General features: G+C 66.4%; 52 protein-coding genes and 1 other RNA gene (1 of these 53 running past the window's edge). 26 read left to right on the top strand and 27 right to left on the bottom strand.

What is annotated here, in order from left to right:
- Positions 1-296 carry the 5' portion of a fluoride efflux transporter CrcB gene (crcB, locus tag HTA01S_RS03075; RefSeq protein ID WP_068167060.1) on the bottom strand. 97 nt of this gene lie to the left of the window's left edge, so the window shows 296 of its 393 coding nt (coding positions 1-296); the start codon lies at positions 294-296; the stop codon falls past the left edge of the window.
- A gap of 14 nt (positions 297-310) precedes the next feature.
- Entirely contained in the window at positions 311-1318 is a 1008-nt protein-coding gene (locus HTA01S_RS03070) for a recombination-associated protein RdgC (RefSeq protein ID WP_068167059.1), read from the bottom strand.
- Positions 1319-1472: 154 nt separating this feature from the next.
- Here HTA01S_RS03070 and HTA01S_RS03065 point away from each other — a divergent pair, with 154 nt between their 5' ends.
- The 7 genes from HTA01S_RS03065 (at position 1473) to HTA01S_RS03035 (ending at position 11072) form a co-directional block, all read left to right on the top strand.
- Entirely contained in the window at positions 1473-2441 is a 969-nt protein-coding gene (locus HTA01S_RS03065; protein WP_068167058.1) for a LysR family transcriptional regulator, read from the top strand.
- 139 nt (positions 2442-2580) lie between these two features.
- A complete protein-coding gene (locus tag HTA01S_RS03060) occupies positions 2581-3357 on the top strand; it encodes a putative hydro-lyase (protein WP_245637987.1) in 777 nt (258 codons plus the stop codon).
- Positions 3358-3371: 14 nt separating this feature from the next.
- A complete protein-coding gene (locus tag HTA01S_RS03055) occupies positions 3372-4337 on the top strand; it encodes a TRAP transporter substrate-binding protein (RefSeq protein ID WP_068167056.1) in 966 nt (321 codons plus the stop codon).
- A 244-nt stretch (positions 4338-4581) separates the two neighbouring features.
- A complete protein-coding gene (locus HTA01S_RS03050) occupies positions 4582-5091 on the top strand; it encodes a TRAP transporter small permease (protein WP_157571942.1) in 510 nt (169 codons plus the stop codon).
- Between the two features lie 18 nt (positions 5092-5109).
- Positions 5110-6408, top strand: a complete 1299-nt coding sequence (locus tag HTA01S_RS03045) for a TRAP transporter large permease (RefSeq protein WP_068167055.1) — start codon at positions 5110-5112, stop codon at positions 6406-6408.
- A gap of 41 nt (positions 6409-6449) precedes the next feature.
- On the top strand, positions 6450-7412 hold the full coding sequence (locus HTA01S_RS03040) for a TRAP transporter substrate-binding protein (RefSeq protein WP_068167054.1): 963 nt from the start codon (positions 6450-6452) through the stop codon (positions 7410-7412).
- A gap of 12 nt (positions 7413-7424) precedes the next feature.
- Entirely contained in the window at positions 7425-11072 is a 3648-nt protein-coding gene (locus tag HTA01S_RS03035; protein WP_068167053.1) for a hydantoinase B/oxoprolinase family protein, read from the top strand.
- A 100-nt stretch (positions 11073-11172) separates the two neighbouring features.
- Here the strand turns inward: HTA01S_RS03035 and HTA01S_RS03030 are convergent, their stop codons facing one another.
- The 4 genes from HTA01S_RS03030 to HTA01S_RS03015 form a co-directional block, all read right to left on the bottom strand.
- Positions 11173-11946, bottom strand: a complete 774-nt coding sequence (locus HTA01S_RS03030) for a LamB/YcsF family protein (RefSeq protein ID WP_068167052.1) — start codon at positions 11944-11946, stop codon at positions 11173-11175.
- 53 nt (positions 11947-11999) lie between these two features.
- Positions 12000-13037, bottom strand: a complete 1038-nt coding sequence (locus HTA01S_RS03025) for a 5-oxoprolinase subunit C family protein (RefSeq protein WP_068167051.1) — start codon at positions 13035-13037, stop codon at positions 12000-12002.
- Positions 13034-13777, bottom strand: a complete 744-nt coding sequence (gene pxpB, locus HTA01S_RS03020; protein WP_084235796.1) for a 5-oxoprolinase subunit PxpB — start codon at positions 13775-13777, stop codon at positions 13034-13036. Before pxpB ends, HTA01S_RS03025 begins: the two co-directional genes overlap by 4 nt.
- Before the next feature lie 250 nt (positions 13778-14027).
- Positions 14028-14576, bottom strand: coding sequence for a winged helix DNA-binding protein (locus HTA01S_RS03015; RefSeq protein WP_068167050.1), 549 nt, complete (start codon positions 14574-14576; stop codon positions 14028-14030).
- A gap of 175 nt (positions 14577-14751) precedes the next feature.
- Between HTA01S_RS03015 and HTA01S_RS03010 the strand changes: the two genes are divergently transcribed.
- The 3 genes from HTA01S_RS03010 to HTA01S_RS03000 are packed head-to-tail and all read left to right on the top strand — an operon-like array spanning position 14752 to position 17535.
- Positions 14752-15726 (top strand): TRAP transporter substrate-binding protein, encoded by a 975-nt coding sequence (locus tag HTA01S_RS03010; protein ID WP_068167049.1) that lies wholly within the window; start codon positions 14752-14754, stop codon positions 15724-15726.
- A 14-nt stretch (positions 15727-15740) separates the two neighbouring features.
- Entirely contained in the window at positions 15741-16247 is a 507-nt protein-coding gene (locus HTA01S_RS03005) for a TRAP transporter small permease (RefSeq protein WP_068167048.1), read from the top strand.
- Positions 16240-17535 (top strand): TRAP transporter large permease, encoded by a 1296-nt coding sequence (locus HTA01S_RS03000; RefSeq protein WP_068167047.1) that lies wholly within the window; start codon positions 16240-16242, stop codon positions 17533-17535. The genes HTA01S_RS03005 and HTA01S_RS03000 overlap by 8 nt, the downstream gene beginning before the upstream one ends.
- A 9-nt stretch (positions 17536-17544) precedes the next feature.
- Here the strand turns inward: HTA01S_RS03000 and HTA01S_RS02995 are convergent, their stop codons facing one another.
- Positions 17545-18813, bottom strand: coding sequence for an NAD(P)/FAD-dependent oxidoreductase (locus HTA01S_RS02995; RefSeq protein WP_068167046.1), 1269 nt, complete (start codon positions 18811-18813; stop codon positions 17545-17547).
- 47 nt (positions 18814-18860) lie between these two features.
- Between HTA01S_RS02995 and HTA01S_RS02990 the strand changes: the two genes are divergently transcribed.
- The gene (locus HTA01S_RS02990; protein WP_068167045.1) at positions 18861-19550 is read left to right on the top strand and encodes an aspartate/glutamate racemase family protein; all 690 of its coding nucleotides are present in this window, start codon (positions 18861-18863) and stop codon (positions 19548-19550) included.
- Positions 19551-19669: 119 nt separating this feature from the next.
- Here HTA01S_RS02990 and lapB read toward each other — a convergent pair whose 3' ends face one another.
- From lapB to gyrA, 9 genes are all read right to left on the bottom strand, one after another.
- Positions 19670-20815 (bottom strand): lipopolysaccharide assembly protein LapB, encoded by a 1146-nt coding sequence (gene lapB, locus HTA01S_RS02985; protein ID WP_068167044.1) that lies wholly within the window; start codon positions 20813-20815, stop codon positions 19670-19672.
- Positions 20805-21101 carry a lipopolysaccharide assembly protein LapA domain-containing protein gene (locus HTA01S_RS02980; RefSeq protein ID WP_407656089.1) on the bottom strand — a complete coding sequence of 99 codons (297 nt, stop codon included), beginning with the start codon at positions 21099-21101 and terminating at the stop codon, positions 20805-20807. Before HTA01S_RS02980 ends, lapB begins: the two co-directional genes overlap by 11 nt.
- Positions 21102-21159: 58 nt before the next feature.
- Complete coding sequence (locus HTA01S_RS02975; RefSeq protein ID WP_068167042.1) at positions 21160-21480, bottom strand: integration host factor subunit beta; 321 nt, start codon at positions 21478-21480, stop codon at positions 21160-21162.
- 75 nt (positions 21481-21555) lie between these two features.
- On the bottom strand, positions 21556-23241 hold the full coding sequence (rpsA, locus tag HTA01S_RS02970) for a 30S ribosomal protein S1 (protein ID WP_068167041.1): 1686 nt from the start codon (positions 23239-23241) through the stop codon (positions 21556-21558).
- 184 nt (positions 23242-23425) lie between these two features.
- On the bottom strand, positions 23426-25474 hold the full coding sequence (locus HTA01S_RS02965; RefSeq protein ID WP_068167145.1) for a bifunctional 3-phosphoshikimate 1-carboxyvinyltransferase/cytidylate kinase: 2049 nt from the start codon (positions 25472-25474) through the stop codon (positions 23426-23428).
- A gap of 46 nt (positions 25475-25520) precedes the next feature.
- Positions 25521-26399: a prephenate dehydrogenase gene (locus HTA01S_RS02960; protein ID WP_068167040.1), complete on the bottom strand. Its 879-nt coding sequence runs from the start codon at positions 26397-26399 to the stop codon at positions 25521-25523.
- Between the two features lie 61 nt (positions 26400-26460).
- On the bottom strand, positions 26461-27558 hold the full coding sequence (gene pheA, locus HTA01S_RS02955) for a prephenate dehydratase (RefSeq protein WP_068167039.1): 1098 nt from the start codon (positions 27556-27558) through the stop codon (positions 26461-26463).
- 4 nt (positions 27559-27562) lie between these two features.
- The gene (gene serC / locus HTA01S_RS02950) at positions 27563-28669 is read right to left on the bottom strand and encodes a 3-phosphoserine/phosphohydroxythreonine transaminase (RefSeq protein WP_068167038.1); all 1107 of its coding nucleotides are present in this window, start codon (positions 28667-28669) and stop codon (positions 27563-27565) included.
- Positions 28666-31308: a DNA gyrase subunit A gene (gyrA, locus tag HTA01S_RS02945; protein WP_068167037.1), complete on the bottom strand. Its 2643-nt coding sequence runs from the start codon at positions 31306-31308 to the stop codon at positions 28666-28668. Before gyrA ends, serC begins: the two co-directional genes overlap by 4 nt.
- Positions 31309-31569: 261 nt before the next feature.
- Between gyrA and ompA the strand changes: the two genes are divergently transcribed.
- From ompA to ssrA, 6 genes are all read left to right on the top strand, one after another.
- Positions 31570-32220 (top strand): outer membrane protein OmpA, encoded by a 651-nt coding sequence (gene ompA, locus HTA01S_RS02940; RefSeq protein ID WP_068167036.1) that lies wholly within the window; start codon positions 31570-31572, stop codon positions 32218-32220.
- 307 nt (positions 32221-32527) lie between these two features.
- Positions 32528-32866 (top strand): hypothetical protein, encoded by a 339-nt coding sequence (locus tag HTA01S_RS02935; protein WP_157571941.1) that lies wholly within the window; start codon positions 32528-32530, stop codon positions 32864-32866.
- Positions 32863-34110, top strand: a complete 1248-nt coding sequence (locus HTA01S_RS02930) for a hypothetical protein (protein ID WP_068167034.1) — start codon at positions 32863-32865, stop codon at positions 34108-34110. Before HTA01S_RS02935 ends, HTA01S_RS02930 begins: the two co-directional genes overlap by 4 nt.
- Before the next feature lie 21 nt (positions 34111-34131).
- A complete protein-coding gene (gene ubiG, locus HTA01S_RS02925; RefSeq protein WP_068167033.1) occupies positions 34132-34839 on the top strand; it encodes a bifunctional 2-polyprenyl-6-hydroxyphenol methylase/3-demethylubiquinol 3-O-methyltransferase UbiG in 708 nt (235 codons plus the stop codon).
- A gap of 8 nt (positions 34840-34847) precedes the next feature.
- Positions 34848-35513: a phosphoglycolate phosphatase gene (gph, locus tag HTA01S_RS02920; RefSeq protein ID WP_068167144.1), complete on the top strand. Its 666-nt coding sequence runs from the start codon at positions 34848-34850 to the stop codon at positions 35511-35513.
- A gap of 13 nt (positions 35514-35526) precedes the next feature.
- Positions 35527-35915, top strand: a transfer-messenger RNA (tmRNA) gene (gene ssrA, locus HTA01S_RS02915).
- Between the two features lie 43 nt (positions 35916-35958).
- Here ssrA and HTA01S_RS02910 read toward each other — a convergent pair.
- Positions 35959-36561, bottom strand: a complete 603-nt coding sequence (locus HTA01S_RS02910) for a DUF2062 domain-containing protein (RefSeq protein WP_245637974.1) — start codon at positions 36559-36561, stop codon at positions 35959-35961.
- Between the two features lie 87 nt (positions 36562-36648).
- On the opposite strand from HTA01S_RS02910, the gene HTA01S_RS02905 reads away from it, so the two are divergent.
- Positions 36649-37398 (top strand): 16S rRNA pseudouridine(516) synthase, encoded by a 750-nt coding sequence (locus HTA01S_RS02905; RefSeq protein WP_068167143.1) that lies wholly within the window; start codon positions 36649-36651, stop codon positions 37396-37398.
- Positions 37399-37404: 6 nt separating this feature from the next.
- Here the strand turns inward: HTA01S_RS02905 and HTA01S_RS02900 are convergent, their stop codons facing one another.
- Positions 37405-38136 carry a hypothetical protein gene (locus tag HTA01S_RS02900; protein ID WP_068167031.1) on the bottom strand — a complete coding sequence of 244 codons (732 nt, stop codon included), beginning with the start codon at positions 38134-38136 and terminating at the stop codon, positions 37405-37407.
- 471 nt (positions 38137-38607) lie between these two features.
- Here HTA01S_RS02900 and HTA01S_RS02895 point away from each other — a divergent pair, with 471 nt between their 5' ends.
- From HTA01S_RS02895 to ntrC, 6 genes are all read left to right on the top strand, one after another.
- Positions 38608-39531, top strand: a complete 924-nt coding sequence (locus HTA01S_RS02895) for an EI24 domain-containing protein (protein ID WP_084235794.1) — start codon at positions 38608-38610, stop codon at positions 39529-39531.
- An 18-nt stretch (positions 39532-39549) separates the two neighbouring features.
- Complete coding sequence (locus HTA01S_RS02890) at positions 39550-40362, top strand: competence/damage-inducible protein A (protein WP_068167030.1); 813 nt, start codon at positions 39550-39552, stop codon at positions 40360-40362.
- A 268-nt stretch (positions 40363-40630) separates the two neighbouring features.
- Positions 40631-42046, top strand: a complete 1416-nt coding sequence (glnA, locus tag HTA01S_RS02885) for a type I glutamate--ammonia ligase (RefSeq protein WP_068167029.1) — start codon at positions 40631-40633, stop codon at positions 42044-42046.
- Between the two features lie 205 nt (positions 42047-42251).
- Positions 42252-42785, top strand: coding sequence for an efflux RND transporter periplasmic adaptor subunit (locus HTA01S_RS02880; protein ID WP_407656088.1), 534 nt, complete (start codon positions 42252-42254; stop codon positions 42783-42785).
- Positions 42786-42880: 95 nt separating this feature from the next.
- Positions 42881-43927 carry a nitrogen regulation protein NR(II) gene (gene glnL / locus HTA01S_RS02875; protein WP_157571953.1) on the top strand — a complete coding sequence of 349 codons (1047 nt, stop codon included), beginning with the start codon at positions 42881-42883 and terminating at the stop codon, positions 43925-43927.
- A gap of 44 nt (positions 43928-43971) precedes the next feature.
- On the top strand, positions 43972-45528 hold the full coding sequence (gene ntrC, locus HTA01S_RS02870; RefSeq protein ID WP_068167028.1) for a nitrogen regulation protein NR(I): 1557 nt from the start codon (positions 43972-43974) through the stop codon (positions 45526-45528).
- A gap of 105 nt (positions 45529-45633) precedes the next feature.
- On the opposite strand, the gene xth is transcribed toward ntrC, so the two are convergent.
- Genes xth through HTA01S_RS02850 form a run of 4 tightly spaced genes read right to left on the bottom strand, consistent with a single transcriptional unit; the run spans position 45634 to position 48656 of the window.
- On the bottom strand, positions 45634-46398 hold the full coding sequence (xth, locus tag HTA01S_RS02865) for an exodeoxyribonuclease III (RefSeq protein WP_068167027.1): 765 nt from the start codon (positions 46396-46398) through the stop codon (positions 45634-45636).
- A 17-nt stretch (positions 46399-46415) separates the two neighbouring features.
- A complete protein-coding gene (locus tag HTA01S_RS02860) occupies positions 46416-46919 on the bottom strand; it encodes a dihydrofolate reductase (protein WP_068167026.1) in 504 nt (167 codons plus the stop codon).
- Positions 46920-46923: 4 nt separating this feature from the next.
- Positions 46924-47814, bottom strand: a complete 891-nt coding sequence (locus HTA01S_RS02855) for a DMT family transporter (RefSeq protein ID WP_084235792.1) — start codon at positions 47812-47814, stop codon at positions 46924-46926.
- A complete protein-coding gene (locus HTA01S_RS02850) occupies positions 47811-48656 on the bottom strand; it encodes a thymidylate synthase (RefSeq protein ID WP_068167025.1) in 846 nt (281 codons plus the stop codon). Before HTA01S_RS02850 ends, HTA01S_RS02855 begins: the two co-directional genes overlap by 4 nt.
- A 137-nt stretch (positions 48657-48793) precedes the next feature.
- On the opposite strand from HTA01S_RS02850, the gene HTA01S_RS02845 reads away from it, so the two are divergent.
- Positions 48794-49414 (top strand): glutathione S-transferase family protein, encoded by a 621-nt coding sequence (locus tag HTA01S_RS02845; protein ID WP_068167024.1) that lies wholly within the window; start codon positions 48794-48796, stop codon positions 49412-49414.
- 20 nt (positions 49415-49434) lie between these two features.
- On the opposite strand, the gene HTA01S_RS02840 is transcribed toward HTA01S_RS02845, so the two are convergent.
- The 3 genes from HTA01S_RS02840 to HTA01S_RS02830 are packed head-to-tail and all read right to left on the bottom strand — an operon-like array spanning position 49435 to position 52540.
- Positions 49435-50595, bottom strand: a complete 1161-nt coding sequence (locus tag HTA01S_RS02840; RefSeq protein WP_068167023.1) for an MFS transporter — start codon at positions 50593-50595, stop codon at positions 49435-49437.
- Between the two features lie 47 nt (positions 50596-50642).
- Positions 50643-52067: an FAD-binding oxidoreductase gene (locus HTA01S_RS02835; RefSeq protein ID WP_068167022.1), complete on the bottom strand. Its 1425-nt coding sequence runs from the start codon at positions 52065-52067 to the stop codon at positions 50643-50645.
- Positions 52064-52540, bottom strand: coding sequence for a DUF2069 domain-containing protein (locus HTA01S_RS02830; protein WP_084235791.1), 477 nt, complete (start codon positions 52538-52540; stop codon positions 52064-52066). The genes HTA01S_RS02835 and HTA01S_RS02830 overlap by 4 nt, the downstream gene beginning before the upstream one ends.
- A gap of 68 nt (positions 52541-52608) precedes the next feature.
- Here HTA01S_RS02830 and HTA01S_RS02825 point away from each other — a divergent pair, with 68 nt between their 5' ends.
- The gene (locus HTA01S_RS02825; RefSeq protein WP_084235790.1) at positions 52609-53898 is read left to right on the top strand and encodes a YihY family inner membrane protein; all 1290 of its coding nucleotides are present in this window, start codon (positions 52609-52611) and stop codon (positions 53896-53898) included.
- 20 nt (positions 53899-53918) lie between these two features.
- On the opposite strand, the gene HTA01S_RS02820 is transcribed toward HTA01S_RS02825, so the two are convergent.
- Both HTA01S_RS02820 and HTA01S_RS02815 read right to left on the bottom strand, forming a co-directional pair.
- A complete protein-coding gene (locus HTA01S_RS02820) occupies positions 53919-55205 on the bottom strand; it encodes a cytochrome P450 (protein ID WP_245637973.1) in 1287 nt (428 codons plus the stop codon).
- 62 nt (positions 55206-55267) lie between these two features.
- Positions 55268-56788, bottom strand: coding sequence for an aminotransferase-like domain-containing protein (locus tag HTA01S_RS02815; RefSeq protein ID WP_068167021.1), 1521 nt, complete (start codon positions 56786-56788; stop codon positions 55268-55270).
- Positions 56789-56843: the final 55 nt, after the last annotated feature.

The following is a 56843-nucleotide window of genomic DNA, read 5'->3' as shown; positions in this document are numbered from 1 at the left end:
GTGGCCAGCAGCCAGCGGCCGTGCTGCAGCATGCTCACCACCTCCACCGAGAAGGTGGAGAAGGTGGTGAGCGCGCCCAGGAAACCGGTGATGATGGCCAGGCGCCAGGCCGGGTCGAGCTGGGTCTGGCTCTGGAAGAACACCACGGCCACGCCCACCAGCCAGGCGCCGGCCCAGTTCGCCGTGAGCGTGCCCCAGGGCAGCAGCGCGTGGCCCTGGTTGAGCCAGAGGCTGAGCTGCCAGCGCGAGAGCGCGCCAATGCTGGCCCCGAGGCTGATGGCGATCACTTGCAGCATGGCTCAGTGGGGAATCAAAACGGTGGGTCGTCGTCTTCGCCAACCGCGGTGACGGCTTCCTGTTTGGGCTTTGCCGGTGCCGCCGCCGGCGCATCGGGCGCGGCCGCGCCAAACGCCATTTCGCCGCCCAGCGCCTCTATCAGTTCGGGGATCAGTTTGCTCAGCTCGCCGGTGGTCAGCGCCACGTCGGTGTCGAAGCCGCTCTCGCCGTCGTCGGCGCGGTCGTCGAACACGCCTTCGAGAAACGCGAGCTTCTTGAGCTGCATGGATTCGGTGAGCACGAAGCCGACGCGGCCTTCCCAGCTCATGGCCAGGCGGGTGGGCAGCTTGCCTTCGGTGATGTGTTTGCGCACCTCGTCGGTGGCGAGGTTGTGGCGGGTGAACTTCACGACCGACTTTTCTTCGTCGCCCGATTTGAGTTCGCACTCGCGTTCGACCGCGAAACCGCCGGGCGCGCCGCCTTCGTCCTCATCGGACACCGGGGCCGAGAGCCATTGCGTCATCGCGGTCTGCGGCGTCACCTGGGTCTGCAACAGGGTCACGTTCAGATCGTTGAAGGCGTTGACCAGCGCGGTCACCAATTCGTCGATCTTGCCCTGGCTGCTGGCGTCGGTCACCAGCCAGCCGTTGGTCAGATCGATCCAGACCCAGGCGGCCGTGCGGCGCGGAAAGGCCTGCGGCAGAAGCGAGAGTAGCGCGTCTTCGCGCAGTTCCTTCATCTGCTTTTTGCCGGGTTTGCGGCCGGTGGTGGCCTCGATGTGCTCGGCCTCTTCGTCCGCCTTCTCGCGCACGACCGAGCCGGGCACGGCCTTGGTCTCGATCATCAGCTTGAGCATGCGCTGGCCGGCCACCGACTCCACCAGCGGGCCGTGGGCCTCGCCGCGCGGCTCCACCCAGCCCACCGACTTGTCCTGCGTGGCTCCGCAGGGCACGAAACGTGCCGCGTCCAGCGCGGCCTCCATGGTCTCCAGCGCAGGCGCCCAGCCGGGCGCGATGCGGTAGATCGTCACATTCTTGAACACAGGCTTCCTTGGAAAAACAAACCCCGGCCACCTGGCGCGGACGGGCTCCGTATCTTAGCGGTGGCTGGTGGGCGGTCTGCGGGCGGCCGCCGGTGGAACCCCCGACAATGCCCGATGGATGCCGCCCGGGCGGCCCACTTTGCAAGGAATGCCCATGAATCTGCGTTTTGTCGAAGCCTTTTACTGGGTGGCGTCGCTCAAGAGCGTGACGCGCGCGGCCGAAAAACTGTTCCTCACCCAGTCGGCCATGTCCAGCCGCATCGCGGCGCTGGAGGAAGAGCTGGGCGTGTTGCTGCTGGACCGGCGCGACAAGCAGTTCCGCCTGACGGCGGCCGGGGCGCGCTTCTTCACCTACGCCCAGCGCCTGCTGGAATTGCAGCGCGAAGCCAAGGCCGAGATGGGGTCGGGCGCCGCACTGGCGGTGTCCATGCGCATCGGTGCCATCGAGTCGGTGCTGCATTCCTGGCTGATTCCCTGGATCGAAAAGCTGCGCGCCGACCACCCGGGGCTGGCGCTGGAGCTCACGGTGGAGACCACGCCCATCCTGGTCGAGCAGGTGCAGCGTGGCACCCAGGACCTGGTGTTCGCCGCCTTGCCGGCTTCGGCCGACGGCGTGCGCAGCCGCGCGTTGCCCGCCATGGATATGGTGTTCATGGGCAACGCCCAGCTGCACCGCAAGCGCCGCTACACCCTGGCCGAACTGGGTGAGCTGGAGATCCTCACCTTCCAGCGCGGCTCGCTGCCGCACGTGGCCCTGCTGGACCTGTTCCGCCAGGAGGGCATCGAGCCGCGGCGGGTGCACACCATCTCGTCCATCTCGGCCATGGCGCAACTGGTGCAGGGCGGGTTCGGCGTGGCCACGCTGCCGCGCCACGCGGTGCAGCGCATGCAGACCTTCCCCAACCTGCGCCAGCTCGCCTGCGCCAGCGCGCTGCAACCTCTGCCCATCCACGCGAGCTACCGCACCGACCCCAGCACGCAAGCCGTGGAGACCGTGGTGAAGTCCGCGCTGGCCTTTGTCGACGCGCAGAACGGCTCCCGGAAACGGGCCGCCGGTGCACCAGCGGCGGGCCTACCGCCGCCGTCGCACTCATCCAAAGCATCGAAAAAATCGATGACGTAAGCAGAAAATTTCTCGTTTGAAGCGCTGCCGATCGCGCTCCACAATCCGCCCATCGTCACTCCAGTGACATGTTCCGGAAACAGGAGACAAGGTGGAATCAGCTTCGGACGAGATGCGGCGTGTGTTCGGCCGCGAGGGCATGCAGGACGCCGGCCATGTGCGCCGCCTGATACGGCAGGGCCTGTGGACCGGGCACACCAGCGGCCTGGCCGACGACCATGTGCAGGGCAACCTGGTCATCCTGCCGCAGGCGCAGGCGGACGACTTCCTGCGCTACTGCCAGCGCAACCCCAAGCCCTGTCCGCTGCTGGCGGTCTCCGAGCCGGGCCAGCCCCTGTTGCCGCGGCTGGGCGCCGGCATCGACATCCGCACCGACGTGCCGCGCTACCGCGTCTGGCGCGACGGCGAGCTGGTGGACGAGCCTTCGGACATCACCGCGCTGTGGCGCGACGACCTGGTGAGCTTCGTCATCGGCTGTTCCTTCAGTTTCGAGCAGGCCCTGATGGAAGCCGGCCTGCCGTTGCGCCACGTGGAGCAGGGCCGCAACGTGGCGATGTTCCGCACCAATGTGCCCACCGAAGCGGCGGGGCCGTTCAGCGGCCCGCTGGTGGTGACGATGCGGCCGATGCGTGCCTCGGCCGTGATCCGCGCGGTGCAGGTCACCTCGCGTTTCCCCAATGTGCATGGCGCGCCGGTTCACATCGGCGATCCATCACTGATCGGCATCACCGACCTGTCCAAGCCGGACTACGGCGACGCGGTGGACGTGATGCCCGATGAACTGCCGGTGTTCTGGGCCTGCGGTGTCACGCCGCAGGCCGCGATCCAGCAGGCCCGCCCCGCGTTCTGCATCACCCACGCCCCCGGCGCGATGCTGATCACCGATCTTCTCAACAGCCAGCTAGCCAGTTTCTGAACCAGGAGCCTTCCATGAAAAAATTCGTGTTCTGCCTCTGCGCCACCGCCTTCGCGGCCGGCGCCTCGGCCCAGACCCAGTGGGACCTGCCCACCGGTTATGGGGCCAACAGCTTCCAGACCCAGAACGTGCAACAGTTCGCCAACGAGGTGGGCCAGCTCACCGGCGGCAAGCTCAAGATCACGCTACACCCGGGCGGCTCGCTCTACAAGGCCAACGAGATCAAGCGCGCGGTGCAGAGCGGCCAGGTACCGGTGGCCGAGTTCATCCTCTCGGGTGCGGCCAACGAGAACCCGCTGTTCGGCGCGGACTCCATCCCCTTTCTCGCCACCAGCTACCCCGCGGCCAAGCGCCTGTACGAAGCCGCCAGGCCGGTGCAGGAAAAGCTGCTGGCCTCGCAGGGCATGAAGCTGCTGTTCTCGGTGCCCTGGCCGGGCCAGTCGCTGTATTCCATCAAGCCGGTCAACCAGCCAGCCGATCTGGCGGGCACCAAGATGCGCGCCTACAACCCGGCCACCACGCGCATTGCGCAGTTGCTCAAGGCGCAGCCGGTGACGATCCAGCTGGCCGAGCTGCCGCAGGCGCTGGCCACCGGCGGCGTGCAGAACTTCCTGACCTCCAGCGCCAGCGGGGTCGAGAGCAAGCTGCATGAGCAGGTGAAGTATTTCTACCCGGTCAGCGCCTGGCTACCGCGCAACGCCACCGTGGTGAGCCAGAAGGCCTTCGATGCGCTGGACAAACCCACGCAGGACGCCGTGCTCAAGGCCGCGGCCGCTGCCGAGCAACGCGGCTGGAGCACCAGCGAGCGGCTCGATGGCGAGTTCATCAAGGAACTCGGCAGCAAGGGCATGACCATCGCCGCGCCCTCCGAGAGCGTGAAGAAGGAACTCGCCGCCATCGGCGAGACCATGACCGCCGATTGGCTCAAGACCGCGGGCGCCGAAGGCCAGGCCATCATCCAGGCCTACCGCGGCCGCTGAAACGGAACACCCCCGCGGCGCTTCGCGTCACCCCCCCCATCCCCTCAAAGGGGGCGACACCTGAGGCCCGGCTAAGCCGGTTCCTCGGTGTCCTGGGGTGGCATCGCTTCATGCGTCGCGGGTGCTGCTCCGGCAGCAAGGTTCCCTGAAATTTCTCCCGCGCGGTGGGGTGCTCCGGGCATCCGGGCTTCCTCCCCACCGCGTCCTTTCCCTTGTGGTTGTGCAGCCGAACCAGGAGCGTGCGGTGTCCAGACTCGTCTTTCTTTTTTACAAGCTGCTGATGGCCCTGTCGGGTCTGGCCATGGTGGCGGCCTTTGGCGCCGTGCTGCTGGGCGTGGTGGCCCGCGAAGTGCACTGGGATGTCCCCGGGCTCGACGCCTACGCCGGTTACGCGATCGCCGCGGCCCTGTTCCTGGCGCTGCCGGGCACGCTCAAACATGGCGACCACATCCGCGTGACGTTGCTGCTCGACCGGGTGCCGCCTCGTTTCCGCAGCGCGCTCGAATGGTGGAGCCTGGTCGCGGCCACCGGCCTGACGGTGTTCATCGCGTGGTACGCCGTGCGCCTGGTCTGGGTGTCCTACGTCTCGCACGACGTATCGCCCGCCGCCGACGCCTCCCCGCTGTGGATGCCGCAGATCGGCATGGCGCTGGGCTGCATCGGGTTTGCGTTGTCGTTTGCCCATGCGCTGGTCGAGCGCTGGCGCGGCGGCAGCTTTATCGCGGCTTCGAGCGAAGCCGCTCACGTTGAATAGAACAAGAGACACAACCCCATGGACGTCGTTATTGCATTGGCCCTGATCGTGCTGCTGTTCGCGGTGCTGGGCTCTGGCCTGTGGATCGGTCTGTCGCTGCTCGCGGTGGCGCTGGTCGGCATGGAGCTGTTCACCTCGCGCCCGGTGGGCGACAGCATGGTGCTGACCATCTGGGGCTCGACCTCCAGCTGGACGCTGACCGCGCTGCCGCTGTTCCTGTGGATGGGCGAGATCCTGTTTCGCAGCAAGCTCTCGGACGACATGTTCAAGGGCCTGGCGCCCTGGCTGGACCGCCTGCCGGGCCGGCTGCTGCACACCAACGTGGTGGGCTGCACCATCTTCGCCGCGATCTCGGGCTCCAGTGCGGCCACCTGCGCCACCATCGGCAAGATCACCTTGCCCGAGCTGCAGAAGCGCGGTTACCCCGACGACATCGCCGTCGGCACGCTGGCCGGCGCTGGCACGCTGGGCCTGCTGATTCCGCCGTCCATCATCATGATCGTCTACGGCGTGGCGGCCAACGTGTCGATCGCCAAGCTGTTCCTGGCCGGCGTGATCCCGGGCCTGCTGCTGGCGGCGCTGTTCATGGGCTACATCGTCGTCTGGGCACTGCTCCACAAGGACCAGGTGCCGGCGGCTGACGCGGCCATGAGCTTTGGGCAGAAGATCCACGCCTCGCGCCACTTGATCCCCGTGGTGTCGCTGATCGCATTGGTGCTGGGCGGCATCTACAGCGGCATCGCCACCGCCACCGAGGCGGCCGCGCTGGGCGTGGGCGGTGCGTTGCTGCTCGCGAAAATGGAGGGTTCGCTGGACTGGGCGCGCTTCAAGGACGGGCTGACGGCGGCCTGCCGAGTCTACTGCATGATCGGCCTGATCCTTGCGGGCGCGGCCTTCCTCACGCTGGCCATGGGCTTCATCGGCCTGCCGCGCCACCTGGCCGAGTTCATCGGCGCGCTGCAGCTGTCGCCGTTTGCGCTGATGCTGCTGCTTGTCGTGTTCTTCATCGTGCTGGGCTGCTTTCTCGACGGCATCTCCATGGTGGTGCTGACCATCGCGGTGCTGTTGCCCACGGTCGAGGCCGCGGGCTTCGACCTGATCTGGTTCGGCGTCTTCATCGTGCTGGTGGTGGAGATGGCGCAGATCACACCGCCCGTGGGCTTCAACCTGTTCGTGCTGCAGGGCCTGACCAAGCGCGACGTGACCTGGATCGCCCGCACCGCGTGGCCGTTGTTCGTGCTGATGATGGCCGCGGTGATGCTCACCTACTTCGTGCCCGACGTGGTGCTGTGGCTGCCTCGCCAGATGCAGGCTTGAGCGCCACGCCACCGGTCATCCCCGTTCACCAGGAGACCCCCATGAAGCTGCTCTGGATCGCCGCGTGGCTCGCGGCATCGGCTGTGCACGCCCAGACCCGCTGGACCCTGGCCACGGGTTATGGCGAGAACTCTTTCCACACGACCAACATCGTGCGGTTCGCCAGTGACGTGGAGCGGCTCACGGGCGGCGCACTCAAGGTGGCGGTGCATCCGAACAATGCACTGGTCAAGCTGGCGGACATCCCGCAAGCGGTGCAGGACGGCCGGATACAGGCGGGCGAGTCCATCATGACCGGCATGGCCAAGGCATTTCCGATCGCGGGCGCCGACGCGATCCCCTTCGTGGTGGGCAGCTATGCCGATGCGAAGCGCCTGTGGGTGCTCCAGCGCCCGCTGATCGAGCGCCATTTTGCGCAACGAGGCCTGAAAGCGCTGTACGCCGTGCCCTGGCCCCCGCAAGGGCTGTACACCCGCAAGCCGGTGGCCTCGGCGTCCGACTTCAAAGGCACCCGCATGCGCACCTACAACGCGACCACGGTGCGCATCGCCGGGCTGCTGGGGGCTATCCCGGTCGACGTGCCGATGGTGGAGGTGAACCAGGCCCTGGGCAGTGGCCGCATTGACAACATGATCACCTCGGCCGTGACGGGGGTCGAGAATGAGGCCTGGCGCCATATCGGGTATTTCCACGAGATCAACGCCTGGTTTCCGAAGAACATCGTTTTCGTCAACCGCCGTGCCTTTGATGCGCTCAGCCCTTTGCAGCAGCAGTCGGTGCTCCAGGCGTCGGCGGATGCCGAGGCGCGGGGCTGGGCCGCGAGCGAAGCGGCTTCAAAGAGCTCGCTGCGCGAACTCCAGGCCCGTGGCATGAAGGTGGAGCGCGCACCGCCGGAGTTCGAGGCCGCGCTCAAACGCATGGGCGAGAAGTTTTCCCGCGAATGGATTCGAGACGTTGGCCATGAGGCCAACCAGCTGTTCGTCCCCTACTATTTCCAACGCTAGAGTCGATAGACCATGAAAGACCATTCTTCCCCTTACGGCAGCCGCTGGCAGTTCTGGATTGACCGGGGCGGCACCTTCACCGACATCGTGGCCCGGCGCCCCGACGGATCGCTGGTGACGCACAAGCTGCTGAGCGAAAACCCCGAGCAATACCGGGACGCGGCGGTGGCGGGCATTCGCCACCTGCTGGGCCTGAAAGCCGGCGAGCCCATCACGCCCGAACAGGTCGAGTGCGTGAAGATGGGCACCACGGTGGCGACCAACGCGCTGCTGGAGCGCAAGGGCGAACCCACGCTGCTGGTGACCACCGCCGGCTTTCGCGACGCGCTGCGTATCGCCTACCAGAACCGGCCGCGCCTGTTCGACCGCCACATCGTGTTGCCCGAGCTGTTGTACGAGCGCGTGATCGAGGCACAGGAGCGCGTGGGTGCCCACGGCGACGTGGTGCTGCCGCTCGACGAAGCCCACCTGCGCGAGCGCCTCTGGGCCGCGTTCGACGCCGGTCTGCGCAGCGTGGCCATCGTCTTCATGCATGGCTACCGCTACACCGCTCACGAACAGGCGGCGGCGCGCATCGCGCGCGAGCTGGGCTTCACGCAGGTGAGCACCTCGCACCAGACCAGCCCGATGATGAAGTTTGTGAGCCGGGGCGACACGACCGTGGTGGACGCCTACCTCTCGCCCATCCTGCGGCGCTATGTGGACCAGGTGGCGGGCGAGATGCCCGGCGTGAAACTGTTCTTCATGCAGTCTTCCGGTGGCCTGACCGACGCCCATGTGTTCCAGGGCAAGGACGCGATCCTTTCCGGCCCCGCGGGGGGCATCGTGGGCATGGCGCGCACGGCGGCCATCGCCGGCCACGACAAGGTGATCGGCTTCGACATGGGCGGCACATCGACCGATGTGTCGCACTACGCCGGCGCCTTTGAGCGGGAGTTTGAAACGCAGGTAGCGGGTGTGCGCATGCGTGCGCCGATGATGAGCATCCACACCGTGGCCGCGGGCGGTGGCTCCATCCTGGCGTTCGACGGTTCGCGCTTTCGGGTCGGCCCCGAGAGCGCGGGCGCCAACCCGGGCCCCGCCAGCTACCGGCGCGGTGGACCCTTGGCCGTGACCGATGCGAACGTGATGCTGGGCAAGATCCAGCCGCTGCATTTCCCCAAAGTGTTCGGCCCGCACGCGAACGAAGCCTTGAGTCTGGAGGCCGTGCAGGCGAAATTCGGTGAGCTGGCGCAGCAGACCGGCCGCAGCGCCGAGAGCGTGGCCGAGGGCTTCATCCAGATCGCGGTGCAGCAGATGGCCAACGCCATCAAGAAGATCTCGGTGGCGCGCGGCTACGACGTGACGCGCTACACCCTGCAGTGCTTTGGCGGCGCGGGCGGTCAGCACGCCTGTCTGGTCGCGGACGCATTGGGCATGACGCGCGTGTTCGTGCACCCCCTGGCGGGCGTGCTCAGTGCCTACGGCATGGGGCTGGCCGATCAGAACGTGATCCGCGAGCAGGCCATTGAACTGCCGCTGGTCATGGCGTCCTTGCCGCTGATCGCGGAACAGCTGGAGGCCTTGGGCCAGGCGGCCCAGGCCGAACTGGAGCGGCAGCAGGTGAATGCTGGCGCGGTGGCGCTGCACCACCGTGTGCATGTGCGCTACGAGGGCAGCGACGCGGCGCTCGTGGTGCCGTTCGGGGATCTCCATCAGATCCGGGCTGGCTTCGAGGCCGCCTACCGCCAGCGCTTCGCTTTCCTCATGCAGGGCAAGGGGCTGGTGGTGGAGGCCGTGTCGGTGGAGGCGGTGGTCGCGGGCGATGCGCCGGTGGAGCGCCGCCATCCCACGCACGCGCTGCGCGAGGTGCCCCGGCGCGAAACGGTGCGGATGTTCTCCGGCGGCCAGTGGCTGGACGCCGCGCTGGTGGTGCGCGAAGACCTGCGCCCGGGCGACGTGATTCCCGGCCCGGCCATCATTGCCGAGAAGAACGCCACCACGGTGGTGGAGCCGGGTTGGGAAGCGGCGCTGACCGCGCTGGACCACCTGGTGCTGGACCGCCGCGAGGCCCGGGCCGTGACCTACGCGGTGGGGACGACGGCCGACCCGGTGCTGCTGGAGGTGTTCAACAATCTGTTCATGAACATCGCCGAGCAGATGGGTCTGCAGCTGCAGAACACGGCCTACTCGGTCAACATCAAGGAACGGCTCGACTTTAGCTGCGCCCTGTTCGACGCCGAGGGCCACCTGATCGCCAACGCGCCCCACATGCCCGTGCACCTGGGCAGCATGGGCGAGAGCATCAAGACCGTGATCCGTGAAAACGCCGGGACGATGCAGCCCGGTGACGTGTATGCGCTCAACGATCCGTACCACGGTGGCACGCACCTGCCCGATGTGACCGTCATCACCCCGGTGTACCTGGGCGGCACGGCGCAGGACACACCGTTGTTCTACGTGGGCAGCCGGGGCCACCACGCCGATATCGGCGGCACCACGCCCGGCTCCATGCCGCCTTTCTCCACGCGCATCGAGGAAGAGGGCGTGCAGATCAACAACGTGAAGCTGGTGGACCGCGGCGTGCTGCGCGAGGCGGAGATGATCGCGCTGCTGCAAAGTGGGGAATTCCCCAGCCGCAACCCGCAGCAGAACATGGCCGACCTCAAGGCCCAGATCGCGGCGAATGAGAAGGGGGTGCAGGAACTGCGCAAGATGGTCGAGCAGTTCGGCCTGGACGTGGTGCAGGCCTACATGGGCCATGTGCAGGACAACGCCGAAGAGTCGGTTCGGCGTGCCATCGCCAGGATTGCCACGCGCCTGAAAGACGGCCAGTTCACGCTGAAGCTGGACAACGGCGCGCAGATCCAGGTGGCGGTGCGCGTCCATGCGGAAGAACGCAGCGCGGAGGTGGACTTCACCGGTACCTCGCCACAACAGAGCAACAACTTCAACGCACCGACGGCGGTGTGCATGGCCGCCGTGCTCTACGTGTTCCGCACGCTGGTGGACGACGACATCCCGCTCAACGCGGGTTGCCTCAAGCCGATCCGGGTTGTCATTCCGCCGGGCTCCATGCTCAACCCGAACCCGCCGGCTTCGGTGGTGGCCGGCAATGTGGAGACCTCGACCTGCATCACCAACGCGCTGTTCGGCGCGCTGGGCGTCATGGCCGGCTCGCAGCCGACCATGAACAACTTCACCTTCGGCAATACCACGCACCAGTACTACGAAACGATTTCGGGGGGCAGCGGCGCCGGCGGTGTGTTCGATGCGCAGGGCGCCCTGGTGGGCGGGTTCAACGGCACGGGTGTGGTGCAGACCCACATGACCAACTCGCGTCTGACCGACCCCGAGGTGCTGGAATTCCGCTTCCCCGTGCGCCTGCTGGGCTATGCGATCCGCAAAGGCTCCGGTGGCGGTGGGCGCTGGCGCGGGGGTGACGGTGGCGTGCGCCGCGTGATGTTCCTCGAGCCCATGACGGCGAGCATCCTGTCCAACGGGCGGACCTTCCCCGCGTTCGGCATGGAGGGTGGTGAGAACGGGGCGCCGGGCATCAACCGCGTGCTGCGGGCGGACGGATCACAGGAGAGCATCGGTCACATCGGCCAGGTTGAGATGCTGCCGGGCGACACCTTCGAGATCCACACGCCCGGCGGTGGGGGCTTCGGGCAGCCATAGCGGGCGCAGCTGGCGCGCGGGGCTCGGCCCCCTGAACAACCACCCCGCAGCCCGCCGGGCGGCGACGCCCAGGCGGTAGCGAGGTGTGCATGCGGAGGATTCAGCAGAGCGCGGTCAGCGGCGCCAGCCGGTAGCCGGCGGCTTCGAGCGCCTTGTGGATCTGCTGCGCCGAGGCCACGGCGTCGGGCCCGTCGCCGTGCACGCAGATGCTGTGAATGGGGGTGGGCAGGCGCTGGCCGTCGGCGGTGACGATGCCTTGCGCGTCGAGCATGCGCAGCACGTGCTGCACGCAGGCCTGGGCGTCGTGCAGCACGGCGCCGGGCTGCGAGCGCGGCGTGAGTTGACCGTCTTGCTGATAGGTCCGGTCGGCAAACACCTCACGGCCCACGCGCAGGCCGGCCGCCTCGCCGGCCGCTTCCAGCGCCGAGAGGGCAGGCGCGAGCAGGATGAGATCGCGGTCCAGCGCCCGCACAGCGCGCGCCACCGTGGCAGCCACTTCGGCGTCGGCACAGGCGATGTTGTTGAGCGCGCCGTGGGGCTTGACGTGTGTCACCCGGCCCCCTTCGGCTGCGGCCATGGCCTGCAGCGCGCCCACCTGGTAGAGGATGGTGGCTTCCAGTTCCTGGGCCGACAGTTGCATCGCGCGGCGGCCGAAACCCTGCAGGTCCGGGAAGGCCGGGTGCGCGCCCAGGCTCACGCCGTTGGCCAGCGCGAGGCGCACGGTCTCGCGCATCACGACCGGGTCGCCCGCGTGAAAACCGCAGGCGATGTTGGCGCTGCCAATCACCTGCAGCAGCGCCGCGTCGTCGCCCATGCGCCAGGCGCCGAAGCTTTCGCCGAGGTCGGCGTTGAGGTTGATGGTGGTTGGGTTCATGAGGTGCTCCGGGTCAGGGGGTGAGCGGACATGGGCAAGAGACTCCTACCCGCTCAGGGGTCGGCGCGCAGCATGCCGTCGACCAGATTGGAGGCGTAGAGCGCGGTTTCGTCCACCGTGCCGGGCGGCAGGTAGATCTCGCGCGAGGCGAGCCAGCGTTGCCAGCGCTCGCGTTCGTCCTGCAGGGCGCGGTGCGCCGCTGCTTGGCTCACGGCTTCGAAGCGCACGCGCGTGCCCGGCCGCAGGTGGGCGAGCCGGGGCAGGTCGGCGCTGATCACGGTGGCGATCTTGGGGTAGCCGCCCACGGTCTGGCCGTCGGCGAGCAGCACGATGGGTTGTCCGTTCGCGGGCACCTGGATCGCGCCGGGTGTCACGCCGTCGGACACGATGTCCGCCGCTTCGGGGTTGATATGGGCCAGGGCAAGGCCCTGAAATCGCAGGCCCATGCGGTCCTGCGCGGCGGTGGCCTCCCAGTCCTGGTTCAGGAACTGCGCGATGGCGTCGGGCGTGAAATGGTCCTGCTGCGGGCCGAGCAGCACGCGCACCGAGCCGTCGCTGGCGGTCCACGGCGAGCGGCAACGCCACTCCCTCGGGTCGGTGAGATGCCAAGTGCCGCAGGGCAGCGTGTCGCCCGGGCGGAAGGCGCGGCCCAGCACACCGGCCAGCCCGGCGCGCCAGTAGCTGGAGCGGCTGCCGAGCTGGGGTTCCACCAGCAGTCCGCCGGCCACGGCCAGGTAGGCGCAGCCGCTCTCGGCCGGGCCGAGCTGCAGCTGATCGCCCTCGCGCAGCGTGGCGCTGTGCCAGGCGGGCAGGGGGCTGCGGCCGCCATCGCCGCGTTGGCAGGTGGCGGCGATGCGGCCCGCCAGTGCCACGCGCACCGGCCCGGCCGCCACGCGCAGCACGGTGCCCATGCCGCGCAGCTCCAGCACGGCCTCGTCGAGCGGGTTGCCGAGCAGGGCGTTGGCGGCCCGGGCCAGCGGGCCGTCGAGCCAGCCGGAGAGCGGCATGCCGTGGTGCCGGTGGCCCGCGCGGCCCCGGTCCTGCACGGTGGTGCCGATGCCCGGTTGCACGATCTCGATCAGGCCGTTCATGCGCCAGGCGCCTTCAGAAAGGTTTCACGCGGCAGGCCCTGGGCGATGCTGGCGGCGAGTGCGTCGTGCGTGGTGCGGTCCACCGCGTACCAGCGCACGTCGTCGCCCGCCGCGAGCAGGGCCGGTTGGTCGGCATGCCGCAGATCGAACAACACCACGGGCGTGCGCCCGATCAGGTTCCAGCCGCCGGGGCTTTCCCAGGGGTAGACCGAACACATCTCGCCGGTCACGGCCAGCGATTGCGCCGGCACCTTCTGGCGCGGCGCCGGCAGGCGCGGCATGTGCAGCTCGGGCGGCACGCCGCCCATGTACGGAAAGCCGGGCTGGAAGCCGAGCATGTAGACATGGAAGGTGGCGGCGAGCAGGCGCTGGATCACCTCGTCAGGGCTCAGGCCCTTGGTTTCGGCGAGCCGGGGAAGATCGGGCGCGAAGTCGGCGTCGAAACACACCGGCAGGTGCCAGAGACGGCCTGGCCGCATGTCCTGCCCCCCGGCCTGGGCCAGCACCCGCAGGCGCTCACCCAGCGCCGCAGCGTCGGTGGCCAGGGGGTCGTAATGCACCGTGAGCGAGCGGAAGGTGGGCACCACATCGGTGACAGATGCCATCAGCGGCTCCGATGCACGCGCCTGCCCCACCCGTTCGGCCAGGCCCATCACGCGGGCGTTGATGGCCGGGTCGATGGTGCTGCCGAACTCCAGCGTCCAGGCGCTGTCGCCGAGAGCGAGCAGGCGGGGGGGCATGTCAGGACTCATGGGTGGAGGTGTGCGCGAAGGAGGCCCGGGCTCGGCGGCAGCCCCTCACCCCAGCCCTCTCCCCAGAGGGGCGAGGGAGCAAGGCCCGGGCAGGGAAGCTGCGAAGGGGGAGTCCAATGGCATTGCCGGAGCGCGTGCCCGACCCAGGGCAGCCGTGGAACCGGCTCCGCCGGGCCACCAGCTGCGTCCCCCCTCCGGGGGGAAGCCGCGAAGCGGCGCAGGGGGGCTTCACAGTGTTTCACAATGAAGCCGCGGACCGCGCCGCCTGGTCGTACATGCCCGAGAGCACGCGCAGCAGGCGCGCGAGCTCGCCGATGTCCTTGTTGAGCCCGTCGTCGACGTGCATGGCCTGGATCAGGCACTGCTCGCGGATCTCGCGGTAGCGCTGCACGCTGGCGCTGCCCGCCTCGGTGGCGGCGTAGGTCACTTCCTTGCCCGACTTGCTGGACGCCACCACGCCCAGGCTCACCAGCTTCTTGAGCGAATAGTTCACCAGGTGGGTGTCCTCGATGTTCATGATGAAGCAGATGTCCGACAGGCGCTTGTCCCGCGCGCGGTGCGAGACGTGGTGCAAGACCAGCACGTCCAGCGGCATCAGGTCTTTCAACCCCGCGGCCGACATGCAGTGCACCACCCAGCGGTGGAAGGCGTTGCTCGCCACGATCAGCCCGAATTCGAACTCGCTCATCTCCGCGCTCTGGGGCGACACCAGGTGTGCCGACGACACGATGGGTGATTGGGGCGTCTTCGCGACGGGCGCGGTTGTTGCTTTGGGAATCTTGGCCATGCATGCTCTCCTGCGGTGGCGCTGAGTTTAGATTTTTTGCCGATAATTTGCCAACAATTTGTTGACGATAAGGGAAATCACGGATCACAATCCGCCGGCTCGACGCCTACAGTTCATGCACCCTTTCCCGCAGCAGCTGCCTGCGATCCGTTCCACCTCACCCACCGGAGCTCCCATGAAACGTCGCGCATTCCAACTCTCGATGGTCGCTGCCGCGCTCGCGCTGTCGACGTCTGCCTTCGCCCAGACCCAGTGGGATCTGGCCACCGCGTACCCGGCCACCAACTTCCACACGGTCAACATCAGCCAGTTCGCGGCCGACGTGGACAAGGCCAGCGGCGGCAAGCTCAAGATGACGGTGCACGCCAACGCATCGCTGTTCAAGGCACCCGAGATCAAGCGCGCGGTGCAGGGCGGTCAGGCGCAGGCTGGCGAGATCCTGCTGGTGAACTACCAGAACGAGTGGCAGTTGTTCGGCGCCGACGGCCTGCCGTTCCTGGCCGACAGCTACGAAGCGGCGGCCAAGCTGTGGAAGGTGCAGCGTCCCGTGCTGGAGAAGAAGCTGGCCGAGCAGGGCATGATGGTCCTGTACGCGGTTCCATGGCCGCCGCAGGGCGTGTACAGCAAGAAGCCGCTGAACAGCGCCGCCGATCTCAAGGGCATGAAGTGGCGCGCCTACAGCCCGGCCACCGCGCGCATCGCCGAACTCGTGGGTGCGCAACCGGTGACGGTGCAGGCGGCCGAGGTCAGCCAGGCCTTCGCCACCGGCGTGACCGAAAGCATGATGTCCAGCGGCTCCACCGGCGCCGACGCCAAGCTGTACGAACACGTGAAGTACTGGTACGACACCCAGGCCTGGTTGCCCAAGAACGCGCTGCTGGTCAACAAGAAGGCCTTCGACGCGCTGGACAAGCCGACGCAGGACGCGGTGCGGAAGGCCGCGGCGGACGCCGAGACCCGCGGCTGGGAAGCGAGCAAGAAGGCGAACGGCGAAAGCCTGGACAAGCTCAAGGCTGGCGGCATGCAGATCCTGCCCGCCTCTGCACAGCTGAAGGCCGACATGCAGAAGGTGGGCGACACCTTGCTCAAGGAGTGGCTTGCCAAAGCCGGCCCTGAAGGGCAGGCCATGGTCGACGCGTTCCGCAAGTGAGGCCGGCCAGCACCATGCGACGCACGCTGAATGCCCTGTACGACGGCTGCGCCTGGCTCGCGGCGGTGTTCATGATCGGCGTGCTGGTCATGGTGCTGCTGTCGGTGCTGGGGCGGCAGTTCCAGTTCCACGTGCCGGGCACGGACGCCTACGCCGGCTACGCGATGGCCGCCGCCGGCTTCCTGGCGCTGGCGCACACGCTCAAGCGCAACGAGCACATCCGCGTCACGCTGGTGCTGGGCAAGCTCAAAGGCCGTGCCCGCCGGGGCCTGGAGCTGTGGTCGCTGAGCGTGGCCGTGTTGCTCTCGGGCCTGTTTGCCTGGTTCGCTGTGCGCCTGGTCTGGCAGTCGCTCGAGTTCAACGACATCTCCACCGGCAACGACGCCACGCCGCTGTGGATTCCCCAGCTGGCGATGGCGCTGGGCACGCTGGTGCTGTTCATTGCCTTTGTGGACGAATGGGTGCTGGAGGCCCGTGGCCAGCGTCAACGCTTCGACGGATCGGAGACCCACCATGAATGAAATGGCGGTCACCGGTTTGTTGATCGTGGCCTTGTTTGCGTTGCTGGGCAGCGGCGTCTGGATCGGTCTCACGCTGGCGGGCGTGGCCTGGATCGGCATGGAGCTGTTTTCCTCGCGCAGCGCAGGCGACGCGATGGCCGTCACCATCTGGGGCTCGGCCAGCAGCTGGACGCTGACCGCGCTGCCGCTGTTCGTCTGGATGGGCGAGATCCTGTTCCGCACCAAATTGTCGGAAAGCATGTTCAAGGGCTTGGCGCCCTGGGTCAACGTGCTGCCGGGCCGGCTGCTGCACACCAATATTCTGGGCAGCACCATCTTTGCGGCGGTGTCGGGCTCGTCGGCGGCCACCTGCGCCACCATCGGCAAGATGACGATTCCCGAGCTGACCGAGCGCGGGTATCCGCCGGAGCGGGTCATCGGTTCACTGGGCGGCGCGAGCACCCTGGGGCTGCTGATCCCGCCCTCCATCGTGATGATCGTCTATGGCGTGGCCGCCGAGGTGTCGATCGCCAAGCTGTTCGTCGCGGGCATGATCCCGGGCCTGATGCTCGCCGGGCTGTTCAGCGGCTACCTGATGGTGTGGGCGCTGCTCAACCCCGACAAGATCCCGCAGGCCGATGCCGGCATGAGTTTCACCGACAAGCTGCGCGCTTCCAGCGAACTGATTCCGGTGGTGGTGCTGATCGGCGGTGTGATTGGCTCGATCTACCTCGGGGTGGCCACCGCCACCGAGGCGGCCGCCATCGGCGTGGCCGGTTCGCTGATGCTGTCGGCTTACCAGAAGACGCTCTCCTGGCAGAACTTCAAGGCCGCGCTGCTCGGTGCGACGCGGCTGTACTGCATGATCGCGCTGATCCTCGCCGGGGCGGCGTTCCTCACGCTGTCCATGGGCTACATCGGGCTGCCGCGCCACCTCGCCGAGTGGGTGGGTTCGCTGGGCCTGTCGCCGGGGCTGTTGCTGATCGCGCTGGCGCTGTTCTTCATCCTGCTGGGCTGCTTCCTCGACGGCATTTCCATGATCGTGCTGACCATGGGCGTGTTGATCCCGACGGTGCAGACCGCCGGCATAGACCTGATCTGGTTCGGCATCTTCGTCGTCATCGTGGTGGAGATGGCGCAGATCACGCCGCCGGTGGGCTTCAACCTGTTCGTGCTGCAGGGCATGACCAAGCGCGAGATCAACTGGATCGCCATGGTCTGTCTGCCTTACTTCCTGCTCATGGTGCTCGCCGTGTGCCTGCTCTGGTGGTTTCCGCAGATCGTGATGTGGCTGCCCGGGAAGATGTGAGCTGGCGCATCAGGCTCGCAAGAAACGCTGCGGCCTGAAAGGAATCGGGTCGAGGGTGGTGGGCTCGCCCAGCATGAGTTGGGACAGCAGTTCACCGGTGCCCGGTCCGGTCGAGAACCCGATGTGCTGGTGACCCAGCGCCAACCAGACACCGGGTTGTCCTGGGCACGCGCCCACCATCGGGCGGCTGTCGGGCAGGGTGGGGCGGCTGCCCAGCCAGTCGGGCTCCGTGGTGCGCTCGCCCAGGGGCAGCGCTTCGCGCGCGGCCCGCTCGGCGGCGTCCAGTTGCGCTGGCCTCGGTGGCGCATGTTGCGCGTTGAGCTCCACGCCGGACGTCAGGCGCAAGCCTTGTGCCATGGGCGCCAACACATAGCCTGCCGCCGTGTCGTAGACCGGGCGGTTCAGCGTCGCGCCTGGGGTTGGCGTGAAGTGCCGGTGGTAGCCGCGCTCGAAGCCCATGGGCAGCTTCAATCCGAACTGCTGCCGAAGGAAATCGCGCGACCACGGGCCCAGCGCCACCACCACCTGGTCGGCCCGCGAGCTTCGCCCGTCGGCCGTGCCCACGGACCAGCCACCATCGTTCCGTTGCAGGTGTGTGGCGGCGGTGGTTTCCAGCCGTCCGCCCAGTGCCAGCAGCCAGCGTGCGTAGGCGCGCACGACCTCGCCCGGGCTGTCCACCGAACTCGCGTCTTTCACCCACAGGGCCTTGCGGAAGATGGGCCGCAGGTGCGGCTCGAGGTCGTGCAGTTCGTGCGGCGCCAGCGTGGCCGTGGCCACGCCGAAACGGGCCAGGGTCTCGCGCCCGAAAGCGCCCGCCTCGAACCCCGCCTCGCTGCGGTAGAGAAACAGCCAGCCCTCGTCGCGGCGGCGGTGGGCGATGCCCGCCGCGTCCATCCACCGGCGATGCAGCTCCCCCGAGTGCCGGATCAGCGCGTCCAGCGCGGTCGTGGTTTCGCGGAAGACCTGCTCGCGCGCATGGGACAGGAACGACAGGCCCCAGCGCCATTGGCCCAGCATCGCCAGCGGGTCGTAGCGAAAGCCCGGGCTGCGCCCGCGCAGCAGGCCCGGCAACTGCGACCACAGCCGGGGGTGGTTGAACGGCATGAGCGAGCTGCGCGCCAGCACGCCTGCGTTGCCGTGCGAAGTCGCTGCGCCCGGCCCCAGCGGGTCGATCACGGTGACCTGCATGCCGCGCTGGCGCAACGAGAGCGCGCAAGCGATGCCCACCATGCCGGCGCCCAGCACCACCACCTGTTGTCCAAGCCTTGCCTGCGTCATGCTTCCATGTTCCCATCGTTGGTGTTGTCAACCCGCAGCTTATCGCCATGAAGGACTCGAATCCCGTCGCCCCGGAATGCCTGGGCGTGATCCTGCTGGACACCCGCTTCCCGCGCCCGCCGGGCGACATCGGCAGCCCGGCCACCTGGGCGCGTGCCGGCATCCCGGCGCGCTTCGTCACCGTGGCGGGGGCTTCGGCCCGGCGCGTGGTGCAGGCGCAGGACCCGGCGCTGCTCGGTCCCTTTGTGGAGGCTGCCCGCTCGCTGGCCCGTCAGGGGGCGCGGCTCATCACCACCAGCTGCGGCTTTCTCGCTGGCTGGCAGGCCGAGTTGCAGGCTGCGGTAGACGTGCCTGTGATCACCTCCAGCCTGCTGCAATGCGCCCGACTGTCGTCACCCGGCATCGTGACCTTCGACGCCGCCTCGTTGCAGGCCGGGTTGCTGCAGCGGGCGGGCGTACCGGCGGGTACCCCCGTGCAAGGCCTTCGACCGGGTTGTGAGCTGCAGTCGCGTATCCTGGCCGACGATACCCAGCTGGACCTGCGGCAGGCGTCGGACGATGTGGTGGAGGCGGCGATGCGCCTGGTGGCGAGGCATCCCGAGGTGCAGCAGCTGGTGCTGGAGTGCACCAACATGCCACCGTACAGGGCAGCAGTGGCCCAAGCCACCGGAAGACCGGTGCACGACCTGGAAACCTGGCTGCTGGAAATCTGGCGTGAGCCACGCGCCAAGAACTGACACGCCGAAAAAGGGAAGCCCAACCCAGAACGCCGCTGAACCGGCTTCGCCGCGCCGCCAGCGTTGCCCCCTTGAGGGGGGCGCGCGCAGCACGGCGGGGGTGGGTCAAAAGCCCGGGGTTACAACTCCTCTACGCGCCTGGCCGGGTAGCTGTCCCAGGCCTGGCAGCCCGGGCACTGCCAGAAATGCTGGCGTGCCTCGAAGCCGCAGGCCGCGCAGCGGTAGCGCTTGAGCGGCGCACTCGCCTGTTCCAGCGCCGCCTGTACGCGGGTCTGGGCCACGTCATCGGACAGTTTCTCCCCGGCCAGCCACTGCGTGGCCATTACCAGCGAGGCTTCGCGGCCCAGGTGGCCGAGGTAGCGCGAGCGCGCCTCCTCGGGGCCGGTGCTCAGGCTGGCCATGGCTTCGGTCACGTCGATGGAAGGCGCGCGGCTGTCGAACGACTGCAGCAGGGTCAGCGCCTCGGCCTGTCGGCCCGTCTGTACCGCCAGCTCGGCCAGCGCGTGGGCCGCCAGCGGCAGGGCCTGTGGTGCGTGCTGACACAGCATGCGCAATGCGTCGAAGGCGGCCGCGGCGTGCCCGCCCTGGGCCTTCAGGCTGGAGAGTGCCATCCAGCCACGTGCGAGCTGGGGTGCGTGGGCCACGGCTTCGCCCAGCAGCTGCAAGGCCCGTGCGGTGTCGCCATCGCGTTGAGCCTGCTCGGCTTCTTCGCAGAGGTAGTGGGCCAGCCGGGTGGTGAAGCTGCCTTGTTCGGCCTCGTCCAGGCGCTGCGCGATGCGTTTGGCCTGCGGCCAGTCGCGCGAGCGCTCGTAGATGGCGAGCAGGGCCAGCAGCGCTTCGCCTTCAAACGCCGACCCTTCGAGTTTGTGCAAGGCCGCTTCGGCCCGGTCGAGCAGACCCGCCTTCAGAAAGTCGAGCGCCAACGCATGCTGGGCGCGATCGCGGTCCTTGCGGCTGAGGTCGGCGCGGGCCAGCAGGTGCTCGTGCACCCGCACCGCGCGGTCGTAGTCGCCCCGGCGGCGAAACAGATTGCCCAGCGCGAAGTGCAGTTCGGCAGTGTCGGGGTCGCCCTGCACCGCTTCGATGAAGGCGTCGATGGCCTGGTCCTGCTGTTCATTGAGCAGGTAGTTCAGGCCGCGGAAATAGGCCTTTGGGGCTTGCCGGCTTTCCATGCGCCATTGACGCAGGTCGAGACGGGACGCGCCCCATCCGAGCGCGAATGCCAGCGGCAGGCCCCAAAGCAGCCAGGTGAGATCAAAGTCCATGCCGGGGGTCGTGGGGGTCGGGAATGAGCGTGGAGTCGGCGTCAAAAGCTGTGCCGGCCCGCGGCGACGAGGCGGGGAGCGGGTGCCGGGCCTTTCGGGCCCGCAGCCACAAAGGCAGCATGACGGCCACCCCGAGGAACACCCCGAGAATCAACGCGACCAGGATCACCAGCACGAGCGGCGCCTGCCATTGCACCCCGAAAAACAGGTGCAGGGTCACCGGCTCCTGGTTGTTCAGCGCGAAGGCGAACAAAGCAAAAAAAATGGCTGCATTGAGCAGCCACATCAGGTATTTCAAATCATCCCCTCTGTGGTGGGACGATTGTAGCGAGCAGGGCGCCGGCTCAGACCGGCTTGTCCGGCGCACGGGCCAGGATCTCGGCGGTCTTTGCATCCACCTGTTCACGCAGGGCCTTGCCCGGCTTGAAATGGGGGACGCGCTTTTCCGGAATCATCACGCTCTCGCCCGAGCGCGGGTTGCGCCCGACGCGGGGAGAACGGCGGTTGACGGAGAAGCTGCCAAAGCCACGGATCTCGATCCGGTGTCCCTTGACCAGCGCATCGCCCATCGCGTCGAGGATGGCCTTGACGGCGAATTCGGCATCGCGGTGGGTGAGCTGGCCAAAACGGCCAGCCAGGGCTTCAACGAGGTCGCTGCGGGTCATGTCTGGGGGAAAACTCGGTCGTTCTGTTGGGCTGCACCGGGCGGATGCTCGCGCACCCGCCCAGGTTCAGTCGGTTCAGTTGTTGCTGTTGTCGAGCTTGGCGCGCAGCAGGGCGCCCAGGCTGGTGGTGCCGGCGTTTTCGCGAGAAGACTGCTGGCTCAGGGATGCCATGGCTTCTTGCTGGTCAGCGGCATCCTTGGCCTTGATGGACAACTGGATGTTGCGCGTCTTGCGGTCGATGTTGACCACCACGGCATTCACTTCATCGCCTTCTTTCAGCACGTTGCGCGCATCTTCCACGCGGTCACGGCTGATTTCGCTGGCGCGCAGGTAACCCAGCACGTCTTCGCCAAGATCGATCTCGGCACCCTTGGCGTCCACGGTCTTGACCTTGCCGGTCACGATGGAACCCTTGTCGTTCACCGACACGAAGGTGGTGAACGGGTCACCGTCGAGCTGCTTGATGCCCAGGGAGATGCGCTCGCGCTCCACGTCGATGGCCAGCACGATGGCTTCGACTTCCTGGCCCTTCTTGAAGTTGCGCACGGCGGCTTCGCCGGTTTCGTTCCAGGACAGGTCGGACAGGTGCACCAGGCCGTCGATACCGGCAGCCAGACCCACGAACACGCCGAAGTCGGTGATCGACTTGATCGGACCCTTGACGCGGTCGCCGCGCTTGGTCTGTTCGGCAAACTCGTGCCAGGGGTTGGCGCGGCACTGCTTCATGCCCAGGGAGATGCGGCGCTTGTCTTCGTCGATGTCGAGCACCATGACTTCGACTTCGTCGCCCAGCGACACCAGCTTGGATGGGGCCACGTTCTTGTTGGTCCAGTCCATTTCGGAGACGTGCACCAGGCCTTCGATGCCCGGTTCGAGTTCAACAAATGCACCGTAGTCGGCGATGTTGGTGATCTTGCCGAACATGCGGGTGCTTTGCGGGTAGCGGCGCGAAACGCCCATCCACGGGTCGTCGCCCATCTGCTTCAGACCCAGGGAAACGCGGTGCTTCTCGGTGTCGAACTTGAGGATCTTGGCGGTGATTTCCTGGCCGGCCGTCACCACTTCGCTCGGGTGACGCACACGGCGCCATGCCATGTCGGTGATGTGCAGCAGGCCGTCGATGCCGCCCAGGTCCACGAACGCACCGTATTCGGTGATGTTCTTGACCACGCCGTGCACGATGGCGCCTTCCTTCAGGGTTTCCATCAGCTTGGCGCGCTCTTCGCCCATGGATGCTTCCACCACGGCGCGGCGGCTCAGCACCACGTTGTTGCGCTTGCGGTCGAGCTTGATGACCTTGAATTCCAGGGTCTTGTTTTCGTACGGGGTCAGGTCCTTGGTCGGACGGCTGTCGACCAGCGAGCCCGGCAGGAAAGCGCTGATGCCGTTGACCATGACCTTGAGGCCGCCCTTGACCTTGCTGGAGGTCGTGCCGGTGACGAATTCGCCGGACTCGAGCGCTTTTTCCAGCGACATCCACGAGGCCAGGCGCTTGGCCTTGTCGCGCGACAGCAGGGTGTCGCCGAAGCCGTTTTCCACGGAGTCGATGGCGACCGACACGAAGTCGCCCACCTGGACTTCGAGTTCGCCCTGGTCGTTCTTGAATTCGGCCAGCGGAACGTAGGCTTCCGACTTCAGTCCGGCGTTGACCACCACGTGGCTGTGTTCGATGCGAACGACTTCAGCGGTGATGACTTCGCCCGAGCGCATTTCAGCGCGTTTGAGGGACTCTTCGAACAGGGCGGCAAAAGATTCAGACATTGAATTTCCTAAAACCGCTCAAACAGTCGGGCGCGGATCCACCAGAAGGCGGTTCGCACGGAGATCGACGGATGGGCGGCGTTGACGTTGCGGTGCGTGACACCGCGGGGTTAAGTGAAAGAACCATCGGGCCTGCGGGTTGTGAACACCCGGCCGTGCCGTCTGGGCCATCAAGGTGGTGGACTCAGTTGCCCGAGAACACCGTTTTGCCTTGCCACCAGTTCAAGACCTGCTGCACCGATTGCTCGACGTCCAGCCCGGAATTGTCCAGTTGCAAGGCATCTTCGGCTGGCTTGAGTGGCGCGTGTGCCCGGGACGAGTCCCGGTGGTCGCGCTTTTCCAAGTCCGCCAAAAGACTGTCGATGTTAGCAGCAATTCCCTTTGAAATCAACTGCTTATATCGCCGTTGGGCGCGCTGCTCGGCGCTCGCGGTGAGGTACACCTTGAGCGGCGCGTCCGGAAAGATCACGGTGCCCATGTCGCGCCCGTCGGCCACCAGCCCGGGCAGGCGTCGAAAACCGTGCTGCAGGGTGAGCAGGGCGGCGCGCACCTCGGGCACGGCCGACACGCGTGAGGCCGCCATGCCGGCCACTTCGCTGCGCAGCGCGTCGCTCACCTCCACGCTATCGAGCCAGATGCGCGGGCCGTCAAAGCGCACCTGCAGCCCCGCCGCCAGCGTGCCCAGGCGCTGGGCCTGATCAGGCTGGCGCAGATCGTCTTCCGCGGTGGACAGGCCGGCCTTGCCAGCTGCAAGACCCACCAGCCGGTACAGGGCGCCGGAATCCAGCAGGTGGTAGCCCAGTCGTTGCGCGACCTCGGCAGCCAGGGTGCCCTTGCCTGAGGCGGTGGGGCCATCAATGCAGATCACGGGAATGCGGGCGGCGTCGGCCTGGCACACGTCGAACAGGGCCTCGAAGTAGTCCGGGAAGGTCTTGGCCACACATTTCGGGTCTTCGATGCGCACCGGCAGGCTTGCCGGGTTGAACGCCGCGAGCGAAAAACACATGGCGACCCGGTGGTCGTCGTAGGTGTGGATGGATGCGGCCCGCCAGTGCGCCGGGGTGGCCGGCGGGGTGATGCGGATGAAATCCGCGCCTTCTTCCACGGTGGCGCCGAGCTTGCGGCATTCGGTGGCCATGGCGACGATGCGATCAGTCTCTTTCACGCGCCAACTGGCGATGTTGCGCAGGGTGGTGGTGCCGTCGGCGTAGAGCGCCATCACGGCCAGCGTCATCGCCGCGTCCGGGATGTGGTTGCAGTCCAGCTCGATGGCCTGGAGCGGCCATCGGCCGCGCCGGATGTGCAGCCGGTTGGCCTCGCCGGTGATCTGCGCGCCCATCAGTCGGGCGGCTTCCACGAAGCGGATGTCGCCCTGGATGGAAGCCAGGCCCACGCCCTCGATGGTGATGCCGTCCCTGCCGGGCGACGCGGGCGCCAGCGCGCCCAACGCGATGAAGTAACTGGCCGAAGACGCGTCGCCTTCGACGGGAATGCGCCCGGGCGAGGTGTAGCGGCTGCCCGCCGGAATGGTGAAGCGCGACCAGCCATGGCGCTGGACCTGGACGCCGAACCTCTCCAGCAGGTTGAGGGTGATTTCGATGTAGGGGCGGGAAATCAGTTCACCGACCACGTCGATGTGGATGTCCTGCCGGGCCACCAGAGGCAGGGCCAGCAGCAGCGCGGTCAGGAACTGGCTGGACACATCGCCGCGCACGCGGATGGGTGAGCCGAGATTCAGCGCCTGCGGCTGACCGTTGCCCAGGCACAGAGGCGGATAGCCCTCCTGGCCGAGACAGTCCACCGGGCAACCCAGTTGGCGCAGGGCGTCCACCAGGTCACCGATCGGCCGCTCGTGCATGCGGGCGATGCCGCTGAGCTCGAACGCGCCACCGTGCTGACTGGCCAGCAGCGCCAGGGCCGCGGTGAGCGGGCGCATGGCGGTGCCGGCGTTGCCCAGGAACAGCTGCGCGGTCTTCACGGGCAGCGTGCCGCCCAGCCCGTGCACCCTTAGCGCCCCGTCGTCCTGGGGTTCGATGCGGCAACCCAGCTGTGCCAGGGCTGCCAGCATCACGCGTGTGTCGTCCGAGTCGAGCAGGTCGGTGATGTCGGTGTGGCCCACGCTCAGAGCCGCCAGCAGCAGCACCCGGTTGGAGATGCTCTTGGAGCCCGGCAGGCGGACACTGCCGCCAGCGCTCTTTAATGGCGGTATGTCGAGATGGTCAATGGAATACATGCACGAAGGGGGCTTGCGGTGCGCGAGCACCAGCGGAAACGGCGGATCAGCTCCGGGGTTTGATGGCGCTCATGCGCCAGTGGGCGCGCGAGGTGCTGGCCCGGTCGATCAGCGACTCCAGCGCATCCGGGTTGTCCGCGGCGATCGCGGTTTCAAAGGCATGCAGGGCCCGCTGGAAGTGCCTGGACTGGGCGAGCAGTTCTTCGCGGTTGGACATGAGGATGTCGCGCCAGATGCTGGGATCACTCGCCGCGATGCGGGTGAAATCGCGAAACCCCGGACCAGCCAGCGAGAGGAACTCCTCGCCCTGCGACTGCCCGGTGACGGCGTTCATCAGCGCAAACGCGATCATGTGCGGCAGGTGACTCACGGCCGCATAGGCAGCGTCATGGGCCTCGGGCGACATCTGCTTGACATGGCAACCCAGCGCCGTCCAGACCGCGTGAGCCTTGTCCAGCTGGGCGGGTTGCGTGCGTTCGATGGGCGTCAAAATGACCTGGCGTCCGGCGTACAGATCCGGATCGGCATTTTCCACGCCGGCAAGTTCCTTGCCTGTGATCGGATGGGCGGGGACGAACACACCGACCTGGTCGCGCAGCACGCGGCGCGCGGCGTCGATCACCTCGCGCTTGGTCGAGCCCACGTCCATGATGAGCGTGTTCGGTCCCACCAGATGGCGGATGGCCTTGAAGGTCGTTTCAGTGGCTGAGACCGGCACCGCCAGCAACACCAGGTCGGCGCCGCTGACAGCCAGCAGGGCCGAAGGGGCCTCCACGTCGATCACGCCCATCTGGCGCGCCCGCTCGGTGGTGGATGGCGACTTGCTGTAGCCCACGACGCGCTTGACCAGTCCGGCTTTCTTGAGGGCCAGTGCGAACGAGCCACCCATGAGGCCGCAACCGATCAGTCCCAATTGTTCAAACATCGGGACCCCCGGCGGGCAGCCCCAATGGGCGCAAAGAAGGTGTGTGAAGGAGGGCGCTCATTTATTCGCTGACCGGGTACGCACCCAGCACCTTGTAGAACGCGCACAGTCCCTTCAGCTCTTCGAGAGCAGCCGCCACGTGCGGCTGAGAGGGGTGGCCGGCGATGTCGATGTAGAAGTAGTACTCCCACTGCCCGGATTTGGCGGGGCGCGACTCGAAGCGCGTCATGGACACGCCGTTGTTCTTCAGCGGCACCAGCAGGTCGTGCACCGCGCCTGGCCGGTTGGGCACCGACACCACGAGGCTGGTGCAGTCCTTGCCGGTGGCGGGTGGCATGGCCAGCGTCTGGGGCAGGCAGATCACGGCGAAACGCGTGCGGTTGTAGGCCTCGTCCTGGATCGCATGGGCCACGATGTGCAGACCGAACTGCGCGGCGGCACGTTCGCTGGCCAGTCCGGCCCAGGCAGGGTTGGTGGCCGCCAGGCGGGCGCCTTCGGCGTTGCTGTCCACGGCGCGGCGCTCGGCGTTGGGCAGGTGCTGGCTCAGCCAGTTCTGGCATTGCGCGAGCGCCTGCGGGTGCGCCATGACGACTTCGATACCGTTGAGGTCGTTCACCTGACGCAGCAGGTTGTGCCGCACCAGCAGGCTGACCTCGCCCACGACGTGTACCGGCGAGCGCAGGAACAGGTCCAGCGAACGGGCCACCACGCCTTCGGTGGAATTTTCCATGCCCACCACACCGTACTGGGCGGTACCCGCCGCTGTGGCGTGGAACACCTCGTCGAAGTTGGCACAGTAGATCAGGTTGGCGGCGCCACCGAAAAACTCGATCGCCGCCTGTTCGCAGAACGTTCCCTGCGGCCCGAGCACAGCGACCCGCTGTGGCGCTTCCAGCGCCAGGCATGCCGACATGATTTCGCGCCAGATGGAGGCCACGTGCTGGTTGAGCAGCGGCCCCTGGTTGGCTGCCTGGATTTTCTCGATGACCTGGGCGACGCGATCCGGACGGAAGAAGGGCGAGCCTTCGGCGCGCTTGATCTCGCCCACCTGCTCGGCCACCCTTGCACGCTGGTTGAGCAGCGACAGCAACTGCTGGTCGAGCGAATCGATCTGGACGCGCAGGGCTCCGAGGGCCTCGGACTGTGTGGGTTGCGTCATGGGGTCAGGCCCGGGTTTTTTCAAAGTCGCGCATGTAGGTCACCAGCGCCTGCACGCCCGCCAGCGGCAGGGCGTTGTAGATGCTGGCCCGCATGCCGCCGACCGATTTGTGGCCCTTGAGCTGCAACAGACCTGCGGCCTTGGCGCCCGCCAGGAAGGCTTCGTTGCGCGACTCATCGCGCAGAAAAAAAGGCACGTTCATGCGCGAGCGGCAGTTCCCGGCCACCTTGTTGACATACAGCTGCGACTGGTCGATGAAATCGTAGAGCAGGGCCGCCTTGGCCAGGTTGCGCTGCTCCATGGCCGCCACACCGCAGAGTTCACCCTCGGTCTGGCGCTTGAGCCACTGGAAGGTCAGGCCAGCCATGTAGATGGCGTAGGTGGGGGGCGTGTTGTACATGGATCCGTTGTCGGCCACGGTCTTGTAGTCGAACGCACTCGGGCAGATGGGCAGCGCGTGCCCCAACAGATCCTCGCGCACCACCACCAGCGTGAGACCGGCTGGCCCCAGGTTTTTCTGCGCGCCGCCAAAAGCCAGGCTGACGCGCGACCAGTCAACGGGCCGCGATGCGACGTGCGATGAAAAGTCGATCACCAGCGGCGCATCGCTGCCCAGCGCCTTGAGGTCGGGCAGGTGATGAACTTCGATGCCGTTGATGGTTTCGTTGCTGCAGAGATGCACGTACTGGGCATCGCGGCTGAGCCGCCACGAAGCGGGGTCGGGCAATTCGGTGTGTGCCTGTGCCGCATTGCTGGCGGCCAGGCGGGTCTCGCAGTACTTGCCGGCTTCCTTGAACGACTTCTGGCTCCAGCTGCCGGTGACCACAAAGTCCACCGCCCCACCACGCGAGAGGTTCAGCGGCACGATGGCGTTTTCGGCCAGGCCACCGCCCTGCATGAACAGGATGCGGAAATGGGCCGGAACGGCCAGCAGTTCGCGCAGATCCGATTCGGCCGCCTCAATGATGGACTTGAATTCCTTGCCGCGGTGGCTCATTTCCATCACGCTCATGCCGCTGCCTTGCCAGTCGAGCATCTCGGCGGCGGCCTGTTGCAGCACCTCGGCCGGCATGGCGGCCGGACCGGCGGAAAAATTGTAGGGACGCGTCATGGCGCTTCAGCGCCCGTGTCATCCGCCTCGCCCGGGTCGGCGAGTTCCGGCACGTTGGCATCGTTCTCCACGATGCGCTGCAGGCCGGAGAGCTCGGCACCCTCGTCCAGCGCGATCAGGGTCACGCCCTGAGTGGCCCGACCCATCTCGCGGATCTCCGACACGCGGGTGCGCACCAGCACACCCTTGTCGGTGATCAGCATGATCTCGTCGTCGGTGTGCACCAGCGTGGCGGCCACCACCTTGCCGTTGCGCTCGCTTTGCTGGATCGCGATCATGCCCTTGGTGCCACGGCCGTGGCGCGTGTACTCACCGATCGGTGTGCGTTTGCCGTAGCCATTGACGGTGGCGGTGAGCACGCTCTGTTCTTCATCCTCGGCCACCAGCATGGCGATCACGCTCTGGCTGTCTTCGATCATCATGCCGCGAACACCACGCGCATTGCGACCCATCGGGCGCACGTCGTTTTCGTCGAAGCGCACAGCTTTGCCCCCATCGGAGAACAGCATCACGTCGTGCTGCCCATCGGTGAGCGCGGCGCCGATCAGGAAGTCGCCGTCATCCAGATCCACCGCAATGATGCCGGCCTTGCGCGGGTTGCTGAATTCGTCCAGCGCGGTCTTCTTGACCGTTCCCATGGATGTGGCCATGAACACAAAGCGGTCGGACGGGAAGCTGCGCATCTCGCCGGTCAGCGGCAGCACCACGTTGATCTTCTCGCCTTCCTGCAGCGGGAACATGTTGACGATGGGGCGCCCGCGCGAACCGCGCGAACCCGCGGGCACTTCCCAGACCTTGAGCCAGTACAGGCGGCCGCGGTTGGAGAAGCACAGGATGTAGTCGTGCGTGTTGGCGATGAACAGCTGGTCGATCCAGTCGTCTTCCTTGGTCGCTGTGGCCTGCTTGCCACGGCCGCCACGCTTCTGGGCACGGTACTCGGACAGCGGCTGGCTCTTGATGTAGCCGCTGTGCGAGAGCGTGACCACCATGTCGGTGGGCGTGATCAGGTCTTCGGTGGAGAGGTCCTGCGCGCTGTGTTCGATCTCGCTGCGGCGGGCACCCAGCTTGGTCTGACCAAACTCGATCTTCACCTCCGTCAACTCTTCGCCAATGATGGCGGACACGCGCTCGGGTTTGGCCAGGATGTCGAGCAGATCGTCGATCTCGCCCATGACTTCCTTGTACTCGGCCACGATCTTGTCCTGCTCCAGACCGGTCAGGCGCTGCAGGCGCATCTGCAGGATCTCCTGCGCCTGGGTCTCGGACAGGCGGTACAGGCCATCGCTGCCCATGCCGAAGGCTTTTTCGAGTCCATCCGGGCGGTAATCATCGGCGTTGATCACGCCGCCGTCGGCGCGCGTGCGGGTCAGCATTTCGCGGACCAGCTGGCTGTCCCAGGGGCGGGCCATCAACTCGGCCTTGGCCACCGGCGGCGTGGGTGATTCGCGGATGATGCGGATGAAATCGTCGATGTTGGCCAGCGCAACAGCCAGGCCTTCGAGCACATGGCCGCGCTCGCGCGCTTTGCGCAGGTTGAACACCGTGCGGCGCGTCACCACTTCGCGGCGGTGTTCCAAGAACACCTGGATCAGATCCTTGAGGTTGCACAGGCGCGGCTGACCGTCGATCAGGGCCACCATGTTGATGCCGAAGGTGTCCTGCAGCTGGGTCTGCTTGTACAGATTGTTGAGCACCACCTCGGGCACTTCACCGCGCTTGAGTTCGATCACCAGTCGCATGCCGGACTTGTCCGACTCGTCCTGGATATGGCTGATGCCTTCGATCTTCTTCTCGTGCACCAGCTCGGCGATGCGCTCCTGCAGGGTCTTCTTGTTGACCTGGTAGGGCAGCTCGTCCACGATGATGGACTGGCGCTGGCCTTTGTCGATGTCTTCGAAATGGCACTTGGCGCGCATCACCACACGGCCGCGTCCGGTGCGGTAGCCGTCCCGGACACCGTTCATGCCATAGATGATGCCGGCGGTGGGGAAGTCGGGCGCCGGGATGATCTCCATCAACTCATCGATGGTCGCTTCGGGGTTCTTCAGCAGGTGCAGGCAGGCATCGACCACCTCGTTGAGGTTGTGCGGCGGGATGTTGGTGGCCATGCCCACCGCGATACCGGACGATCCGTTGACCAGCAGGTTGGGCAAGCGCGACGGGAGCACCAGAGGCTCTTTTTCCGAGCCATCGTAGTTGGGGCCGAAGTTGACCGTCTCCTTGTCGATGTCGGCCAGCATTTCGTGGGCGATCTTTGCCAGCCGGATTTCGGTATAGCGCATGGCTGCGGCGTTGTCGCCGTCCACGGAACCGAAGTTGCCCTGGCCATCGACCAGCATGTGGCGCAGCGAAAAGTCCTGTGCCATGCGGACGATGGTGTCATAGACCGCGCTGTCGCCGTGGGGATGGTATTTACCGATGACGTCACCCACGATACGCGCCGACTTCTTGTAGGCGCGGTTCCAGTCGTTGTTGAGCTCATGCATGGCAAACAGCACTCGCCTGTGCACGGGCTTTAGCCCGTCGCGCGCATCAGGCAGAGCACGACCGACAATCACGCTCATGGCGTAGTCGAGGTAGCTGCGGCGCATCTCCTCTTCAAGACTGATGGGCAGGGTCTCTTTGGCGAACTGTGTCATGAACGGGTGCTGGTGTACGTGTGTGAGCCAAAAGGCAACCGCTCATTTTAGTGGTGGCGGGACGCAGGCTTGAATTGGCAGGTTTGTTGTGCTTCAGCAACGAATGAGTTGGGTCAGCAGAATGTGGTTACAACACGGTCTGGCAGCGCACAGAAGGCTATAGTTGCTTGTGGCACAATAAATTCAACGTGTTGAGTGGTGGTCACTTCAAGCGTCATTGTCAATAGCAGCCCGTCTGGGGCAATACCAAGAGGAAAAACCATGAATAAACTGAACAAAGTGGCAATGTTGATTGCATCCGCTGCTCTGGCGACGAGTGCTTTTGCTGCGCCCTCCAGTGGCACCGAAACCAACGACAACTGGCGCAGCGGCCATGGCAATCTTCAATGGAAGAATGGCGACGGCACTCTGTGCTGGCGCAATTCCAGCTGGACGCCTGCCACGGCGGCCAAGGATTGCGATGGCGCCATCGTGCCGGCCCCGGCACCTGCTCCCGCTCCAGTGGCCGCTCCTGCACCGGCCCCAGCTCCCGCACCTGCTCCCGCACCCGTGGCCACCAAGGTGACGTATGCAGCAGATGCATTCTTCGATTTCGACAAAGCTGTGCTCAAGCCCGAAGGCAAGGCGAAGCTGGATGATCTGGCTGGCAAGGTTTCCGGTATCAATCTGGAAGTCGTGATTGCCGTGGGTCACACCGACTCCGTTGGCTCTGACAAATACAACCAGTCGCTGTCCAATCGCCGCGCCGAAGCTGTCAAGGCTTATCTGGTGAGCAAGGGCATCGAAAGCAATCGCATCTACACCGAAGGCAAGGGCGAGTCCCAGCCGGTGGCCGACAACGGCACCCGTGAAGGTCGCGCCAAGAACCGTCGCGTGGAAGTGGAAGTTGTGGGCACCCGCGCCGGCAACTAAGTACCGCGCTTGCTGCGTTTTTGACGCAAGGCCCCATGTGTGAAAGCACATGGGGCTTTTTTCTGGTCGTCGATCCATGAACCGGTTGTTGTTTTGCCTGTGGTGCCTGGCACTGGTCGCCTGTGGCACAGCTGCACCCAGACCGGCTGAAAGCCCACACGAGGGGTATCCGGTGCGGGATGCGACGGCGCTTGAGCGCCACTGTCTGTTGGCGGGCCCTACCGGGGTGCCAACGCAGGCTACTGTGGCGATGCTGTTGTCGCCGCGCATGGTGTATAGCCTTCACGAGTGGCCTCGTATGAGGGCCGTGGCAGAAGAGTCCCACTTCCAGGTGCTTGCGTTGAAAGACCCGCGGGTGCCGGCGTCGGAGTGGGATGACGCCTTGGTCGCGTCCGGGCTTGATGGCACCGACCGCCAGCGGCTGCATGATCTGCCGGCCGAGTGTCATTCGCTCTGGAGTCGGGTTGATCACCTGCCTTACAGCCTGGTATTTCTCGACTTCAGCATGCATACATGGCCCATCCTGGGCGTCATGCCCGATACCGCGTGGCGGGACTCCCTGGAATTTCGGCGCCGCGCTTTGTTGCATGAAACGTCGAAAAGCGCCAGGCCAGGGCCCCGGCTCAACCGGGAGGAACCCAGGTGAGCTTCAAGGGTGCTTCAAGTGATCGACAGCCTTTCCTGTCAGCGGGTCAGGTGGGGCGGTTGATCGCGCTGGCCTGCGCGCTGTGTTTGGCAGCCGTTACCGGCCAAGCCGACACGCGCGACCCTGACGCGTGCATCGATCCCGTCAGCTACCTCGCCCTCGACCCAGCCGTGGTCGGGAAGGACAGCAATGGCATGGCCGCCTTGGGATCTTACGAACGCATTAGCCCTGACGGGCGCTTTGTGCTGAGGTCCTTCTCGGGCAGTTTGCTCGGGCATGTGTCTTTGATCGAGCTGCCGGTCGAACCATCGGGAGCTTTGCAGGCTTACCGCACACCCTTGAGCAACGAGGCGTTTCCGGTACAGGGGAGTTGGCGTTTCCTGGTGGATGTGAACGGGAGTCACTACCGGTTGTCTGATGTTCTGCATCGGCAGAAAAAATCGCAGCCCCTGTTTGCGGGGGGAATGCGGGGGTTTTATGCCGCTGCCTCGGAGCTTCCGGCTGCAGAAGTCCCAGACCCGTCGTTGATCTGGATCCGGTCCATGAGTTGGCCGCAGGGGGACCGCACGGGGCAGGGGACGGGCCCACTGCAGGTCCGAACCCTGGGGTTGCGGGACCACGGTGGGCGGGTTGATGTCGTGCACGACACCGGTGCGCAATTCATCTGTGCTCACAGGCAGAGCGTCGATGGCAATGTGTACACCTTACCCATGATTTCGGTCGATGGCCTGGAATTCTCGGCCATACCGATCAATCCGCGACAGGGTCGACCGAGCATGCGCGTGTATGGCTTGGCCACGGGGGCTTTGGATGAAGAGCACCCCTGCGATTTGAGGTGGGACCTGCGTGCCACCCCTGGCAAGGCTGTGTTTGGGTTCGCGACCAGCGCACCTGCGATGTTGGTCTACACCTCCAATTCCAGCGTGTACTTTCTCGATCGGCGCTTGCCTCCCGAGACCGGCGCGTTTCAGGTGGAGGATTTGCGCACCCTGGTGCTGGCCAGCGCTTTCCCCGGGCTGACCCGCGACGGGCGCATCGTTTTTGGGGCGACATGGAAAGACTGTCCACCCAGTGGACCGTGTGTGGGGCGCTCCGGTTACGTCGTGGCAGATCCTTACCAGAACCCTGCATACCGGAACCATTGGAAGGCTCGAAACGCGACCGCGCCCAAGGCATGCATCACGCGGCGGGAAGTCATGGCGGAGCGGCGGCGTTTTGCCGATCAACACGGTCTGCAACCCTGAAGCCATGTGAAAATTGGCGGCATGAATCCAACTGTCAATGCCGATCCCGCCGAACTGGCCAAATTCTCCGACCTCGCCCATCGCTGGTGGGATCCTGAGAGTGAGTTCAGGCCCCTGCACCAGATCAACCCCTTGCGTCTGGGCTGGATCGATGGGCTGGCAGGCCTGAGTGGAAAAAAGGTGCTCGATGTGGGGTGTGGCGGCGGAATCCTGTCGGATTCCATGGCGCGCAAGGGTGCGCAGGTCACCGGCATTGATCTGGCCGTCAAAGCGCTGAAAGTGGCCCAGCTCCACGCGCTGGAGGTGGGTACGCAGAACGTGAGCTACCGGGAAATCAGCGCAGAGGCTATAGCGCTGGAGCAGCCCGGCGTCTTTGATGTGGTGACTTGCATGGAAATGCTGGAGCACGTGCCGGACCCGGCTTCCGTGGTGCGGGCTTGCTCGGAGCTGGTCAAGCCCGGGGGATGGGTGTTTTTTTCCACCATCAACCGCAACCCGAAGTCGTTCCTGTTTGCCATCGTCGGTGCGGAGTATCTGCTGCAGATGCTGCCCAAGGGCACGCACGAGTACGCCAAAATGATCCGGCCCGGCGAGTTGGCCAGCCATTGCCGTGCCGCCGGGCTGGAATTGATGCAGACGCGTGGCATGGAGTTCAACCCGCTCACCCAACGTTACTGGCTGAGTCAGGACACCAGCGTGAACTACCTGATCGCGACACAAAAGCCATGACCGGTCGCGTGTTCCGCGGTATTCGGGCCGTGTTGTTTGACCTGGATGGCACTTTGATCGACAGCGCACCCGATCTGGGTGCGGCGGCCGACGCCATGCGCACCGAGCGTGGTCTGGCCCCGCTGCCGCCGGAGCGCTACCGACCACTGGCCGGCGCTGGGGCTCGGGGCATGTTGCGTGTGGCTTTTGATATCGATCCGGATCATGCCGGCTATGAACCGCTCAAACAGGAGTTTTTTGCCCACTACGAAGCCTGTCTGACGGAGCGCACCCGGCCCTTCCATGAAGTGGATCAACTGCTGGAGGCGCTGGTGCAAGGCGGGCTGCTATGGGGGGTGGTGACCAACAAGTCCCACCGCTTCACCACGCCGTTGACCCGGGCCATGCGCCTTTTTGACACTGCGGGCACCATCGTCAGCGGTGACACGACCCCTCACGCCAAACCCCATCCCGAGCCACTGCTGGAGGCCGCCCGGCGCCTGGAGGTGCTGCCGGCGCAGTGCCTTTACGTGGGGGATGATCAGCGCGACATCCAGGCCGGGCGGGCCGCCGGCATGCCCACGGTGGCTGCGCACTACGGTTACCTCGGACTGGGGGCCGACGCATCGACCTGGGGTGCCGACGCCGAGGTTTTTTCGCCCCTGCAGGTCTTGCAATTGCTGGAACTGCCTTAAACTTGGTCACTCAGGGGCTGCACTGGTTTCGACGTGGGTTCGGACACGCAGCAGGGCATGTCGAGGTTCTGTCACCTCGTAAAACCGCAGAAAAAAACTAACTGCAAACGACGAACGTTTCGCACTCGCCGCTTAATTGCCGGTGAGCTTTGCAACAGCAGGCCTATGGGCTGGGCAAGGGTTCAAACGGCGCAAGCCGCGAGAGTCCAGGCTGCAAAGATAATTCAATAGGCTGGTTGGGCGTCGGGTAACTTGGCGCACAACAAGATTCAAGGTTGCTGGCGTCCTGTGTAGCGTGCCGCTGCGCGATTCAGGAAGCGAGATTCAAATCAGACGGCTACACATGTAGAACTGCGCGAAGAAGGCTTGCGGACGGGGGTTCAAATCCCCCCAGCTCCACCACACACCCTAACCCCGGGGCTCCGATGCCCCGGGGTTTTTGTTTTCAATCCCTCAAAGACTCTGCATTGACCGCATCACGGGTGGTGCGCTCGCGCAGCCGCTTGCGACGTGTCCAGCGGGTTTTGAGTATCCACAACGCACTTGTCAGGAAATAGACGGCCAGGCCACTGACGGTGGCGATGATGGACAGCCCCAACACCAATGGCTTGCCCACGGTCTTGAGTCTGCCTGCCCAGTGCGCCATGCGGTCGGTCCAGCCTTGTTCTTGAGCGGGCGCCGCGTGGGCGCTTTTCAGCAGAGCCTCGGCTTGTGCCTCGGTGAGCGCGGGTTCCCCGAGGATCCGTTTGCCCAGGCGGTAGGCGCCGTAGTACACCGGCCCGAACGTGACCGGGTTGGTCACCAGGGTGCTGGCCACCGCCATGGGGAGATTGGCCCGCAAAAGAACCGCTACCGTGGCCGACACCGGGATTTGGGCCACAGGGATCAACAACCCGAAGAAGATCCCCAGCGCCAGCCCGAGGGCGATGCCCTTGCGGCTGAAATGCCACAGTCTGGGGTGGTGCAGCACCGGGCCCAGCCATCGCAGCCACCGGTTCTCCCGCACGGTCTCCGGCTTGGGAAGCCACTTCTTGAATGTATGTTTCACCGATCGATCACCTGATGCAACTCGCAGCCCCATTCTGGCCGATGCGCAGAGGTGCCATCTGACAGCGGTGACAATCCACCCACCATGATGCAGTTACAGGACATTCTTTTCTCCCAGGGTTTTGGCACACGCCGTGTCTGTTGTGGGCTGGCACAACAAGGGTTGGTTCAGGTTGGGCCAGAGCAGGCTGTTTGCACGGACCCGACCCATGAGTGGGAGGAGAACGGCCTGGAGTTCTGGGTGCAGGGCGAGCGCTGGGCCTACCATGCGCTGGCCTACCTCATGCTGCACAAGCCGGCGGGGTATGAGTGCTCGCAAAAGCCCAGCACCTACCCGAGTATCTACACCCTATTGCCGGGGCCACTGCGCAGCCGGGGGGGCGGCGCGGCGGCGGGTGTGCAAGCGGTGGGGCGGCTGGACCAGGACACCACGGGCTTGCTGCTGCTGTCCGACGACGGCAAGTTCATCCACCGCATGACTTCGCCACGGCACCACGTGCCAAAAGTGTACGAGGTGCAAGTCAAGCACCCACTGGATGAACGCCAGATTGCCCGTTTGCTCGAAGGTGTGGTGCTCGATGACGATCCCAGGCCCGTGCGGGCTGCGGCCTGCCAGGCCGTGACCGATCACCACCTGCGTTTGACGTTGACCGACGGCAAGTACCACCAGGTCAAGCGCATGGTGGCTGCGGTGAGCAACCGGGTGGAGGGCTTGCACCGCTCTTCCGTGGGCCAACTCATGCTGCCCGCCGATCTGTTGCCAGGCCAGTGGCGCTGGCTCACGAACGCTGAGGTCTTTGCCCTCACACAGAAGGTCGTCGCTCCCGCCGTCGGTTGAGCTGGCTTAGAGCAGATCGCCCTTGCGGCTGTCCAGAGGGACCAGGAACGAGTTCTCCTGCCATTGGGAGCCCAGGACGCTGTTGGGTGCCTGGCCGGTCGTGCTGTTGGGCCAGGTGGACAGTGGGCTGAAGTCGCTTTGCCGGTTGCTTCGCTGGCGCGAAATGGCCGAACGCAGGTTGGTTTGCGCGGCGATGATGGCGCGCTCTTCCTGTTCGCGCTCGCGCATGGACTGAACGGTGGGCGATTCACCCAGGAACTCGGCCCGGATTTCTGCCACGGTTGGCAGGGCGTTCGATCGAACCACCCAGTAGGGCAGACCGCATTGGGTCAGCAGCGAATGTTTGAGTTGGCGGGTGCTGCGCGGCAAAGGCAGGCGCCCGGGCACGTCCAGGCATCCCACCACACGGCCGTCTGCTTTGCAGACCGTGAACGTGCAGTAGACCCCCCCGAGCAATCGGTACCAATGCATGCCCTGTTCCATGTCACGCGGCAGCGTGAAGCGGGTCACCGGTAGCTTGATCATGATGTGGTGATCGTAGAAAGCCCGCGCCAGCCAGTGCCAGACGCGTGCTTCTTCGCTGTTGGCGATGGACCGTGTGCTCAGGGGCCAATGTTTGGGCATGCGCCGTTGGCGCCGGGTTCGTCTGGCTTCCCAGGCCCGGTGCAACAGCGCGCCCAGCACCAGAAGTGCAGGGATCAGCGCTGCAAGCAGCCATGGGGTGGGCCAGAAGTTCATGAGCAATGCATTGTCCGGGTTGTTTGTATCAAAGTGTATGTATATCGTTCAAAAAGAAACCAATCAAGGGTGCAGGAGGGAGGCCGTTTGCGTGATTTCCTTGGGGTTTGCTTGGCTCTTCGAGGGCTGACCACGCCCGTCGGGTCGCCTGGGGCGTGTAAAAGCCCCTCGCTGAGAAATTCGGGCCCCGGCCGCAACGCTGCTATTGCCGCCGGACCACCGCGTTTCGGGACCGCTGGCAGCGCGGGTTCCGGGGTTGGCGTGACATGGGGGGGCTGTGCCTGAAACTGAGAATTGTGCCCAGAAGCGGGGGTGCCGCCTATCCCGCAAATGAGGTATCCATCGCCCCAAGCCTGAAACGCTGGGGCCGCCGCGCTGGGGGTGGCGGGTCGGTCCCGCTGCGGGCTGTGTCCACGGGTGGGTATTCCCGTGAGATCAGGGGGTGTGCGGAGTCCCTGTATTCTTGTTCACATGAAGTTGCTGTTCGATTCGTTTTGGCGCGCCGTCGCCTACTGCATGCATCCGCGCGTGATCGCGCTCTCGTTCCTTCCCCTGATCCTGATGGTGGTGGTGTCGTTCGGGCTGGGCTACTTTTTCTGGGAGGGGGCGGTGGCTTCCGTGGCCGCCTGGCTGGAAGCCTTCGAGCTGATGCAGGCCTTGCTCAGCTGGCTCGATCGCATGGGCATGGGGTCGCTGCGCACGGTGTTTGCGCCGCTGCTGGTGCTGGTGCTGGCCACGCCGGTCATCGTGCTGTCGTGCCTGCTGCTGGTGGCCGTGCTCATGACGCCGGCCATGGTGTCGCTGGTGGGGCAGCGGCGCTTTGCCACGCTGGAGCGCAAGCATGGTGGTTCGCTGCTGGCGAGTGTGCTGTGGTCGCTGGGGTCCACCGTGCTCGCCGTGCTGGTGCTGGTGGTGTCCATGCCGCTGTGGCTGGTCCCTCCCATGGTGTTGATCCTGCCCCCGCTGATCTGGGGTTGGCTGACCTACCGGGTCTTTGCCTTTGACGCGCTGGCCGAGCATGCCAGTGTCGATGAGCGCAAGCGCATTCTGCATGAGCATCGGGGCAGTCTCCTGCTCATGGGGGTGCTTAGCGGCTATCTGGGAGCGGCGCCCAGCCTGTTGTGGGCATCGGGGGCCATGGTCATTGCGTTGGCGCCGCTGCTGGTGCCGGTCGCGATCTGGATCTACACCCTGGTGTTTGCGTTTGCGTCGCTCTGGTTTGCCCATTTCGCGCTGACCGCCCTGCAGCAGCTGCGGGCGACGGTCCCGGTTGAGGCGTTTGAGGTCAACGCGAACACCGCCGATGTGGTCGGGCCGAAGCCACCGAATCTGCCCAACGCGGGTGCCCCGGACGATCTGGGTCTGCCGCCGCCCGGATCCATGGGGAATCTCTGAATGCCATCAAAAACCACCATGCCACCTTCTTTCGGGCTCATCATCATCGGAGACGAAATCCTCTCCGGCAAACGGGCTGACAAGCACCTGCCCAAAGTCATCGAGCTGCTGGCCGCCCGCGGGCTGTCGCTGACCTGGGCCCACTGCGTGGGGGACGACCGGGAGCGCATCACGGCCACGCTGCGCGACGCGTTCGCCAGCGCCGACGTGGTGTTTTCCTGCGGCGGCATTGGTGCCACGCCCGATGACCACACCCGCCAGTGCGCCGCCGCCGCCCTGGGCGTGGAGCTGCGTTTGCACCCCGAGGCGCGCGATCTGATCGAGCAGCGCATGCGCGACATCGCCGCCGAGCAAGGGCAGGTTTTTGACCCCGAGCGTGCCGACAACGTGCACCGCTACAACATGGGTGTGTTTCCGGTGGGTGCGCGGATCATCCACAACCCCTATAACCGGATTCCGGGCTTTTCATGCGACGGCCCTGGCGGTGGCGTGGTGCATTTCGTGCCCGGGTTTCCCGTGATGGCCTGGCCCATGATCGAAGCCGTGCTGGACCAGCAATACCGCCACTGGCAACGTCCTGGAACTTGGCAGGAGCGGTCGGTGGTGGTCATGGGCACGATGGAGGCCACCCTCACGCCGCTCATGGAACGCATCGAGCAGACGCATCCGGTCAAGGTGTTCAGTCTGCCCAGCGTGGACCATCCGGAGTTCGGTCGGCACATCGAGCTGGGGGTCAAGGGCGCGCCGGCGGCGGTGGCGGCGGCTTTTGGCGACCTGCTGTCGGGCCTGAAGACCTGTGGCGCCGAGCTTGGCCCTGAAATGGTGCGATGAATGAATGCACCATATGAGTGCTATTTGAAGGTGTGCACTGTGATGGTGCGGTTTGACTGAGGGGTGTTGCTGTTTTGTCCACCCACACTTGCGTCACCTGTTTTAAACCGGTGCGTGGCGTCTTGGCGGTGCACCGCCTCGGCGATAATCCCGCCCGAGCAAGCGGGATTGGCATTCCGGGTCTGTGTCGAGCGTCATGCAATGGCACAAATACTGCTTAACTCGTACGTCGTTTTTATTTCCACTCACCCAGCTACAGGAGTATTTGATGGCCAAGACCGTCGCAGACGTGATGCAAATGGTGAAAGACAACGAAGTCAAGTTTGTTGACTTCCGCTTCACCGACACCCGGGGCAAAGAGCAGCACGTGACCGTGCCTGTTTCCCACTTCGACGAAGACAAGTTCACTTCGGGCCACGCGTTCGACGGTTCTTCGGTGGCTGGCTGGAAGGGCATTGAAGCCTCGGACATGCAACTCATGCCCGACCCCAACACGGCCAACATCGACCCGTTCTTCGAAGAGACCACCCTGTTCCTGCAGTGCGACGTGATCGAACCCGGTGACGGCAAGGCCTACGACCGCGATCCGCGCTCGATCGCCAAGCGCGCCGAAGCCTACCTCAAGGCCTCCGGCCTGGGCGACACCGCATTCTTCGGACCGGAACCCGAGTTCTTCATCTTCGACGGCGTGCGTTGGAGCAACGAACCCGGCCGCGTGATGTACGAGATCGAAGAGTACGAAGCCCCGTGGAACAGCGGTGCCAAGCTCGAAGGTGGCAACCGCGGCCACCGTCCCACCGTCAAGGGCGGTTACTTCCCCGTGCCCCCGGTCGACAGCACGCAAGACATGCGCGCCGAGATGTCCCTGATCCTCGAATCGCTGGGCATCCCGGTCGAGGTGTTCCACCACGAAGTGGCGGGCGCTGGCCAGAACGAAATCGGTACCAAGTTCAGCACGCTGGTTGAGCGCGCCGACTGGACCCAGGTCCTGAAGTACGTGGTGCAGAACGTGGCCAACGCCTACGGCAAGACCGCGACCTTCATGCCCAAGCCTTACGCCGGCGACAACGGCTCGGGCATGCACGTGCACCAGTCGATCTGGAAAGACGGCAAGAACCTCTTCGCCGGTGACGGCTATGCGGGCCTGAGCGACTTCGCGCTGTTCTACATCGGCGGCATCATCAAGCACGCCCGTGCCCTGAACGCCATCACCAACCCCGGCACGAACTCGTACAAGCGTCTGGTGCCCGGCTTCGAAGCCCCGGTGAAGCTGGCCTACTCGGCCCGCAACCGCTCGGCCTCGATCCGCATCCCGTACGTGGCCAACCCCAAGGGCCGTCGCATCGAAGCCCGCTTCCCCGATCCTTCGGCCAACCCCTACCTGTGCTTCTCGGCGCTGATGATGGCGGGTCTGGACGGCGTGGAGAACAAGATCCATCCGGGCGAAGCCGCCACCAAGGATCTGTACCACCTGCCCCCGGAGGAAGACAAACTGGTCCCCACCGTGTGCCACAGCCTCGACCAGGCGCTGGACTATCTGGACAAGGACCGCGGCTTCCTGACCAAGGGCGGTGTGTTCACCGACTCCATGCTCGATGCCTACATCGAACTGAAGATGGCCGAAGTCACGCGCTTCCGCATGGCGCCGCACCCGGTCGAATTCGACATGTACTACAGCCTGTGAAGACCGGCCCGGCCTGGCCGGGTTGTTCTTTCACCGGGTCCACGGCCACCGTGGACCCCAAACAAAAGGGACGGCAGATGCCGTCCCTTTTGTTTGGGGTGAGGCAAATTCACCACCCCTGCGCTGGGACGCAGGCACTTTTTGGACGGTTTTCGGTCATACTGAAATGTGATGTACACGCGCCGCCGGCGCATGGAGAAACGTGTTGTTGATTTCTTTGCCTCCCTTCGCCATTCGTTGGTTGATTGCCAGTGCGGCTGGTCTGTGCTTGGTCCAAGCACACGCTCAGGAACGCATCTACCGCTGCGGCAATGAGTACACCAACAATGCCCAGGTGGCCAAAAACCGCGGCTGCAAGCTGATGGAAGGCGGCAACATCACCATCGTGCAGGGCATCACCCCGCAGGCCAGCCGGCCCGCCGCTGCCCCATCCGCCGCGCGTGGGGGTGGCGAGCGAATCAATTCCCCGGAACAACGTGCCCGTGACAGCGACGCGCGTGCCATTCTGGCGGCGGAGCTCCGCAAAGCCGAAGAGCGTCTGGCGCAGGCCCAAAAGGAGTACGCCAACGGCGAGCCCGAGAAGCAGGGCATTGAATCGCGCAACTACCAGCGCTATCTGGACCGCGTGGCCGAACTCAAGGCGGCCGTGGCCCGGGCCGAAGCCGACGTGGCGGGGATCCGCCGCGAATTGGGCCGGTTGGATGGTTCCTCGGGCACCCCCGGAACTGCCGCAAAATAGGTGGCTTGAAAAAGCCTGCCCCCCCCACCCCATCCCTTGCCGCAGACACCCTCGCGGCGCCAGTCAGGCCCGTCGCGCGACCTGCGGCCGCCCCGCTGCGATTCCAGTCTCTGGACCTGCTGGCCACCCTGGTGGCTGTGGTCGCCTCCGACGGCGCCATCCTCTACGCCAATGCGGCGCTGGAGGATGCGTTGGGCATGTCCCGGCGCAGCATCACTGGCGCTTTGCTGCAGGACTGCTTCACCGAGCCCACCTTGCTGCAGAGTGCGTTGAGCGGCGCCCGTGGCAACGAGTTCGCTGCGCTGCGCTACGACGCCTGGCTCAGGCGGGCGACGCACGAACCATTGCCCGTGCACGTGGTGGTGGCGCAGACCGAAACCCCCGGGGAGGTCATCGTCGAGCTGCTGCCGCTGGAACAGCAGACCCGGCAGGAGCGCGAAGAACGCCTGATCGACCAGGCGCAGGCCAACAAGGAACTGATCCGCAACCTTGCGCACGAGATCAAGAACCCACTGGGGGGCATCCGTGGCGCGGCGCAGCTGCTGCAGATGGAGTTGGAATCCAAGGAGCTGATCGAGTACACGCAGGTCATCATCCACGAGGCAGACCGGCTGCAGTCGCTGGTGGACCGGCTGCTCGCGCCGCACCGGCGCCCGCATGTGGTGGGCGACGTGAACATCCACGAGGTGTGCGAGCGCGTGCGTTCGCTGATCGTGGCCGAGTTTCCCAAGGGCCTGCGCGTGGTGCGCGACTACGACACCTCCATCCCCGAGTTCCGGGGCGACCGCGAGCAACTGATCCAAGCGGTGCTGAACATCGCGCACAACGCGGCCCAGGCGCTGGGCGAGCGCATGGCGGTGGGTGATGCGCAGATCACGTTCCGCACGCGGGTGGGGCGGCAAGTGACCTTCGGCAAGCAGCGGTATCGGCTGGCACTGGAATTGCATGTGATCGACAACGGGCCTGGCGTTCCAGACTCGATCAAGGACCGCATCTTTTTCCCGCTGGTGTCGGGGCGTGATGGCGGCTCCGGCCTTGGCCTCACGCTGGCGCAAACCTTTGTCCAGCAGCACCATGGTCTGATCGAGTGTGAGAGCGTTCCGGGTCACACGGATTTCAAACTGCTGATTCCGTTGCCATGAATTCGATACCACAACGCCTCGCCTGACGAAGGGACACAACACACATGAAGCCGATCTGGATAGTGGATGACGACCAATCGATCCGCTTCGTGCTAGAGAAGGCGCTGCTGCGCGAGAACCTGCCGACCCGCAGCTTCACGAATCCCCAGGAGGTCCTCAAGGCGCTGGCGGAAACCCCCGAAAGCGAAGGCCCGCAGATCCTGGTGAGCGACATCCGCATGCCCGGTGGCTCGGGGCTTGATCTGCTGGAGAAGGTCAAGGAAAAGCTCCCTGGCCTGCCGGTCATCATCATGACCGCGTTCTCCGATCTGGACAGCGCGGTCTCCGCCTTTCAGGGCGGCGCCTTCGAGTACCTGCCCAAGCCGTTTGACCTGCCCAAGGCCATCGAGCTGATCCGCCGCGCGGTAGAGGAAAGCCAGCGCGAAGAGGTGTCCGAAGAGCGCATGAGCGCGGCCCCCGAAATGCTCGGGCAGGCGCCCGCCATGCAGGACGTGTTCCGTGCCATCGGGCGCCTGAGCCAGAGCCAGGTCACGGTGCTCATCACCGGCGAGTCGGGCTCGGGCAAGGAGCTGGTGGCGCGCGCCCTGCACAAACATTCGCCGCGTTCGGCGGGCCCCTTCGTGGCCATCAACACCGCCGCGATCCCCAAGGACTTGCTGGAATCCGAACTGTTCGGCCATGAGCGCGGCGCCTTCACCGGCGCACAGACCATGCGCCGCGGACGCTTCGAGCAGGCCGACGGTGGCACGCTGTTCCTCGACGAGATCGGTGACATGCCGTTTGATCTGCAGACGCGGCTGCTGCGTGTGTTGTCCGACGGGCATTTCTACCGCGTGGGGGGCCACAGCGCGGTGCGAGCCAACGTGCGCGTGATTGCTGCCACCCACCAGAACCTGGAGCAGCGCGTCAAGGAAGGCGTGTTCCGCGAAGACCTGTTCCACCGGCTCAACGTGATCCGCCTGCGCCTGCCCGCGCTGCGCGAGCGGCGTGAAGACGTGCCGATGCTCACGCGCTTTTTCCTGCAGCAGAGCGCCACGCAACTGGGGGTGGAGCCCAAACGCATTTCCGAGGCGGCACTGCGGCTGCTGGGTGCGTTCGACTTTCCGGGCAACGTGCGCCAGCTGGAAAACGTGTGCCACTGGCTGACCGTCATGGCGCCGGCCCAGGTGATCGAACTCAAGGACCTGCCCCCCGAGGTGCTGGCGATGGCGGGAACGACGCCCAGTCCAGTCGTTGTGGCACCGGAGGCCATGCCGTCGATCCACGCCATTCCAGAGTCTTTGTCCGCGTCCCAGCCGCAGTCCTTCGCGCAGCCGGTGCATGTCGAGCCGATGGTGTCCGCGCCGTTGAGCGAGCCGCTTTCGGTGCCGCCCGTGATCGGTGTTCCTCAGGCGTGGGAGGCGGGCCTGCAGGTCGAGGCCCAGGCCTTGCTGGCCGAGGGGCGCACCGATGTGTGGGACGTGCTCACGCGCCGGTTTGAAACGCGGTTGATCCAGACCGCGCTGGCCAGCACCCGGGGGCGCCGCATCGAGGCGGCGCAGAAGCTGGGGATCGGTCGCAACACCATCACGCGCAAGATCCAGGAATTGAACCTGGAATGACCCCCGCGGCGCTTCGTGCCACCCCCTGGAAGGGGGCAATGCCTGCGGCCTGGCGAAGCCAGTTCCGCGGCATTCTGGGTTGAGGCATTTCGCGCCGGAGGTGGCTTACGCGAGCGTCAGCACCACCGGCGCGTGGTCGCTGGGGCGTTCGTTCTTGCGTGGGGCCTTGTCGATCCCGCAGGCCGTGGAGCGGGCTTTGAGCGCGTCGCTGATCAGGATGTGGTCGATGCGCAGGCCGCGGTTGCGGCGGAAGGCGAGGTCGCGGTAGTCCCACCAGCTGTAGTTCTTCTCGGGCTGGGGAAACAGGCGGACCGCGTCGCACAGGCCCAGGCCGATGAGCGCCTGCAGATGGGTGCGCTCTTCGGTCGTACAGTGGATGGTTTCACGCAGGCCCACGGGGTCCCACACATCGGCGTCGTCGAGGGTGATGTTGTAGTCGCCCATCAGCACCAGTTGCGGGTGTGAGGCCATTTCGGTGCGCACCCAGTCGCGCAACGCATCAAGCCAGCGCATCTTGTAAGCAAACTTTTCGCTGCCGGGCTCCTGGCCGTTGGGGAAGTAGGCGCCGATCACACGCACGCCGTCGATGGTGGCGCACAGCACGCGCGATTGTTCGTCCGCAAATCCCGGGATGTTGCGGATGACGTCGCTGGCGGGTGCCTTGCTCAGCAGCGCCACGCCGTTGTAGGTCTTCTGCCCGAAGCACTGTGCCTGGTAGCCGATGTCGGCAAAGGCCTGCGCGGGAAACTTGTCGTCGCTGAGCTTGAGCTCCTGCAGTGCCAGCACGTCCACCGGGTTCGCGGCGAGCCAGTCCAGCACCTGGGGCAGGCGCACGGTGAGCGAGTTGATGTTCCAGGTGGCGAGCTGCATGGTGTGTTGGGCCGGGTTCAGGGCTGGCGGGTGTAGGTGACGAAGGCGAACGGCAGACCGTTGGCCGAGACCTGGGCCTCGCGCGTGGTCTCTTTCCACTCGGGGCCGAAGACTGGGGCGAAGGCGTCGCCCTCGAAATCCCGCGCGATCTCGGTGACCACGGCCGTGTCGGCCAGGGGCAGTGCGGCGGCGTAGATCTGCGCGCCGCCGATCACCCAGGCGTCTGTACCGGGCGGGCAGGCGGCCAGCGCTTCGGCCAGGGAGCCGGCGCGGGTGGCGCCGTCGGCATGCCAGGCCGCGTCGCGGGTGACCACGATGTTCAGGCGCCCCGGCAGCGGGCGGAACCTCGGTGGCAGCGAGTCCCAGGTCTTGCGCCCCATGATGACGGGGCAGCCCAGGGTGGTGCGTTTGAAGTGCGCCATGTCTTCGGGCAGGTGCCAGGGCAGGGCGTTGTCCTTGCCGATCACGCCGTTGGCGGCGCGGGCGAAGATGAGGTGCAGTCGGGTGGGTTGGGCGGGCATGGCGCTATTGTGCCGCCGCCACTTTGCGCGCGGGCCACAGCACGCTGGCAATCGCCAGCATCACGAACACCATGGCCAGCCAGTCCTGCCAGTGCGGCACTTCGCCCACGATGACGGTGGCACTGAGCGTACCCACCAGCGGAATCGCCATCACGCTCATGGCGCTGGTGGCCGGCGGCAGGTCGCGCGCCATGCCGAACCAGATCAGCTGTGCCAGACCGTAGTTGATGAGCGCGCCATAGGCCAGGCTGGTCCACATCAGGGGCGTGAACGTGGCCGGCTGCGGCTGGGGCTCCAGCGTGAGCGCCAACGCCCACAACACGCCACTGCCTAGCAGCAGCATCCAGACCGTGACCACCATGGGCGTGAGCGTGAGATGGGCGCGGCGAAACATCAGCGTGCCCAGCGCCCAGGACGCGGCCGCTCCCAGCATCCAGACCACGCCCGCGGGTCGGCCCGAGAGGCGCTGCAGCTCGTGCCACAGCAGCAGGGCAATGGCCAGCGCCACGCAGACCACCGCCAGACGCACGCGCGGCGTGATGCGTTCGCCGAAGAAGGCCGCGCCGATCAACACCGTGAAGATCGGCATGGTGAAGCCCAGGATGGCCGCGCGACCCGAGGCCAGTTCCTGCACGCCGAAGATGGACAGCGTGTGCCAGCCCAGCACGTTGGGCAGGCCGAGCCAGGCGATGGCGGCCCACTCGCGCCCGGTCGGGCGCATGCGTTCGCCTCGGGCGGCCACGTAGACGAACAGCCAGGCCGCGCCGATCAGCATGGTGCTGGCGCGGAAATACAGCGGCGAGAGCTGCTGCAGCGAGAGCTTCATCATGGGCCAGTTGACGCCCCACATGAGCGTGAGGGCCAGCAGCGCCCAGAGCTGGCGGCGGGTGATCAAACTGCCACGGGCGCCTTGATCGCCGGGTGGCACTCGTAGCCGACCACCTCGAAGTCCTCGTATTCGTAATCGAAGATCGAGGCCGGCCGGCGCTTGATGTTCAGCGTCGGATAGGCGAAGGGCGCGCGGCTCAGTTGCAGTGCCACCTGCTCGTGGTGGTTGCTGTAGATGTGGCAGTCGCCACCGGTCCAGATGAAGTCGCCCACGTCCAGGTCGCACTGCTGCGCCACCATGTGGGTGAGCAGGGCGTAGCTGGCGATGTTGAAGGGCACGCCGAGGAAGATATCGGCGCTGCGCTGGTAGAGCTGGCAGCTGAGTTTGCCGCGGCCGCCCGGCTCGGTGGCGGGGGCCACGTAGAACTGGAAAAACGCGTGGCAGGGCATGAGGGCCATCTTGTCCAGTTCGGCCACGTTCCAGGCGCTCACGATGATGCGGCGCGAATCGGGGTTGGTCTTGAGCGTGTGGATGACGTCGGCGATCTGGTCGATATGGCCGCCGTCGGGCGTGGGCCAGCTGCGCCACTGCACGCCATAGACCGGACCCAGATCGCCGTCTGCGCGCGCCCATTCGTCCCAGATGGTGCAGCCGCGTTCCTGCAGCCATTTCACGTTGCTGTCACCGCGCAGGAACCACAGCAGCTCGACGATGATGGCCTTGAGGAACACCTTCTTGGTGGTCACCAGCGGGAAGCCTTCGTTGAGGTCGAAGCGCATCTGGTGGCCGAACACGCTCTTGGTGCCGGTGCCGGTTCGGTCGCCCTTGTCCACGCCGTTCTCAAAGACGTGGCGCATGAAATCTTCGTATTGCGAGCGCACGGGGCGCTGGGGGCTATGGTCGGTCATGGGACAGTTTCAGAGGCCAACGGGCAGGCGAAACCACGATTGTGCCCGCTCTGGATCACCCCTGCGCCACGGTGGACCGCCACGCGTCTGCGGGCTACGATGCGCCCTCGCTACACCCCGCCAACAGGAGACCTGCCATGCCTTCACTCACGCTCTACACCAACCCCCAGTCTCGCGGCCGCATCGCCCACTGGATGATGGAAGAACTGGATGAGCCCTTTGAGACCATCTGGCTCGACTACGGCACCACCATGAAAGCGCCGGACTACCTGGCGATCAACCCCATGGGCAAGGTGCCGGCTCTGCGCCATGGCGACAAGGTGGTGACCGAGGCCGCAGCCATCTGCGCCTACCTGGGCGACCGGTTCCCGGAAAAAGGCCTGATCCCGCCGCCCGGTTCACCGGCCCGGGCCGACTACTTTCGCTGGATGTTTTTCGCCGCCGGGCCGCTGGAGCAGGCCGTGGTGGCGCGCGCGCTCGGCTGGACCGTGCCCGAGGGCCGCAGCGTGATGGTGGGCTTCGGCAGTTACGCCGACACCATGAATACGCTGGAACTCGGGCTGTCAAGAGGGCCGTATGTGTGCGGTGAGCAGTTCACCGCGGCCGATGTGTACGTGGGATCCAGCCTGGTCTGGGGCCTGATGTTCGGCACCATCGAGAAGCGGCCGGTGTTCGAGGCCTATGCCGCGCGGATGCAGGCGCGGCCGGCCTGGCAGCGTTCGGCCCGGATCAACGAGGCACGCACCAAACCCGCTTGAGGTTGCGCCGTCTCCGCCCCTCAAGTCAACCGGTCGAGCGAGCGGGTCGCCCACAGCAGGGCGATCAGCAGCACCACCACCACCGGCATCACCGCGCCGAGCCCGACCCAGGTGGCCAGCAGGCCAAACGCGGCCGGGATGACCGAGCCGCCCGCATAGGCGGCCATCATCTGCCGGCCGATCACGGTGCGCGCCACGTCCGCCGGAAAGCGGCGCGCGGCTTCGTGCATCAGCGAGGGGAACACGGGCGCGCAGCCCAGGCCCATGAGCACCAGGCCGGCCAGCGACAGCGCCGCTGGCAGGCCGGGCAGGGCGAACAGTGTTGCGCCGGCCAGGGCCAGCGCAACCCCCAGGCCCACCAGCCGCCGGTTGCCCAGGCGGTTCGAGACCAGGCCCACACCGAAACGCCCCGCAGTGATGGAACCGAAGTACACGGAAACCCAGAAGCCCGCCTGGGCCAGGCTGGTGCCCCGGCTGTTCACCAGGATGCTGGCGGCCCACAGGCCGGTGCCCATCTCGGCTGCCACGTAGAACAGGAAACACAGCGGGGCCAGCCACAGAGCGCGGCGCGAAACCGGCTTGAACACCACGGGCGGCTCGTCTACCGCGGCGGCGTCGGTCGGGTGGCTGCGTTCGCGCCGCCAGAGAGACAGCGTGGACCAGAGCAGCACGGCCAGCGTGAGCTGGGCCAGCCCGAGGGTGAGCACGCCACGGGTCCAGCCGCCCGGGCTGGCCAGGGCCAGGCCCATCACGGCCGGGCCGGTGGTGGCGCCCACGCCCCAGAAACCGTGCAGCCAGTTCATGTGGCGCGACGAGTAGTGCGCGGCCACAAAATGGTTCAGGCTGGCATCGACTGCACCGCCACCCGCGCCCAGCGGAATGCCCAGCAGCACCAGCCAGGCAAACGAGGGTGCGACCGAAAACCCCACCAGGGCCAGCGCGGTCATCAGGCAACTGGCCGCGACCACCACGCCGGTGCCCACCCGCGCGACGATGCGCCCGGCGAAACCCGCGCTGAGGGCGGCGCACACCGTCATGGTGATGGTCAGCACGCCCACGGCGGCCAGGGGTTGGCCCAGGTCTTCCCGCATGGCGGGCCAGATGACGCCCATGACGGCGTCGGGCAGCCCCAGGCTGACGAAAGACACGTAGACGATGGCGAGCAGGAGCAGGTGGGCCAAGCAGCGGATCTCGGAGGGTTATAGGGGACCGGCGATGCCAGCCCGGCTCAGCGCGTCAGCACGCGCCCGGGGTTCAGCAGGTTCTGCGGATCCAGCGCCTGTTTGATGGAGCGCATCAGCGCCAGCGCCACCGGGTCTTTGTAGTGCGGCAGCTTGTCCACCTTGAGACTGCCGATGCCGTGCTCGGCGCTGATCGAGCCCTCGAACCGCGCCACCGCGTCGAACACCAAGGTGTTCACGCGCGCTTCCTGTTCGCGCAGGAAGGCCTTGGGGTCGCCGTCGGCCGGCGCCTGCACGTTGTAGTGCAGGTTGCCGTCGCCCAGGTGGCCGAAGTTCACCAGGCGCACGCCGGGGATTTCGCGCTCCAGCAGGGCGTCGGTCTCGGCGCAGAAAGCCGGGATGCTGGACACCGGGATGCTGATGTCGTGTTTGATGTTCAGGCCCTCTTCGGCCTGCGCCAGCGGAATGCTCTCGCGGATGTGCCAGAGCTGGTGCGCCTGCTGCAGGCTCTCGGCCACCACGGCGTCGCTCACTACGCCGTTCTCGAACGCGGTCTCCAGCAGGCGCTCGAACTGCGCACGCGCGTGGGCTTCGGACTCGCTGTCGCTGTTCTCAAGAAGTACGCAGTAGGGTGAGTCTTCCCATAGCGGCACGCGCTGCTGCGGAAAGTGTTTCGCCACCAGGCTCAGCGCGAATTGGCCCATGACCTCGAAGCCGGTGAGGCCCGCGCCCAGGTGCTGGTGCGCCAGGCCGAGCAGGGCCACCGCCGTCTCCAGCGAGGGCACGGCGGCCCAGGCCGTGAGCGTGGCCGCGGGCAGCGGGTAGAGCTTCATGGTGGCCGCCGTGATGATGCCCAGCGTGCCTTCGCTGCCGATGAACAGGTCACGCAGGTCGTAGCCGGTGTTGTCCTTGCGCAGGCCGGTCAGGCCGTGCCACACCTCGCCCTGCGCGGTGACGACTTCCAGTCCCAGGCAGAGTTCGCGCGCGTTGCCATAGCGCACCACCTGGGTGCCGCCGGCGTTGGCGGCGAGGTTGCCGCCGATGGTGCAGCTGCCTTCGGCCGCGAGCGAGAGCGGGAACAGGAAGCCGGCTTTCTCGGCCGTTTCCTGCAGCGTCTGCAACACGCAGCCGGCTTCCACCGTCATGGTGAGGTTGGCGCCGTCGATGTCGCGCACCGCGTTCAGCCGCGTGAGGCTGAGCACCACCTGCGTGCCGCTGTCATCGGGCACCGAGCCCACCACCAGGCCGGTGTTGCCGCCCTGCGGCACGATGGACGCGCCTGCGGCGGCGCAGGCTTTCACCACCGCGGCCACCTCGGCCGTGCTGCCCGGGCGCACCACGGCCAGGGCCCGGCCATGGGCACGCTGGCGCCAGTCCCGTTCCCAGGCGCTCAGATCGGTGGCAGGGTCTTCGTGCGTGAGCACATGGGGTGCACCCACGATCTGTCGCAGGTCGTTCAGCAGCGTGATCATTTCTGCACCTGGGGCGTGGGTTGGACCGGGTCGGCCGCGGCACCGGTGGCGGCGGCGTGGCGGGCCTTGTCGGCTTCCACCGCCTCCTTGCCCGCGGCGCGCAGACGCATGCGCACGTGCAGCGCGCAGGCCACGAACAGCGCCACGCACAGCAGCACCTCGATGCCGGCCAGTGCGGCGGACAGCCCGCTGTCGCTGGTGGCGCGCACCGCGCCTTCGGTGAAATAGACCCACACCAGCAGGCTGAGCCAGCGGTAGGTGTACATGCGGTTCTTCAGCAAGCCGGCCAGCGGCAGGGTGAGCGGCAGCACCTTGAGCACCAGCCAGGAGCCGCCCGGGCGCAGCGGTGCGAGCCAGAGTTCCCAGGCCAGGCCCAGCACGATCAGACCCAGCAGGCTGCCCACGGCAAGCCAGCGGGTGAACGAGACGCCGGGCGAGGCGGGCGACGAAGGGGTGTGCAGGGCGGCGGGCATGGAGGGGGCGGTTGGTGGGGCACCGGCACCGGAAGTGCGCCCCATGGACAATCTGGGATGATACCGGGATGACCCTGATCGAGCGTCTGCGGACGATGGAAACCCTCTTGCGCGAACTGTGGCGCGACACGCTGAAATTCCCCTGGCGCAACACCGCTTTCACGCTGCGCGAACGCTTTCGCGAAGACCGTCTGGGCGTGACCGCCAGCAGCCTGACTTTCACCACCACCATCTCGCTGGTGCCGCTGTTCACCGTGGCCCTGGCCATCTTCAGCGCCTTCCCCATGTTCGACCGGCTGCAGGCCACGCTGCAGCGCTGGCTGATCCAGAGCCTGGTGCCCGACAACATCGCCAAGCAGGTGCTGAGCTACCTCAACCAGTTCGCCAGCAAGGCCGGACAGATGGGCTGGGCCGGCGCGCTGGTGCTGCTGGTGACCGCGCTGGCCCTGATCCTCACCATCGACCGCAAGCTCAACGACATCTGGCGCGTGCGCCAGGCGCGTTCCCTGACCCAGCGCGTGCTGGTGTACTGGGCGGTGCTGACCCTGGGGCCGCTGCTGCTGGCCGGCAGCCTCACCGCCACCTCCTACGCCCTGACCGTCTCGCGCGGCGTGGTGTCGTTCATGCCGGGCGGCATCCGCCTGCTGCTGGACTCGGTGCAGTTCGCGCTGGTGACGGGCGGGCTGGCCGCGCTCTACCGCTACGTGCCCAACACCCACGTGCGCTGGAGCCATGCGCTGGTGGGTGGCGCCTTCGTGGCCATCGGCCTGGAACTGGCCAAGAAGGCGCTGGCTCTGTACCTGGCGCAGGTGCCCACGTATTCGGTGGTGTACGGCACCTTCGCCACTGTGCCGATCCTGCTGGTGTGGTTTTACGTGGCCTGGGTGATCGTGCTGCTGGGCGCGGTGGTGGCCGCCTACCTGCCCAGCCTGCTCTCGGGCGTGGCGCGGCGCGGTGACTCCCCGGGCTGGAACTTCCAGCTCGCGCTGGAACTGCTGCAGCAGTTGCACCGTGTGCGCGACGACGCGCCCAAAGGCCTGGCTCTGGCATCGTTGGCCCAGGTGCTGCGGGTGGACCCACTCCAGCTCGAAGAGCCGGTGGCGGCGCTGGTGGGGCTGGACTGGCTGGGCCGGCTGGACGAAGAGGACGAGCGCTACGTGCTGCTGGTGGACCCGGCGGCGACCCCGATGGCGCCCCTGCTGGACCGCCTGCTGCTGGCGCGCAACGCCGGCAACGCGCGCTTCTGGTCCGAAAGCCGCTGGTCGCAGATGACCCTGGCGCAGGCGCTGGCACAAACCCCCGAGGCGGGGGTGGACCCGCACGGCACGGTGGGTGGGCCACCGGTCGCGGCCGGCTGATCCGGTCCGGTGGGTGCCGCTCAGCTCACGCTGAACGGCGCGCCCAGGAAACCGCGAAAGCGCGCTCGACCGCCGCGCACTGGCGCCTGGCTGAGCCGGTAGTCCGGAAAGCGCTGCAGAAAGCGGCCGATGGCGATGCGGCCTTCGAGCCGCGCCAGGCTCAGGCCCGCGCATTGGTGGATGCCGAAGCCGAACGCCAGATGTTTGTTGCCCTCGCGTTTCAGGTCCAGCGTCTCGGGCCGGGCGAACTGCGCCGGATCGCGGTTGGCCGCGCCGATGCACAGCGTGACCAGCGCGCCTTCGGGCAGGTCCACGTTACCCACCTGTGTGGGCTTCAAGGCCCGCCGGTTGCCGAGCTGGTTGGACGACTCGAAGCGCAGGAACTCGTCCACCGCGAGCGTGAGCAGCTGTTCCTGCGCGGCGGCCTCGCTGGCCGTGGCCCGCAGGTCGGCCAGCAGGCCGGCTTTGGCGGCCGGGAACTCTTCGAGCAGGATCAGGCCGTTGCCGATCAGGTTGGTGGTGGTTTCGTGGCCGGCGTTGAGCAGGAAGATGCAGTTCTGCAGCAACTCGACTTCGCTGAGCCTTTCGCCATCTACCTCACCCTGGATCAGGCGCGTGAGCACGTCACGCTCCGGGTCGCCGGGGCGCTGCCGGCGCTCGGCCACCAGGGTGCGCAGGTACACCAGCATCTCGCTCACGCTCCGGTTGCCCAGCGCGTGCTGCGCGGGCGACACCACCGGCTCCAGCGCGCCCAGGATGGCGAGCGACCAGGCGCGCAGCGGCCCGCGGTCGGCGTGCGGCACGCCCAGCAGGTTGCCGATGATCTCCACCGGAATGGCCGAGGCGAAATCCTCGATCAGGTCGCCGCCCCCCCGGGCTTCGATGGCATCGAGCAGGCTGTCCACCAAGGCGACCAGGCCGGACTCCATGTCGGCGATGGCGCGGCGGGTGAGGGCGCCCATGATGAGTTTGCGCACGCGGGTGTGCAGCGGCGGGTCGTTGAACACCAGGCTGGTGGTGTGGTGCTCGTACAGCGCCGAACCCGCGCCGTACTTGGGCGCGAACTCCACGTGTTTGTCGGAGCTGAAGGTGGCCGCGTCGCGGTACACCGCCACCAGGTCGGCGTAGCGGGTGATGAACACCGAGCCGTCGGGCATGTGGCGCACCGGCTCGTGCTCGCGCAGGGCGGTGTACACAGGGTAGGGGTTGGCCAGGAAGTCGGCGGGCAGGGCGCGTAGGTCGAAGGCGGTGGCGATCTCGCGCGCCCGCGCCGCGCTCATGGGTGGGGTGATCTGGTCTTGGAACATCGTGCGGCCATTGTGGCCGCGGGCGCTGGAACGCGGGTGCTGGTTTTCCCGCCGGGAGTCGCTCAGGCGCGCCGCAGCACCGGGGGCGTCGGGCTCGCGGCGGGGCGCTCCAGCATCTGGCGCGCGATCTCGCCGATGCGCGCCAGGGCCTGCATGGTGACGGCGTTCCAGGGGCCCGAGAAGTTCAGGCGCAGGCAGTTGCGGTAGCGGTCGGTGGCGGTGAACAGCTCGCCCGGGCCGAAGGTGATGCCTTCGCTGGCGCAGCGCCGGAACAGGTCCATGCAGCCGATGGCCGGATTGAGCTCCAGCCACAGCGTGTCGCCCGACGGCGGGTTGCTCACGCGCGTGCCTGGCGGAAAGTGGTGCGCGATCAGGTGCCGGGCCTCGTTGCGGCGCTGCCGCATGTGGGCGGTGAGGCGTCGCAGGTGGGCTTCGTAGCTGCCCTGGGTGAGCAGGTCGGCCAGGGCTTCTTCCAGCACCACGTTGGTGGCCGCGCCCTGCAGCCGCTTGTGGGTGGCGATGGCATCGCGCCAGCGGCCCGCGGCCACCCAGCCCAGGCGGATGCCCGGTGTCAGGGTCTTGGCGAACGAGCCGCAGATCATGACGTTGCCCTCGGTGTCGTAAGCCTTGGCGGCCTTGCGCCGCTCGTCGCCGGCCAGCAGGTCGTTGAACACCACGTCCTCGATCAGCGGCACCTGCCGCCGGGCCAGCAACTGTACCAGGCGCTGCTTGGCCGACAGCGGCATCACCGAGCCCAGCGGGTTGGACAGCGTGGGGGCCGCAAGCACGGCCTTGACGGGCTGCGTGTCCAGCGCCAGTTCCAGCGCGGGCAGCGAGAGCCCGGTGGCCGGGTGGGTAGGAATCTCCAGCACCCGCAGGCCCTGGGATTCGATCAGGTCGAGGTAGCCGAAGAAGGTTGGCGACTCCAGCGCCACCACGTCCCCCGGCTGTGTGACGGCGCGCAGGCACAGGCTGACCGCCTGGGTGCAACTGGCGGTGATGACGATGTCCGAGGCATCGAATCCGCAACCCAGGTGCAGGGCGCGCTGCGCCACCGCCGCGCGCAGCGCGGGCCGCCCGGCATCGGCCTTGTTGTATTCGGTCAGGCTGCGCCGGTGCACGCGCGAGGCGCGGCCCATGGCCACCCGCAGGCGCTCGTCGTCGAACAGGTCGCTGCTTTCCGGTGTGAAGCCGCCAAAGCTCGCTCGGTCACCGGGCTGGTGCAGCAGGGCGAACGCTTCGGAACGGCTTTGGCGCTCCAGCAGGAAGCTGCGCTGTGGTGGTGCGCTCAGGCCGGGCTGGGCGATGCGCTGGGCGCGCTTCACGAAGTACCCGGCCTTGGGGCGTGCCTGCACCAGGCCCTGTTCCTCCAGTTGGCGAAAGGCCTGCATGGCGGTGGAGATGGACACGCCCTGGGTGAGCGCCGTCTCGCGCACCGACGGCAAGCGCTGGCCGGCCTTGAAGGTGCCGCTGTGGATGAGCTGTGCCAGTGTCTGCGCGATCTGCTGGTACAGCGGCAGGGCGGGGGCGGGGCTGGCGGGTGGAACCGGACACAGCGTGAGGGTGGGGGGCGGCGCTGGCATGGCGTTTCCATGCTAACCCAGCGCTCGGTCGCCACCGGGGCCAGGGGTCGGCACC

The sequence above is a fragment of the Hydrogenophaga taeniospiralis CCUG 15921 genome (assembly GCF_001592305.1).
GTDB lineage: Bacteria > Pseudomonadota > Gammaproteobacteria > Burkholderiales > Burkholderiaceae_C > Hydrogenophaga > Hydrogenophaga taeniospiralis.
This window is presented reverse-complemented; position numbering and strand designations above follow the sequence as displayed.

Coding starts and splice junctions, on each gene's coding strand:
- gyrA (WP_068167037.1), bottom strand. CDS start 31,308: ATGACACAGTTCGCCAAAGAGACCCTGCCCATCAGTCTTGAAGAGGAG.
- HTA01S_RS02820 (WP_245637973.1), bottom strand. CDS start 55,205: ATGTTCCAAGACCAGATCACCCCACCCATGAGCGCGGCGCGGGCGCGC.
- HTA01S_RS02900 (WP_068167031.1), bottom strand. CDS start 38,136: ATGAACTTCTGGCCCACCCCATGGCTGCTTGCAGCGCTGATCCCTGCA.
- HTA01S_RS03010 (WP_068167049.1), top strand. CDS start 14,752: ATGAAACGTCGCGCATTCCAACTCTCGATGGTCGCTGCCGCGCTCGCG.
- xth (WP_068167027.1), bottom strand. CDS start 46,398: ATGCAGCTCGCCACCTGGAACATCAACTCGCTCACCGTGCGCCTGCCC.
- serC (WP_068167038.1), bottom strand. CDS start 28,669: ATGACGCGTCCCTACAATTTTTCCGCCGGTCCGGCCGCCATGCCGGCC.
- HTA01S_RS02905 (WP_068167143.1), top strand. CDS start 36,649: ATGCAGTTACAGGACATTCTTTTCTCCCAGGGTTTTGGCACACGCCGT.
- HTA01S_RS02975 (WP_068167042.1), bottom strand. CDS start 21,480: ATGACCCGCAGCGACCTCGTTGAAGCCCTGGCTGGCCGTTTTGGCCAG.
- HTA01S_RS03025 (WP_068167051.1), bottom strand. CDS start 13,037: ATGAACGGCCTGATCGAGATCGTGCAACCGGGCATCGGCACCACCGTG.
- HTA01S_RS03040 (WP_068167054.1), top strand. CDS start 6,450: ATGAAGCTGCTCTGGATCGCCGCGTGGCTCGCGGCATCGGCTGTGCAC.
- HTA01S_RS03045 (WP_068167055.1), top strand. CDS start 5,110: ATGGACGTCGTTATTGCATTGGCCCTGATCGTGCTGCTGTTCGCGGTG.
- HTA01S_RS03005 (WP_068167048.1), top strand. CDS start 15,741: ATGCGACGCACGCTGAATGCCCTGTACGACGGCTGCGCCTGGCTCGCG.
- HTA01S_RS02835 (WP_068167022.1), bottom strand. CDS start 52,067: ATGATCACGCTGCTGAACGACCTGCGACAGATCGTGGGTGCACCCCAT.
- HTA01S_RS03000 (WP_068167047.1), top strand. CDS start 16,240: ATGAATGAAATGGCGGTCACCGGTTTGTTGATCGTGGCCTTGTTTGCG.
- HTA01S_RS02860 (WP_068167026.1), bottom strand. CDS start 46,919: ATGCCCGCCCAACCCACCCGACTGCACCTCATCTTCGCCCGCGCCGCC.
- HTA01S_RS02845 (WP_068167024.1), top strand. CDS start 48,794: ATGCCTTCACTCACGCTCTACACCAACCCCCAGTCTCGCGGCCGCATC.
- HTA01S_RS03065 (WP_068167058.1), top strand. CDS start 1,473: ATGAATCTGCGTTTTGTCGAAGCCTTTTACTGGGTGGCGTCGCTCAAG.
- HTA01S_RS03035 (WP_068167053.1), top strand. CDS start 7,425: ATGAAAGACCATTCTTCCCCTTACGGCAGCCGCTGGCAGTTCTGGATT.
- HTA01S_RS02980 (WP_407656089.1), bottom strand. CDS start 21,101: ATGTGGCTGCTCAATGCAGCCATTTTTTTTGCTTTGTTCGCCTTCGCG.
- HTA01S_RS03060 (WP_245637987.1), top strand. CDS start 2,581: ATGCAGGACGCCGGCCATGTGCGCCGCCTGATACGGCAGGGCCTGTGG.
- HTA01S_RS02990 (WP_068167045.1), top strand. CDS start 18,861: ATGAAGGACTCGAATCCCGTCGCCCCGGAATGCCTGGGCGTGATCCTG.
- ntrC (WP_068167028.1), top strand. CDS start 43,972: ATGAAGCCGATCTGGATAGTGGATGACGACCAATCGATCCGCTTCGTG.
- lapB (WP_068167044.1), bottom strand. CDS start 20,815: ATGGACTTTGATCTCACCTGGCTGCTTTGGGGCCTGCCGCTGGCATTC.
- glnA (WP_068167029.1), top strand. CDS start 40,631: ATGGCCAAGACCGTCGCAGACGTGATGCAAATGGTGAAAGACAACGAA.
- HTA01S_RS03030 (WP_068167052.1), bottom strand. CDS start 11,946: ATGAACCCAACCACCATCAACCTCAACGCCGACCTCGGCGAAAGCTTC.
- HTA01S_RS02830 (WP_084235791.1), bottom strand. CDS start 52,540: ATGCCCGCCGCCCTGCACACCCCTTCGTCGCCCGCCTCGCCCGGCGTC.
- HTA01S_RS02995 (WP_068167046.1), bottom strand. CDS start 18,813: ATGACGCAGGCAAGGCTTGGACAACAGGTGGTGGTGCTGGGCGCCGGC.
- HTA01S_RS03015 (WP_068167050.1), bottom strand. CDS start 14,576: ATGGCCAAGATTCCCAAAGCAACAACCGCGCCCGTCGCGAAGACGCCC.
- pheA (WP_068167039.1), bottom strand. CDS start 27,558: ATGACGCAACCCACACAGTCCGAGGCCCTCGGAGCCCTGCGCGTCCAG.
- HTA01S_RS02965 (WP_068167145.1), bottom strand. CDS start 25,474: ATGTATTCCATTGACCATCTCGACATACCGCCATTAAAGAGCGCTGGC.
- ubiG (WP_068167033.1), top strand. CDS start 34,132: ATGAATCCAACTGTCAATGCCGATCCCGCCGAACTGGCCAAATTCTCC.
- HTA01S_RS02815 (WP_068167021.1), bottom strand. CDS start 56,788: ATGCCAGCGCCGCCCCCCACCCTCACGCTGTGTCCGGTTCCACCCGCC.
- pxpB (WP_084235796.1), bottom strand. CDS start 13,777: ATGCCCCCCCGCCTGCTCGCTCTCGGCGACAGCGCCTGGACGCTGGAG.
- HTA01S_RS02890 (WP_068167030.1), top strand. CDS start 39,550: ATGCCACCTTCTTTCGGGCTCATCATCATCGGAGACGAAATCCTCTCC.
- ompA (WP_068167036.1), top strand. CDS start 31,570: ATGAATAAACTGAACAAAGTGGCAATGTTGATTGCATCCGCTGCTCTG.
- HTA01S_RS03055 (WP_068167056.1), top strand. CDS start 3,372: ATGAAAAAATTCGTGTTCTGCCTCTGCGCCACCGCCTTCGCGGCCGGC.
- HTA01S_RS02895 (WP_084235794.1), top strand. CDS start 38,608: ATGAAGTTGCTGTTCGATTCGTTTTGGCGCGCCGTCGCCTACTGCATG.
- HTA01S_RS02850 (WP_068167025.1), bottom strand. CDS start 48,656: ATGACCGACCATAGCCCCCAGCGCCCCGTGCGCTCGCAATACGAAGAT.
- rpsA (WP_068167041.1), bottom strand. CDS start 23,241: ATGTCTGAATCTTTTGCCGCCCTGTTCGAAGAGTCCCTCAAACGCGCT.
- HTA01S_RS02825 (WP_084235790.1), top strand. CDS start 52,609: ATGACCCTGATCGAGCGTCTGCGGACGATGGAAACCCTCTTGCGCGAA.
- HTA01S_RS02960 (WP_068167040.1), bottom strand. CDS start 26,399: ATGTTTGAACAATTGGGACTGATCGGTTGCGGCCTCATGGGTGGCTCG.